General features: G+C 64.9%; 60 protein-coding genes and 1 pseudogene (2 of these 61 only partly in view). 26 read left to right on the forward strand and 35 right to left on the reverse strand.

The window, feature by feature from the left end; genetic code table 11:
• On the reverse strand, window positions 1–470 hold the 5' portion of the coding sequence (locus LK12_RS06120; RefSeq protein ID WP_052223217.1) for an IclR family transcriptional regulator. It extends 253 nt beyond the left edge of the window; only the first 470 of its 723 coding nucleotides appear in the window; its start codon is at window positions 468–470; the stop codon falls past the left edge of the window.
• 88 nt (window positions 471–558) lie between these two features.
• Here LK12_RS06120 and LK12_RS06125 point away from each other — a divergent pair, with 88 nt between their 5' ends.
• The 5 genes from LK12_RS06125 to LK12_RS06145 all read left to right on the forward strand — a co-directional run bounded on the left by LK12_RS06125 (window position 559) and on the right by LK12_RS06145 (window position 4,166).
• On the forward strand, window positions 559–1,518 hold the full coding sequence (locus LK12_RS06125; protein WP_039280735.1) for a TauD/TfdA dioxygenase family protein: 960 nt from the start codon (window positions 559–561) through the stop codon (window positions 1,516–1,518).
• Window positions 1,519–1,600: 82 nt separating this feature from the next.
• On the forward strand, window positions 1,601–2,467 hold the full coding sequence (locus LK12_RS06130; RefSeq protein WP_039280736.1) for an alpha/beta fold hydrolase: 867 nt from the start codon (window positions 1,601–1,603) through the stop codon (window positions 2,465–2,467).
• A gap of 2 nt (window positions 2,468–2,469) precedes the next feature.
• Window positions 2,470–3,003 (forward strand): nuclear transport factor 2 family protein, encoded by a 534-nt coding sequence (locus LK12_RS06135; protein ID WP_039280737.1) that lies wholly within the window; start codon window positions 2,470–2,472, stop codon window positions 3,001–3,003.
• A 223-nt stretch (window positions 3,004–3,226) separates the two neighbouring features.
• On the forward strand, window positions 3,227–3,532 hold the full coding sequence (locus LK12_RS06140) for an usg protein (protein ID WP_156135416.1): 306 nt from the start codon (window positions 3,227–3,229) through the stop codon (window positions 3,530–3,532).
• 76 nt (window positions 3,533–3,608) lie between these two features.
• Entirely contained in the window at window positions 3,609–4,166 is a 558-nt protein-coding gene (locus tag LK12_RS06145) for an NADPH-dependent FMN reductase (RefSeq protein ID WP_039280738.1), read from the forward strand.
• Here LK12_RS06145 and LK12_RS06150 read toward each other — a convergent pair.
• The 4 genes from LK12_RS06150 to LK12_RS06165 form a co-directional block, all read right to left on the reverse strand.
• On the reverse strand, window positions 4,148–4,951 hold the full coding sequence (locus LK12_RS06150) for a GDSL-type esterase/lipase family protein (protein WP_052223218.1): 804 nt from the start codon (window positions 4,949–4,951) through the stop codon (window positions 4,148–4,150). The two genes, LK12_RS06145 and LK12_RS06150, sit on opposite strands and share 19 nt — an antisense overlap.
• A gap of 6 nt (window positions 4,952–4,957) precedes the next feature.
• Window positions 4,958–6,199, reverse strand: coding sequence for a serine palmitoyltransferase (gene spt, locus LK12_RS06155; RefSeq protein ID WP_039280739.1), 1,242 nt, complete (start codon window positions 6,197–6,199; stop codon window positions 4,958–4,960).
• 11 nt (window positions 6,200–6,210) lie between these two features.
• On the reverse strand, window positions 6,211–6,450 hold the full coding sequence (locus LK12_RS06160; RefSeq protein WP_039280740.1) for an acyl carrier protein: 240 nt from the start codon (window positions 6,448–6,450) through the stop codon (window positions 6,211–6,213).
• Window positions 6,451–6,551: 101 nt separating this feature from the next.
• On the reverse strand, window positions 6,552–6,914 hold the full coding sequence (locus LK12_RS06165; protein ID WP_039281599.1) for a response regulator: 363 nt from the start codon (window positions 6,912–6,914) through the stop codon (window positions 6,552–6,554).
• Here LK12_RS06165 and LK12_RS06170 point away from each other — a divergent pair.
• The 5 genes from LK12_RS06170 to LK12_RS06190 are packed head-to-tail and all read left to right on the forward strand — an operon-like array spanning window position 6,908 to window position 10,273.
• Window positions 6,908–7,264 carry a DUF3572 domain-containing protein gene (locus tag LK12_RS06170; RefSeq protein WP_331454128.1) on the forward strand — a complete coding sequence of 119 codons (357 nt, stop codon included), beginning with the start codon at window positions 6,908–6,910 and terminating at the stop codon, window positions 7,262–7,264. The genes LK12_RS06165 and LK12_RS06170 overlap by 7 nt on opposite strands.
• A complete protein-coding gene (locus LK12_RS06175) occupies window positions 7,261–7,908 on the forward strand; it encodes an HAD family hydrolase (protein ID WP_039280742.1) in 648 nt (215 codons plus the stop codon). The genes LK12_RS06170 and LK12_RS06175 overlap by 4 nt, the downstream gene beginning before the upstream one ends.
• Window positions 7,901–8,365 (forward strand): RidA family protein, encoded by a 465-nt coding sequence (locus LK12_RS06180; protein WP_039280743.1) that lies wholly within the window; start codon window positions 7,901–7,903, stop codon window positions 8,363–8,365. The genes LK12_RS06175 and LK12_RS06180 overlap by 8 nt, the downstream gene beginning before the upstream one ends.
• Window positions 8,337–9,134, forward strand: coding sequence for a glycerophosphodiester phosphodiesterase family protein (locus tag LK12_RS06185; protein WP_039280744.1), 798 nt, complete (start codon window positions 8,337–8,339; stop codon window positions 9,132–9,134). The genes LK12_RS06180 and LK12_RS06185 overlap by 29 nt, the downstream gene beginning before the upstream one ends.
• Entirely contained in the window at window positions 9,131–10,273 is a 1,143-nt protein-coding gene (locus LK12_RS06190; protein WP_039280745.1) for a GNAT family N-acetyltransferase, read from the forward strand. Before LK12_RS06185 ends, LK12_RS06190 begins: the two co-directional genes overlap by 4 nt.
• Before the next feature lie 7 nt (window positions 10,274–10,280).
• Here LK12_RS06190 and LK12_RS06195 read toward each other — a convergent pair whose 3' ends face one another.
• Window positions 10,281–10,616 (reverse strand): hypothetical protein, encoded by a 336-nt coding sequence (locus LK12_RS06195; RefSeq protein WP_039280746.1) that lies wholly within the window; start codon window positions 10,614–10,616, stop codon window positions 10,281–10,283.
• Between the two features lie 294 nt (window positions 10,617–10,910).
• On the opposite strand from LK12_RS06195, the pseudogene dksA reads away from it, so the two are divergent.
• The 5 genes and pseudogenes from dksA (at window position 10,911) to LK12_RS06220 (ending at window position 14,231) form a co-directional block, all read left to right on the forward strand.
• Window positions 10,911–11,370 (forward strand): annotated as a pseudogene (gene dksA, locus LK12_RS06200) (RNA polymerase-binding protein DksA).
• Window positions 11,371–11,556: 186 nt separating this feature from the next.
• Window positions 11,557–11,925, forward strand: a complete 369-nt coding sequence (locus LK12_RS06205) for a PilZ domain-containing protein (RefSeq protein ID WP_039280748.1) — start codon at window positions 11,557–11,559, stop codon at window positions 11,923–11,925.
• Between the two features lie 63 nt (window positions 11,926–11,988).
• A complete protein-coding gene (locus LK12_RS06210; protein ID WP_039280750.1) occupies window positions 11,989–13,521 on the forward strand; it encodes an ABC transporter substrate-binding protein in 1,533 nt (510 codons plus the stop codon).
• A 76-nt stretch (window positions 13,522–13,597) separates the two neighbouring features.
• The gene (locus LK12_RS06215) at window positions 13,598–13,987 is read left to right on the forward strand and encodes a DUF4112 domain-containing protein (RefSeq protein ID WP_039280752.1); all 390 of its coding nucleotides are present in this window, start codon (window positions 13,598–13,600) and stop codon (window positions 13,985–13,987) included.
• 25 nt (window positions 13,988–14,012) lie between these two features.
• Window positions 14,013–14,231, forward strand: a complete 219-nt coding sequence (locus LK12_RS06220) for a hypothetical protein (RefSeq protein WP_039280754.1) — start codon at window positions 14,013–14,015, stop codon at window positions 14,229–14,231.
• Between the two features lie 9 nt (window positions 14,232–14,240).
• On the opposite strand, the gene arfB is transcribed toward LK12_RS06220, so the two are convergent.
• From arfB to pabB, 4 genes are read right to left on the reverse strand one after another with little or no spacing between them, the layout of a single operon-like run.
• Window positions 14,241–14,657 carry an alternative ribosome rescue aminoacyl-tRNA hydrolase ArfB gene (gene arfB, locus LK12_RS06225; RefSeq protein WP_039280757.1) on the reverse strand — a complete coding sequence of 139 codons (417 nt, stop codon included), beginning with the start codon at window positions 14,655–14,657 and terminating at the stop codon, window positions 14,241–14,243.
• Window positions 14,654–15,307 carry an RluA family pseudouridine synthase gene (locus LK12_RS06230; protein ID WP_039280759.1) on the reverse strand — a complete coding sequence of 218 codons (654 nt, stop codon included), beginning with the start codon at window positions 15,305–15,307 and terminating at the stop codon, window positions 14,654–14,656. The genes arfB and LK12_RS06230 overlap by 4 nt, the downstream gene beginning before the upstream one ends.
• The gene (locus LK12_RS06235) at window positions 15,307–16,473 is read right to left on the reverse strand and encodes a pyridoxal phosphate-dependent aminotransferase (RefSeq protein ID WP_039280761.1); all 1,167 of its coding nucleotides are present in this window, start codon (window positions 16,471–16,473) and stop codon (window positions 15,307–15,309) included. The genes LK12_RS06230 and LK12_RS06235 overlap by 1 nt, the downstream gene beginning before the upstream one ends.
• Complete coding sequence (gene pabB, locus LK12_RS06240; protein ID WP_039280763.1) at window positions 16,473–18,305, reverse strand: aminodeoxychorismate synthase component I; 1,833 nt, start codon at window positions 18,303–18,305, stop codon at window positions 16,473–16,475. Before pabB ends, LK12_RS06235 begins: the two co-directional genes overlap by 1 nt.
• A gap of 129 nt (window positions 18,306–18,434) precedes the next feature.
• On the opposite strand from pabB, the gene LK12_RS06245 reads away from it, so the two are divergent.
• Together LK12_RS06245 and LK12_RS06250 are read left to right on the forward strand one after the other, a co-directional pair.
• The gene (locus tag LK12_RS06245) at window positions 18,435–20,033 is read left to right on the forward strand and encodes a helicase HerA-like domain-containing protein (RefSeq protein ID WP_039280765.1); all 1,599 of its coding nucleotides are present in this window, start codon (window positions 18,435–18,437) and stop codon (window positions 20,031–20,033) included.
• A gap of 136 nt (window positions 20,034–20,169) precedes the next feature.
• Window positions 20,170–22,722 (forward strand): M1 family metallopeptidase, encoded by a 2,553-nt coding sequence (locus LK12_RS06250; RefSeq protein WP_052223263.1) that lies wholly within the window; start codon window positions 20,170–20,172, stop codon window positions 22,720–22,722.
• Window positions 22,723–22,732: 10 nt separating this feature from the next.
• Here LK12_RS06250 and LK12_RS06255 read toward each other — a convergent pair whose 3' ends face one another.
• The 7 genes from LK12_RS06255 to LK12_RS06285 all read right to left on the reverse strand — a co-directional run bounded on the left by LK12_RS06255 (window position 22,733) and on the right by LK12_RS06285 (window position 28,844).
• Window positions 22,733–24,118 carry an ATP-binding protein gene (locus LK12_RS06255; protein WP_231568282.1) on the reverse strand — a complete coding sequence of 462 codons (1,386 nt, stop codon included), beginning with the start codon at window positions 24,116–24,118 and terminating at the stop codon, window positions 22,733–22,735.
• 32 nt (window positions 24,119–24,150) lie between these two features.
• A complete protein-coding gene (locus tag LK12_RS06260) occupies window positions 24,151–24,885 on the reverse strand; it encodes a response regulator (RefSeq protein ID WP_039280769.1) in 735 nt (244 codons plus the stop codon).
• Window positions 24,886–24,910: 25 nt separating this feature from the next.
• Complete coding sequence (locus LK12_RS06265) at window positions 24,911–25,549, reverse strand: EF-hand domain-containing protein (RefSeq protein WP_082010418.1); 639 nt, start codon at window positions 25,547–25,549, stop codon at window positions 24,911–24,913.
• A gap of 198 nt (window positions 25,550–25,747) precedes the next feature.
• Complete coding sequence (locus LK12_RS06270) at window positions 25,748–26,149, reverse strand: cupin domain-containing protein (protein WP_039280774.1); 402 nt, start codon at window positions 26,147–26,149, stop codon at window positions 25,748–25,750.
• The gene (locus LK12_RS06275; protein ID WP_039280776.1) at window positions 26,146–26,526 is read right to left on the reverse strand and encodes a VOC family protein; all 381 of its coding nucleotides are present in this window, start codon (window positions 26,524–26,526) and stop codon (window positions 26,146–26,148) included. The genes LK12_RS06270 and LK12_RS06275 overlap by 4 nt, the downstream gene beginning before the upstream one ends.
• A gap of 69 nt (window positions 26,527–26,595) precedes the next feature.
• Window positions 26,596–26,964, reverse strand: coding sequence for a VOC family protein (locus tag LK12_RS06280; protein WP_039280778.1), 369 nt, complete (start codon window positions 26,962–26,964; stop codon window positions 26,596–26,598).
• A 59-nt stretch (window positions 26,965–27,023) separates the two neighbouring features.
• Window positions 27,024–28,844 (reverse strand): aminopeptidase P family protein, encoded by a 1,821-nt coding sequence (locus LK12_RS06285; protein WP_039280780.1) that lies wholly within the window; start codon window positions 28,842–28,844, stop codon window positions 27,024–27,026.
• A gap of 51 nt (window positions 28,845–28,895) precedes the next feature.
• Between LK12_RS06285 and LK12_RS06290 the strand changes: the two genes are divergently transcribed.
• Window positions 28,896–30,989, forward strand: a complete 2,094-nt coding sequence (locus LK12_RS06290) for a S9 family peptidase (protein ID WP_407938131.1) — start codon at window positions 28,896–28,898, stop codon at window positions 30,987–30,989.
• Window positions 30,990–31,084: 95 nt separating this feature from the next.
• The gene (locus LK12_RS06295; RefSeq protein ID WP_039280784.1) at window positions 31,085–31,504 is read left to right on the forward strand and encodes an acyl-CoA thioesterase; all 420 of its coding nucleotides are present in this window, start codon (window positions 31,085–31,087) and stop codon (window positions 31,502–31,504) included.
• On the opposite strand, the gene ald is transcribed toward LK12_RS06295, so the two are convergent.
• Window positions 31,474–32,589 (reverse strand): alanine dehydrogenase, encoded by a 1,116-nt coding sequence (gene ald / locus LK12_RS06300; protein WP_039280786.1) that lies wholly within the window; start codon window positions 32,587–32,589, stop codon window positions 31,474–31,476. The two genes, LK12_RS06295 and ald, sit on opposite strands and share 31 nt — an antisense overlap.
• Window positions 32,590–32,726: 137 nt before the next feature.
• Between ald and LK12_RS06305 the strand changes: the two genes are divergently transcribed.
• A complete protein-coding gene (locus LK12_RS06305) occupies window positions 32,727–33,185 on the forward strand; it encodes an Lrp/AsnC family transcriptional regulator (protein ID WP_039280788.1) in 459 nt (152 codons plus the stop codon).
• Here the strand turns inward: LK12_RS06305 and LK12_RS06310 are convergent.
• From LK12_RS06310 to LK12_RS06325, 4 genes are all read right to left on the reverse strand, one after another.
• Complete coding sequence (locus tag LK12_RS06310) at window positions 33,167–34,936, reverse strand: cation:proton antiporter domain-containing protein (protein ID WP_039280790.1); 1,770 nt, start codon at window positions 34,934–34,936, stop codon at window positions 33,167–33,169. The genes LK12_RS06305 and LK12_RS06310 overlap by 19 nt on opposite strands.
• A gap of 110 nt (window positions 34,937–35,046) precedes the next feature.
• A complete protein-coding gene (locus LK12_RS06315; RefSeq protein ID WP_039280792.1) occupies window positions 35,047–35,472 on the reverse strand; it encodes a hypothetical protein in 426 nt (141 codons plus the stop codon).
• A complete protein-coding gene (locus tag LK12_RS06320) occupies window positions 35,469–37,835 on the reverse strand; it encodes a DNA translocase FtsK (protein ID WP_039280795.1) in 2,367 nt (788 codons plus the stop codon). Before LK12_RS06320 ends, LK12_RS06315 begins: the two co-directional genes overlap by 4 nt.
• A gap of 52 nt (window positions 37,836–37,887) precedes the next feature.
• Window positions 37,888–38,481: a thiamine phosphate synthase gene (locus LK12_RS06325; RefSeq protein ID WP_052223219.1), complete on the reverse strand. Its 594-nt coding sequence runs from the start codon at window positions 38,479–38,481 to the stop codon at window positions 37,888–37,890.
• On the opposite strand from LK12_RS06325, the gene LK12_RS06330 reads away from it, so the two are divergent.
• Window positions 38,480–39,145 carry a YggS family pyridoxal phosphate-dependent enzyme gene (locus LK12_RS06330; RefSeq protein WP_039280796.1) on the forward strand — a complete coding sequence of 222 codons (666 nt, stop codon included), beginning with the start codon at window positions 38,480–38,482 and terminating at the stop codon, window positions 39,143–39,145. The genes LK12_RS06325 and LK12_RS06330 overlap by 2 nt on opposite strands.
• 3 nt (window positions 39,146–39,148) lie before the next feature.
• Here the strand turns inward: LK12_RS06330 and pyk are convergent, their stop codons facing one another.
• A complete protein-coding gene (pyk, locus tag LK12_RS06335) occupies window positions 39,149–40,630 on the reverse strand; it encodes a pyruvate kinase (RefSeq protein WP_039280798.1) in 1,482 nt (493 codons plus the stop codon).
• A 77-nt stretch (window positions 40,631–40,707) separates the two neighbouring features.
• On the opposite strand from pyk, the gene LK12_RS06340 reads away from it, so the two are divergent.
• Window positions 40,708–41,019 carry a DUF1244 domain-containing protein gene (locus LK12_RS06340; protein ID WP_039280800.1) on the forward strand — a complete coding sequence of 104 codons (312 nt, stop codon included), beginning with the start codon at window positions 40,708–40,710 and terminating at the stop codon, window positions 41,017–41,019.
• A 34-nt stretch (window positions 41,020–41,053) separates the two neighbouring features.
• On the forward strand, window positions 41,054–41,821 hold the full coding sequence (locus LK12_RS06345; protein ID WP_052223220.1) for a hypothetical protein: 768 nt from the start codon (window positions 41,054–41,056) through the stop codon (window positions 41,819–41,821).
• 526 nt (window positions 41,822–42,347) lie between these two features.
• On the opposite strand, the gene ruvB is transcribed toward LK12_RS06345, so the two are convergent.
• Genes ruvB through ruvA form a run of 3 tightly spaced genes read right to left on the reverse strand, consistent with a single transcriptional unit; the run spans window position 42,348 to window position 44,555 of the window.
• On the reverse strand, window positions 42,348–43,391 hold the full coding sequence (ruvB, locus tag LK12_RS06355; protein WP_039280805.1) for a Holliday junction branch migration DNA helicase RuvB: 1,044 nt from the start codon (window positions 43,389–43,391) through the stop codon (window positions 42,348–42,350).
• Entirely contained in the window at window positions 43,388–43,936 is a 549-nt protein-coding gene (locus LK12_RS06360) for a DsrE family protein (RefSeq protein ID WP_156135417.1), read from the reverse strand. Before LK12_RS06360 ends, ruvB begins: the two co-directional genes overlap by 4 nt.
• Before the next feature lie 13 nt (window positions 43,937–43,949).
• Window positions 43,950–44,555, reverse strand: a complete 606-nt coding sequence (gene ruvA, locus LK12_RS06365; RefSeq protein WP_039280809.1) for a Holliday junction branch migration protein RuvA — start codon at window positions 44,553–44,555, stop codon at window positions 43,950–43,952.
• A gap of 23 nt (window positions 44,556–44,578) precedes the next feature.
• On the opposite strand from ruvA, the gene LK12_RS25290 reads away from it, so the two are divergent.
• Both LK12_RS25290 and LK12_RS06370 read left to right on the forward strand, forming a co-directional pair.
• A complete protein-coding gene (locus LK12_RS25290; RefSeq protein WP_269430650.1) occupies window positions 44,579–44,710 on the forward strand; it encodes a hypothetical protein in 132 nt (43 codons plus the stop codon).
• A 4-nt stretch (window positions 44,711–44,714) separates the two neighbouring features.
• Window positions 44,715–46,202 (forward strand): glycosyltransferase family protein, encoded by a 1,488-nt coding sequence (locus LK12_RS06370; RefSeq protein ID WP_052223221.1) that lies wholly within the window; start codon window positions 44,715–44,717, stop codon window positions 46,200–46,202.
• Window positions 46,203–46,204: 2 nt separating this feature from the next.
• On the opposite strand, the gene LK12_RS06375 is transcribed toward LK12_RS06370, so the two are convergent.
• The 7 genes from LK12_RS06375 to LK12_RS06405 form a co-directional block, all read right to left on the reverse strand.
• Complete coding sequence (locus tag LK12_RS06375; RefSeq protein WP_039280811.1) at window positions 46,205–46,699, reverse strand: nucleoside deaminase; 495 nt, start codon at window positions 46,697–46,699, stop codon at window positions 46,205–46,207.
• 34 nt (window positions 46,700–46,733) lie between these two features.
• Window positions 46,734–47,210, reverse strand: coding sequence for a crossover junction endodeoxyribonuclease RuvC (gene ruvC / locus LK12_RS06380; RefSeq protein WP_039280813.1), 477 nt, complete (start codon window positions 47,208–47,210; stop codon window positions 46,734–46,736).
• A gap of 9 nt (window positions 47,211–47,219) precedes the next feature.
• The gene (locus LK12_RS06385; RefSeq protein ID WP_039280815.1) at window positions 47,220–47,963 is read right to left on the reverse strand and encodes a YebC/PmpR family DNA-binding transcriptional regulator; all 744 of its coding nucleotides are present in this window, start codon (window positions 47,961–47,963) and stop codon (window positions 47,220–47,222) included.
• Window positions 47,964–48,107: 144 nt separating this feature from the next.
• Window positions 48,108–48,659, reverse strand: coding sequence for a VOC family protein (locus LK12_RS06390; RefSeq protein ID WP_331454129.1), 552 nt, complete (start codon window positions 48,657–48,659; stop codon window positions 48,108–48,110).
• Complete coding sequence (locus LK12_RS06395; protein WP_039280820.1) at window positions 48,656–48,973, reverse strand: heavy metal-binding domain-containing protein; 318 nt, start codon at window positions 48,971–48,973, stop codon at window positions 48,656–48,658. Before LK12_RS06395 ends, LK12_RS06390 begins: the two co-directional genes overlap by 4 nt.
• A 66-nt stretch (window positions 48,974–49,039) precedes the next feature.
• Entirely contained in the window at window positions 49,040–49,276 is a 237-nt protein-coding gene (locus LK12_RS06400; RefSeq protein WP_007012906.1) for a DUF2312 domain-containing protein, read from the reverse strand.
• Window positions 49,277–49,614: 338 nt separating this feature from the next.
• The gene (locus LK12_RS06405) at window positions 49,615–50,454 is read right to left on the reverse strand and encodes a sterol desaturase family protein (RefSeq protein ID WP_039280826.1); all 840 of its coding nucleotides are present in this window, start codon (window positions 50,452–50,454) and stop codon (window positions 49,615–49,617) included.
• 89 nt (window positions 50,455–50,543) lie between these two features.
• Here LK12_RS06405 and LK12_RS06410 point away from each other — a divergent pair, with 89 nt between their 5' ends.
• Entirely contained in the window at window positions 50,544–51,425 is an 882-nt protein-coding gene (locus tag LK12_RS06410) for a LysR family transcriptional regulator (RefSeq protein WP_197063481.1), read from the forward strand.
• A gap of 80 nt (window positions 51,426–51,505) precedes the next feature.
• On the opposite strand, the gene acnA is transcribed toward LK12_RS06410, so the two are convergent.
• Entirely contained in the window at window positions 51,506–54,178 is a 2,673-nt protein-coding gene (acnA, locus tag LK12_RS06415; RefSeq protein WP_039280829.1) for an aconitate hydratase AcnA, read from the reverse strand.
• A 117-nt stretch (window positions 54,179–54,295) separates the two neighbouring features.
• Window positions 54,296–54,363 carry the 3' portion of a DMT family transporter gene (locus tag LK12_RS06420; RefSeq protein WP_039281613.1) on the reverse strand. It continues 850 nt past the right edge of the window, so 68 of the gene's 918 nt are visible here — the last part of the coding sequence; the start codon falls outside the window, past its right edge — the gene reads right to left on this strand; it ends in the stop codon at window positions 54,296–54,298.

Genomic DNA, 54,363 nt, shown 5'->3' on the forward strand with positions numbered 1-54,363 from the left:
ATCTGCGCCTGCTGATCCTTTGGCAGATAGGGCAGCACCGCGCGGGCGGTGGCGCTGCCCTGCATCGGAATGACAATGCCGATGGCCGGGACCATGCGTAGCAGATGGTGGCTCTCGGCGGCGGCCATGACCACGAAGTGATCGCCGTCGGGCACGGCCAGATAGGCCGTCTCCCCGGTCTCGGTGCGCAGCCGTTCGAGGATGGGCCCGGCGCGCAGGCGCAGGCTCTCGTTGCTGTGCGGCGGCCGGGCGAGGGTGAGCACGTGCGGCGAGAGTTCCCACTGGCCCGCAAGCCCCGGTGCCGGGCGTATCCAGCCGGCATCGGCCAGCGTCATCAGGTCGCGCTGCACCGCGCTCTTGTCCGCCTCCAGCAGCCGGGCAAGCGCGCTGACCCCGATCGGTTGGGCATGGGCGATACTCTCGAAGACCGAGAGCATGCGGGTAGCACTGCGGCTGCGCTTGACGGCCACGCGATCTCCAAAGTATCATGTTACTATTCAACAAGACGTATTACATAGTAATACTATTGGCAATCCAGTTTGTGTCGGGAGATCACACATGCCCCTCGAAGACGTCCGCCCGCTGCAGGAAGGGCTTCCTTTCGGTGTCCGCATCGGCGGCCTCACGCGTGAGAAGCTTGAGGACAAGGCGCTGCGCGACGAGATCGACGCGTTGTTCGTGAAGCACGGCATGATCGTGTTCGAGGATGTCGAGCAGTCCGATGAAATGCAGCTGGCTCTCTCGAGCTGTTTCGGCCCGCTCAAGGAACATCCGGTGAAGGCCGTTGGCCGCGTCGATTCGGACCGCATGCCCGGCGTGATCGAAATCCGCAGCAAGCGCGGGCGCGGAATCGTCGAAGTGGATGGCAAGCAGGTCTCGCACTGGCTGCCCTGGCACTTCGACCACTGCTACAACGACGAACTCAACCGTGCCGGCGTGCTGCGCTCGGTGGAGCGGGTGGAAGAAGGCGGGATTACGGGCTTTCTCGACGGTATCGCGCTGTACGAAGCCTTCCCGAAAGACCTTCGCGAGCGGATCGAGGGCAAGGAGATCGTCTACACTCTCAGCACCCAGTACGACGAACTCAAGTTCGGCCGCCCGGCGCAGTACCGCATGATCGAGCCCAAGCCGTCGAGCCCGGAATTCAAGGCCCAGGCCGCCTCGATGCCGCGCGCGATCCATCCCGCGGTCTGGACCCGGCCGACCGGCGAGAAGTGCCTGCACGTCTCGTCCTACATGGCGCAGGGCATCCTCGGAGACGAAACGCCAGAGGGCGATGCGCTACTCGAGGAGGTCTGCCAGGAGATCAACCGGCTCGCCGAGACCTGCAGCTACCACCACACGTGGCGTCCCACCGACATGGCGATCTGGGACAACCTGCGCATGCTTCACTGCGTCTCGGGCAACAACCCGGACGAAGAGCGCCTGATGTACCGCACCACGATTGCGGGCGACTATGGCCACGGCCGCTGGGAAGAAGCCCCGCGCGAAGCGGTCACCGCCGACGCGATGGCGTGATATTCGAGGTTGCTGCCTGACGGGAATGCTCGCAGGCTGCCCTCAACGACGCCCGAGACGAGGGACAGGCCGGGGAGAGGCTATGGCAAAGATCGATGTGAACGGGCTCACGCTCGACTACGAATTTCTGGGCGATGAAAACGCACCGCCTTTGGTGCTGACGCCGGGCGGGCGCTACCCGCGCAACACGGCCGGTCTGCCCGAACTCGGCGAGAAGCTGGTCGAGGGCGGGTTTCGGGTCCTGCTCTGGGATCGCCCGGGCTGCGGCGCCTCCGACATCGCGTTCACCGCGCCCAGCGAATCGGTGATGAACTGCGAGGCGCTGGTCGGTCTGATTCAGGCGCTGGAGTTGAAAAACGTGACGCTGGCCGGCGGTTCGGCCGGCTCGCGCATCAGCCTGATGGCCGCGGCGCGCATGCCCGACAACGTGCGCAAGATGGCGATCTGGTGGATCAGCGGCGGACCCGTCTCCCTCGCCGGTCTCGCGTGGTTCTACTGCGGCGATCAGATCTCGGCGGCATCGAAAGGCGGAATGGAAGCGGTCGTCCAGCTGCCGAGTTGGGCGGACCAGATTTCGCGCAACCCGAAGATTCGCGATATCCTGCTGGCGCAAGACGCCGACGAGTACATCGCCACCATGCAGAAGTGGGGCAAGGCCTTCGCCTATTCCGACGATTCGCCGGTGCCGGGCATGACCGAGGCGGACTTCGCCAAACTGACGATGCCGATCATGACCTTCCGCTCGGGCAAGAGCGACATGGCGCACACCCGCGAGACATCCGAATGGGTCCACCGCCTGCTGCCCAACTCGACCATGGTCGAACCACCGTGGGGCGATCAGGAGTGGAACTACGTCTCGACCTTCCCGGTCGATACCGAGAAACGCCGCGGCCGCTTCGAACGCTGGCCGCTGCTGGCCCCCATGCTGCTCGATTTCCTGAAGGACTGATCATGACACTTGATGCCAAGCTCGCCGAAATGGTGGACCGCCACGAGATCCATCAGGTTATGCTGCGCTATGCCCGCGGGCTCGACCGGCTGGACAATGCCCTTGCCCGGTCCTGCTACTGGGACGATGCGATCGAAGACCATGGCCACTTCGTCGGCACGCCGGACGCATTCATTTCCTGGGCGGACGGGACAACCCTGGCGTTCGAATCCACCCAACACGCGGTGATGAACCATTTCTGCGACCTGCAGGGGGACGATGCCTATTGCGAGACCTACTACCACTTCTCGGGCGTGACGGCGGAGGGGCCGAACTTCATGTCGACCGGTCGCTACATCGATCACTTCCAGAAGCGCAACGGCGAATGGCGCATCGCCAACCGGGTGACGATCGTCGAGGGAACCTACGACGTACCCAAGCCGGCGCAGGCCCCGTCACCGATGACGGCCTACACGGCCGAGGAGCCGTGCCAGGCGACGCGCGACCGCAACGACGTGAGCTACCACCGCCCGCTCAGACCGCGCCAGCCGAAGTAGGGCATGGCGTTGTGAACCCCGTTCGTGTCGAGCGAAGTCGAGACACGTCAAACCTGCGCTATGGTGTCTCGACTTCGCTCGACACGAACGGAACGCCTGGGGCGGATTATCTAAAGCCCAACCCCGCATTTTCCCTGTGTCGTCGCACACTTGACTGCAGGCAAAGCTGTGCCATTCTTCTCATGCTGCACCGCAATATGCGTGCGGTGCCGGAAGGAGGTCTATGGCTGGTCTACTGGATGGAGCATCACACGGATTTCGCGCATCGCCTGATTTCATCAGGCAGATGGAAGGCTACGGCCTTACGACCGTAGAAGTCCACTACTTCCTCCCGGACCACCCCAGGCTCCTGCAGCTTTTCGCTTTCCAGCAATACGACGAAGCCCCGACGTTTCCCGTCCTCAAGAAATTCCTCGACTACTGGACCCGCGAGATCGAAGGCCCGCTCCACTCGGTGCGGGTCGCGCACAAGCGGCTGATTGGTCCGCAGGAATGGCAGGCGGTGGACGGGGTGATCTCGATCCACTGAAGGAAAGCCGGAGGAGGCGGTTGGAACGCGATGGTGGGCGGCGGGTTGCACTCCTGTATTGCAACGGGAGCTCACCATGCCGCTCAAGATCGCCGTCGTCGTCGGCAGCCTTCGCGCCGAATCCTTCAACCGCAAGCTGGCCGGAGCCCTGACCCGGCTCCCGGCGGCATCGGGGCATCGGTTCAGCTTTGCCGATATCGGGGCGCTGCCGCTCTACAATCAGGACGACGACAGCGACCAGCCTGCCGCCGCCAAGGCGCTGAAGGCGCTGGTTTCGAGTTCGGACGGGGTTCTGTTCGTCACGCCGGAATACAACCGGTCGATGCCCGGCGTGCTGAAGAACGCCATTGATCACGGCTCGCGCCCCTATGGTGAAAGCTGCTGGGCGGGAAAGCCGGCTGGCGTTATCGGCACTTCGCCGGGCAAGCCCGCCACGTCGATGGCGCAGCAGCACTTGCGCAACGTGCTGGCCTACCTAGACATGCCCACGCTCGGCCAGCCGGAAGCCTTTGTCCAGTGGAGCGACGACCTTCTGGCCGAAGACGGTTCCGCATCACAGGCTTCCGCCGAGTTCCTGAACGGCTGGATGGAAGCGTTTGTCGATCTCGTCGAGGTTCATGTACCCGGTGACTGATCGGGAGCCGCCGAGAGAGGTTCGTCAGTAGTCTTCCGGGCCCGGCGCAGGGCGTCGTCGAACACGGGCTGGAGCGCACGATAGCCCTCCGCCGTCAGGTGCAAACCGTCCTCGCCGAACAGTTCCTCGCGCCTCGTCCCGTCGGGGCGCACGAGGACCGAGTGGTAATCGGCCAGGCCAAAGCCGTGCGTCTGGGCCAGCTTGCGCAGCACGGTGTTCAGGCTCGCCACGTCCGGGGCGGGATCGCCCGGCTTGTATCCGGCAAAGTCGCGCATCGGCGGGACAGTGCCCAGTACCACCACGGCTCCATGCAATCTCGCCAGTTCGGTCATGTTAAGCACATTGCCTTCGAACTGCTCGATGGTGAAAGGGCCGTTGAGGCCCAGCAGGTCGTTGGTGCCAAGGAGGATGTGAACGATTCGCGGTTTCAGGGACAGGGCGTCCTGGCGAAAGCGCAACAGGACTTGCGCGCTCGACTGCCCGCCGACGCCGCGCTTGACGATGCCGGTGGTTTGCCCAGGCCACCGTTCCGTCAGCGAATCGCCGATCATGACCACTTCGGGCGATGGGGCGTTTGCCAGCGCCAGATTGTCCTCGCGATAGGCGCACAGGGCGGCCCAGTCGTCGAAGTCGCTGCCGGTGACCGAACGACCCTCCGCGGTGCAGGCCCGATCGGTGAGACCGATCAGCGCGGCGCGCTGGCTCTGGTGCCAGAATGTGAGGCCCAGGAAGACCGCAACGGCCAGCGCAATCCCTGTCAGGACGATGCGGGGCCGCAGAACCATTGGGATTTAAGCGCCGAGAATGCCTGTTGCCTTGCCGGCCCGGGTGAACATGCCGATGATCTGCTGGACCTGCTCGGCCGAATGTTCGGCGCACAGCGAGCAGCGCAGCAGGGTCATGTTCGCGGGCGTTGCCGGCGGCCTTGCAAGGTTCACGTAGAGCCCCTCGTGCAGCAGCGCTTCCCACATCGCCGCGCCCTTTTCGAGGTCGGGCATGATCACGGCAATGATCGCGCTCTGCGGTTCGTCGGTGCCGATCTGGAAGCCTGCGTCCTTGAGGCCCTTGTGCAGCGTCTTGGAGTTTTCCCAGAGGTGGGCGCGCTTGTCGCCGGCGTGCATCAGCTTGCGGATCGAGGTTGTCGCGGTGGCAACAACGCTCGGCGGCAGGCTGGCGGTGAAGACATAGGGGCGGCAGACGAGGCGCATGATCTCGAACTTGGGATGGTTCGAGACGCAGAAGCCGCCGACCGTGCCGACCGATTTCGAGAACGTGCCGATCACGAAGTCGACTTCGTCGAGGCAGTCCTGGTCCTCGGCCACGCCGCGGCCCTTGGGGCCGATGAAGCCCATCGAGTGCGCTTCGTCGACGAGCACCATGGCGCCGTATTTCTTGGCAACGGCGATCATCTCCTTGAGCGGCGCGATATCGCCCAGCATCGAGTAGACGCCTTCGAGGATCACCAGCTTGCCCGCTTCGGCGGGAATGCGGCGCAGGCGCTTTTCCATCGCCTCGATGTCGTTGTGCTTGAACGGCACCACTTCGGCATCGCCCATCTTGCAGCCGTCCCAGATCGAGGCGTGGCTGTCGATGTCGAGGACGATGTAGTCTCCCTTGCCGGCGATGGTGGAGATGATCCCCAGATTGGCCTGATAGCCGGTCGAGAACACCATGGCATGGTCCATGCCGTAGAAGTCGCATAGCGCCTGCTCGACCGCCTTGTGCCCGGCGTAGGTGCCGTTGAGCACGCGGCTGCCGGTCGTGCCCGATCCGAAATCGTCGAGCGCCTGCTTGCCCGCTGCGATCACGTCCGGATCGAAGGTCATGCCCATGTAGTTGTAGGTGCCCAGCAGGATCGTCTCGCGCCCGTTGCACACGGCGACGGTGGGCGAGATGACGCGCTCCATCACCAGGCCGAAGGGATCTTCCTGGCCGGTGGAGAGCAGGTTGCGGCGCATTTCGATCAGCGGATCGAACTTGCTGAACAGGTCCACGTGCGCGGCCGTTTCGTTTTCGCTGAGCATGTCTGTCATGGGCGGGTCCTTCAGCCCTGCAATTTCACCACGGCATCGACGAGCTGGCCGTAGGTCTCGATTTCCGCCTGCTGGTTCATCGAGATGATGATGTCGAACTCGTCCTCGATGGCGGCCACGAAATCCATGACCGTCAGGCTGTCGAATTCCAGATCGTCGGTAAAGCGCGTCTGGTCGGTGATCGCCACGTCCTTCTTGTTGAAGGGTTCGATCAGCGCGGCGATCCGTGCCGAGGTCTCTTCGCGATCCATGGTGTCTTAACTCCGATAGGTCCGGACGGTTCTCTTGCCGGGAAATGCGGCGCAAAAGCGGCGTAAGTGTATCATGTCAAGCGCGATGGGCCGATCGGCCATCAGATCAGCGCCTTCACGGCCTGCATGAACGGGCCGATCGAAACCGGCTTGGCTAGATAGCCTTCAGCGCCTGCGTCGCGGATTCGTTCCTCGTCTCCCTTGCCGGCATAGGCGGTGACGGCTAGCATCGGGATCGTTCGCAGGGCCGGGTCCTTCTTGGCCGTCTCGATGAGATCGAGCCCGGAGACGTTGGGAAGCTGGATATCCATGATGATCAGGTTGGGCACGAATTCCCGCGCCCGGTCCAGCGCATCCAGGCCGTCGGCCACGGGTTCCACCGCGTAGCCCTGGCTCTTGAGCACGTCGCAAAAGAGCTTTCGATTGAGGTCGTTGTCCTCGACAACGAGGATTCGCTTTGCCATTCGACGCCCGAGCACCATGTTATGGGTGTGAACCGCTCTATGCCAGGCAAGCGAGGCTGACAATTCTTAGAGAGCCGCCATCCCCGGACAATGGTCCGGGTCAGGACCCGCAGGCCCTGGCCCTCAATGCGCTCGGCTGGGTGCTGGGCGACAGCGACCGGGCCGCCCGTTTCCTCGCGCTCACGGGGCTGACGCCCGACGATCTGCGCGCATCGCTCGACAGCCCGGCGACGCTGGGTGCAGTGCTCGATTTCCTGCGGGCGCACGAACCCGACCTGCTGGCCGCAGCCGATGCCCTCGGCGTGGAGCCGGCGGTACTGGCGGGAGCGCGCGAAAGGCTGGGCGCATGAACCGGCCGCTACTGATCACCGACTGCGACGAAGTGCTGCTCTACATGATTTCGCACTTTCGCGAATGGCTGGCCGAGGAAGAAGGCGTCACCTTTGATTTCGGCCGGGGGGAGTTCTTCCGCTCGATGCGCCGGGTGGATACCGGGAAGCGGCTCGAACAGGAAGAGATGTGGGCGCTGCTGGGCAAGTTCTTCGATCACCAGATGCACCGCCAGACGCCGGTACATGGTGCCGTGGACGCCATCGCCGCGATTCGCGAGCAGGCTGACGTCGTCGTGCTCACGAACCTGATGGACCACCGGCAGAATGCGCGGACCCGCCAGTTGGCGGACCTTGGCATCGACGTGCGCGTCTTCACCAATCAGGGCCCCAAGGGGCCGGCGCTCAAGGCAATTCTCGACGAGTACGAACCGAGCCGCGCGGTGTTCGTGGACGATCTTTCGCAGCACCACGGATCGGTGTTCGAGGTTGCGCCGCAGGTGCGCCGTCTGCATCTTTGTGCCGAACCGCAGATTGCGCCGCATATCCCCTGTGCGCACGAGGCCGGCCATGCCCATGCACGCATCGACGACTGGGAAAGCGCGCTGCCCTGGCTTCTCGAAAGCCTGACTTGCGATGAAAAGGACCTGCAAGCGAATGAGTGAAATCGAAGACCGTCTTGCCCGGCTCGGCCTGACCCTGCCCGAGCCCGCCGCTCCGGTGGCCGCCTATGTGCCGGTCGTCGTGGCTGGTGGAATGGCGCACGTTTCGGGCCAGCTCCCCTTTGTCGAGGGCAAGCTGGTGACCGGCCGTCTCGGTGAGAACGTGTCGCTGCAGGACGGCGTGGTCGCCGCGCAGGCCTGCGGCGTGATGATCCTGGCCCAGCTCAAGGCGGCCCTCGGGTCGCTGGAGCGGGTCGAGCGCGTGGTCAAGCTGGGCGCCTTCGTCAATTCCACCGGTGACTTCACTGACCAACCCAAAATCGCCAACGGCGCTTCGGAACTGATGGTCGCCGTCTTCGGAGAGATCGGAAAGCATGCCCGCAGCGCCGTGGGCGTGCCGGTACTCCCCTTGGGCGCCGCCGTCGAAGTGGATGCCATCGTTGCTGTTCGCCCTGCTTGATCGCTGGCTTTCGCCGCCCCCCGTTCCGCGCAGGATCGGGTGGATCAGCGAATACCACTATGCCCATCGCGGGCTGCACGACGCGGGCGTGCCGGAAAACTCCCTCTCGGCCTTCGCCCGCGCGGCGATCGCCGGCTACGGCATCGAGCTCGACGTCCAGCGCGCGAACGACGGGACACCGGTGGTTTTCCACGACGACACGCTGGACCGGATGACGGCCGAGACAGGGGCCCTATCCCGGCGCAGCGCGGTGCAGCTCGGGACGATGGCGTTGGCGGGAACGGCGCAGACCATTCCCACGCTGCGCGACGTGTTGAAGGAAGTGGGCGGCCGTGTGCCTGTCCTGATCGAGATAAAGTCCGATCGTGCGGCGCGCATTTCCGCCCTATGCCTTGCCGTGCGCCGGGTTCTCGAAGGTTATGCCGGGCCGCATGCAGTGATGAGTTTCGATCCGCGGGTCGCCCATTGGTACGCGAAGCATTCCCCCCATACGGTGCGCGGCCTTTCCATAACCGAAGGCGATGACCGCGCGCTTCCCGGCAAGCTGCGCCGTCGCCTCGCCCTGTGGCATGCACGGCCCGATTTTCTCGCCTACGACGTGCGCGACCTTCCCAGCCGTTTCGCGGCAAGTCAGCGCCAGCGCGGTCTGCCGGTCGTGGCGTGGACGATCTGTTCCGCCGAGCATCGCCAGCGTGCCGAAGATCTTGCCGATGCCGATATCTTCGAGAGCGGCGCGGCGCCAGAAAGAGGGGCAGTCCGGCCAGCGTGAGTGAAGGCGCATTCACAGCGAAAGTGCATGGTTCGGTCGGGGAACTTCCGGCCGGCGAATGGGACGCGCTGACGACGGGCGACAATCCTTTCGTCAGCCATGCCTTTCTTGCCGCGATGGAGGACTCCGGCAGTGTCGGTGGACGCAGTGGCTGGACACCGGCGCCGATCGTGATCGAGGGGGCTGACGGACGGTTGGCGGGGGCACTGCCGGCCTATCTCAAGGATCATTCCCAGGGCGAATACGTGTTCGATCACGCCTGGGCGGACGCCTGGCACCGGGCTGGCGGATCCTATTATCCGAAACTGCAGATATCGGTGCCCTTTACGCCCGCGACCGGGCCCCGGGTGCTGACGCGTCACCCCGAGCTGGGCCTGCCCCTGCTGCGGGCTGCGGAAACGCTCTGCCGGGAACATGGTCTGTCGTCCGCGCATGCGACCTTCATCGAGCCGGACCAGGTCGAAACGTTCGAGCAGGCGGGCTGGCTGCTGCGCGAAGACATCCAGTTCCACTGGGAAAACCGCGGCTATGCCAGTTTCGAGGATTTTCTGGCGGTGCTGTCATCGCGTAAGCGCAAGGACTTGCGCAAGGAGCGCGCGAAAGCGCAGGATGGCGTGGAAATCCGGGCTCTGCGCGGAGAGGAGATCAAGGAGCAGCACTGGGAGGCGTTCTGGTGGTTCTACCAGGACACCGGGGCGCGGAAGTGGGGGCGGCCCTATCTGACTCGCGAAGCCTTTTCGCAGCTGGGCAGGACGATGGGCGACCGGATCCTGCTGGTCATGGCCTTCATCGATGGCGAGCCGGTTGCCGGCGCGCTCAATTTCATCGGTGGCGAGGCGCTATACGGCCGCTACTGGGGGGCCAGCATCGAGAAGCCGTTCCTGCACTTCGAACTGTGTTATTACCAGGCAATCGATGCCGCCATAGCCCTTGGCCTGTCCCGCGTGGAAGCGGGTGCCCAGGGCGGCCACAAGCTGGCTCGCGGCTACGAGCCGGTGCGCACGGTTTCGGCGCACTACATCGTTCATGAAGGGCTGAGGGCGGCCGTCGCCGATTATCTCGAGCAGGAAAGGGCCGGCATTGCGCGCGACCAGATCTGGCTCGGTGAACGTTCGCCGTTTCGCAAGGCGGAGCGCTGAAGCGGGTTCAGGCGGCCTTGCGGGTGGAAGCGGCGAGCCATTCGCGCGCGCGGCGCTGGGCTTCGGCGATCTCGCGCGCAGTCATTTCCTCGGCCACTTCGGAGCGGCATGCGCCGGCTTCCTCATGGCCGCTGACGGCGGCGAGATTGAACCACTTGTGTGCTTCGATCAGGTCGCAACTTGCCCCGTGGCTGCCGGTCGAGAACGCGACGCCGAGGTCGAAGTATGCGGTGTAGTCGCCTTGCGCCGCGGCAGCGAGACTTTCGGCCACAAGCAGGTCTTCGGTAAGGTCGGCGGCAGTGGCCGGTGAGACGCAAAATTCCTTGTTCCAGGCAGAATCCATTTTCTTTACCCCCTGTAATCGTTCCCCGTATTCGAACTTCGATGCGGGCACGCTGGAGCAGGTCTGGTCAAGAAATGGTTAACGCTGTGTGGGAACATTTGCGCAACCATGCGCGAGTGTGCCGGATTGAAACCGTCTTCAGGTTTTTTGTGGACGGCGGACCATATGTGCTTGTGCGTGGAAATCTGCGGACTTATAGGGCCCGCGAACCACGGATCGTTTTACGGTTGTCGGAAAAAATCCGGAGCTGCAGGGCGTTGGCGGTCCGAGGAGTAACGTGCGGAGTTTCTCTGGATGGCAACGGCCCTTTCTGACGATATCGATGTACTCGCCAAGGCGAAGCGGGCGATTGGTGGCGCGTATATCGCCACCGAAGACGAACCCTATATGAGCGAGGCTCAGCAGGACTACTTTCGTAGACTGCTGCAGGCCTGGAAGCGTTCGATCCTCGACGCGGCTGCCGGAACGCTGCAGCAACTGCAGGACGGACCTATCCGCGAACCCGACCTCAACGACCGCGCTTCGAGCGAGACCGATTGGGGGATCGAGTTGCGCACGCGCGATCGCCAGCGCAAGCTCATCGCCAAGATCGACGCGGCGCTGCGCCGAATCGAGGAAGGTGAATACGGCTACTGCGAAGTCACCGGCGAGCCGATCGGCCTCGGCAGGCTGGAGGCGCGTCCCATCGCGACGATGACGGTCGAAGCCCAAGGAAGCGCATGAGCGCCGAGAAAAGGTCTCCCGCGACGATTGAGGAACCGGGCGCCTTTGCCCTGAGCCGGTTTTTCTGTACCGTCTGCGTAAAGCCGCCCGCTCATTCGTTAAGGCTTTGTTTGCCACTTGGGGCTAAGTAATACTTTGCGAATGGGCGTTATGTGCCTAGCCTGCAGAAGCGGGATTAACGCCAGCAAGATGCAGGGTCGAACGCCGGACGGAGCTCATGGACCAAGGTGAAAATCGTCAGGTTGCGCGAGATAGCCTCTTTCTCATGGCAGATCTGCGCGTCGACGGCCTCGACGGCGAATATCGGATCAAGGTGCGCAACCTGTCTGCCGGCGGGATGATGGGCGAAGGGACCGTGCGCGTCGTGCGCGGCGCCGTCGTCGAAGTGAACATCCGCAATGTCGGCTGGGTCGAAGGCTCCGTGGCCTGGGTTCAGGAGAGCCGTTTCGGTGTTGCCTTCCGCGAAGACATCGATCCGAAGCTGGCGCGCGCGCCGGTGGGCTCTGCCGAGGATCCCGCCCCGCGCTTCGTGCGCAATCATTCAGCGCACCTTGCCGCCGAAACGGAAAAACTTCGCAAGATCTGAGAGCGGCGGAATATTTGGCGGCGCGCATTTGCGGTGTCGCAGGAATGGGCTACGCCCTCTGACATGCACGCAAAGCGCAAAGCCCTTCAGGTTCTGGCCTTCGTGGCCGCGCTTCCGCTGGGCGCGTGCGGCTCCGTCGACGATTCAGCGCTTGGCGTTGCCGTTATCGGCTCTGCGGACGATCCCTTCGCGAGTGGCGTCAGGCTGTCCATGGGAGGCCAGCTGGTACGCGCCGCGACGGCTGAGGGGCTGGTCGCTTTCGACGAGCAAGGCCGCGTCATTCCCGCACTGGCAGACCGCTGGATCGTCACCGACGATGGCCAGAGCTACATTTTCCGGCTCCGCGACGGAGACTGGAAGAACGGCGATCCGATCACCGGCGAATCGACCCGCCGGGCCCTCAGGGATTCCCTGTCCGCGCTCAAGGGTACCAGCCTGGGAGCCGACCTTTCCGGGATAGACGAGATCAAGGTCATGGCCGGGCGGGTCGTCGAGCTTCGTCTGAAGCGCCCGATGCCCTACCTGCTGCAATTGCTGGCGCAGCCGGAACTGGGGCTTTTCCATGACAAGCAGGGCGCCGGGCCGATGACCATGGAAAGGACGGAGAACATGGCGACCCTGACGCCAATCGCTCCGTCCAGTCTCGGACTGCCGGCGGTCGAAGGCTGGGAAACGCGCACCCGGCAGATCCAGCTTCACGCGCTCGATGGCCCGGAAGCAGTGGAGAAATTCAACGCTGGCGAGGTCGATCTTGTGCTCGGTGGCCAGGTCGAGGACTTCATGCTCACCCGCTCCGTGGGAATCTTGCGCGGGACCATCCAACTCGATCCGGTAGTCGGCCTGTTCGGGCTCCAGGTCATGAACGACCGCGGTTTTCTGTCCGACCCCGCCAATCGTGAGGCCCTCGCCATGACGATCGACCGCAACGCGTTGATCGCTCCCTTCGGCCTTGGGGGATGGTCGCCGACGACGCGCATCGTGACGCCCAGTCTCGACGGCGATCTCGGGACGATCGGCGAGCGATGGACCGGTCAGTCCGTCGACGAGCGTCGGCAGATTGCAGCGGCGCGGGTGCGCAGCTGGCTTTCGGGCGCCGGGAAGGACGACGGCGAAAAGAACAAGGAGTCCGACGCAGACGGAAACGCGGCCTCCGATGCCACCGTAAAATTGCGAATATGGCTGCCCGAGGGGGAGGGGACCGATGTCCTGCTTGAGAAGCTGACGTCGGATTTCGCCGCCATCGGCGTGTCGCTGGAACTGGCGAAAGATGAAAGGAAGGCCGATCTCGTGCTGGTCGACGATGTCGCCCGCTATCCGCGCGCCGCCTGGTTCCTCAACCGCCTGTCCTGCACGACGCGGCGCGGGCTCTGCTCCAAGGAAGCCGATGCGCGCGTCGCGGAAGCCGGCAACGCGGCCACGCCCATAGACCGCGCCGCTTTGCTGACCGAGGCGGAAGCGGAACTGACTTCCGCCAATGTCTATATTCCGTTCGGTCCGCCGATCCGCTGGTCGCTCGTGCGTGGCAGCGTCAATGGCTTCGCTGCCAACGCCTGGGGTTGGCACCCCTTGATGCCGCTTGCCTGGCTGCCCAAATGATAGGGTGCGGGATGACCCGCGCGGTAGAGATACGAGAGGCAAGGCATTGCAGACAGGACCGAATTCTGCCCGGCGCATGGACTACGAATTGCCCATGGGCACGGACCCGGTCTCGATCCGGCGCCGTGTCGAGGCGATGGAGCGCGTGCTGGAGCGTTCGTTCACGCTGCCCGGCACCAACCAGCAATTCGGCCTCGATGCGCTGGTCGGCCTCGTGCCCGTCGCGGGCGACCTGATCTCGGCGGCCATGGGCCTTTACCTGGTCTGGGAAGCGCGCAATCTCGGCATGCCGAAATGGCAGCTCGCCCGCATGACCGCCAATGTCGGGTTCGATTCGCTGCTCGGCGTGGTTCCGCTGGCTGGCGATGTGCTGGACTTCTTCTACCGCTCCAACACCCGCAACCTGAAGATCATCCGCAAGCATCTCGACAAGCACCATCCCGAAACGCGGGTCATCGACGTCTGAGGTCGATGCGCGTAAGGATGGGCGCATGAAGCGTGCGTGCCTCCTCGTCTGCCTGTTTGCCCTCGCCGCCTGCGGCAAGGCCGACAACGATCCGGGGCCGGGCGGGGTGACGGTCGGTGAGGCCAAGGCACTCGATCAGGCGGCCGCCATGCTCGATGCCCGCCGGCCCCCGGCTGAAGCGCTAGAATCCTCCACGGCGCAATGGCCGCAGAGCGATGCCAGTGAGGCCGCAGAGCAGCCCTGACCCGTTTTCTTAATCCAGCCGAACCTTGCCGCGCCCGGCCTTTACCTGGCCGCGCAGTTTCTTACCTTTCAGGCGCTGGGTCTTGCCGACACGATTGAGGCGGGTCTTGGCGCGCTTCTCGGGGAGTTTGTGGGCTTCTTCCAGCAATTCGGCGAGGCGTTCGCGGGCGTCGGTGCGGTTGGCTTCCTGCGTGCGGAACTTGCGCGCCGTCAGCACCAGTTCGCCGCGCGAGGTCATGCGCGAGCCGGCCAGTTCCTTGAGCCGGGAGAATACAGGCGGGGTAAGCCGCAGCGCATAGACGTTCAGTCGTAGCTGGACGGCTGTCGCCACCTTGTTGACATTCTGCCCGCCGGGCCCGGCCGAGGCGATGAAGCTCTCGGTGGCAAGGGCCTGCGCGCGGCCGATGGTGTCTTCAACCGAGCTCATGCATCCGAAAAGCCGAGCGCCAGAAAGTCCGCGGGCAGCGGACTGGCGGCGACGATCGGCGCCTTTTCGCCGCGCGGTACGGTCAGCCCGGCGGCATGGAGCATGGTGCGCGGCGCACCCTTGCCCGAACCATAGACCGGATCGCCCAGCAGCGGCGCGCCGAGCCCGGAGGCGGCATGTACGCGGATCTGGTGGGTGCGGCCTGTCTCGGGCCGGAATTCCACCAGGGTCAGACCGCCACGCGTCTCGAGCTTGCGCCAGTGGGTGACCGCGGGCTTGCCCTTGCGCGCGGGGATCATCCGCCAGCCATCCTTGGCGGTGCTGACTTTCGAGAGCGAGAGGGCAATCGTGCCTTCCTCTTCCTTGAGTTCCCCTGCGACGACGCCGAGATAGCGCTTTTCGACCTGTCGTTCCTCGAAGGCAGCGGCAAAGCGTTTGAGCGCCTTGGGATTGCGCGCCAGCAGCAGGCAGCCGGAGGTGTCGCGGTCCAGCCGATGGGCGGGCACCGGCGCGCGCTGGAAGCCGAGCTTGAGATCGTCCATGCTATCCTCCAGGCACGGCCCGCCCGCGCGCGGACGGTCGATCGGCAGGCCACCCGGCTTGTCGATGACGAGGGCTTCTGCGTCCTCAAAGAGAATTTCCGGTCCCATCACGCGACTGCCTTTGCAATACGGCTGCAGGCTTCGGCAAGCGTGGCCTCGTCCGCCGCGAAGCTGATACGAAATCCGTCGCGCCCGCCAAAGGCCGAGGCGGGCACAATGGCCACGCCGTGTTCGAGCAGGTGTAGCGCCAGCGCCTTGTCGTCGCCGAAGCGCGCCATCAGCGGCGCGGCATCGACCATGCAGTAGAACGCCCCGTCGGGCGTCGGTGTCGACAGGCCGGGGATGGCATTGATCGCCGACACCACGAGGTCGCGCCGAGCGCGGAAGCGCTCGCACCAGTCGGCAAGGAAGTCCTGCGGTCCCTCGAACGCGGCGACAGCGGCGGCCTGGCTGATCGAGCAGGGATTGCCCGAGGAATGCGACTGCAGCCGCTCCATGGCCTTGATCAGCCATTCGGGTCCTGCGGCAACGCCGATGCGAAAACCGGTCATGGCATGGCTCTTGGAGACGCCCGACACGGTCAGGATGCGCTCGCCAAGGTCGGGGCAGAGGCTCGCCAGCGTGGCGTGCGGCGCGCCGGTGTAGTTGATCGGCGCGTAGATATCGTCGGACAGCACCATCACGCGCGGATGCCGGCGCAGTACTTCTGCCAGACCCTGCAGCATCTCCGCCGGGTAGCAGGCCCCGGTGGGATTGCCCGGGCTGTTGAGCATCAGCCATTGCGTGCGCGGGCCGATCTGCGCTTCGAGATCGGCGGCGGTGAAGCGGAAATTGGCCTTCGCATGGGTGTGCAGCGGGATGACCTTGCCGCCGGCGAAGTGGATGATTTCGGGGTAGCTGACCCACCAGGGTGCCGGGACGATCACTTCGTCGCCCTCGCTCACGGTGGCGAGCATGGCGTGGAAGATCGCCTGCTTGCCCCCGGCGCTCACCGTCACCTGCGAAGCGGGCACCTTGATGCCGAGGTCTCGCTCGAAATGCAGCGCAGCCGCTTGCTTCAGCCGTGAGGTGCCGCCCACCGGCGTGTACTTCGTCTGGCCGGCATCGAGCGCCGCCTTGGCTGCCGCGACGACATGATCCGGCGTGGCGAAGTCGGGCTCTCCCACGGAAAGCGAAATGACGTCGCGCCCCTCTTCGCGAAGCTGGGTGGCGCGGTCGGTCATCGCCGTCGTCTGCGAAGGGGCGATACGGGAAAGGGCAGTGGAAAGGTGCATCAGGTCAGCAATCGGGCAGGCATGAGTCCGCGCAGCGCATTGCCGATCAGGAAGCCGCCGGCAAGGTCTTCGAGTGTCAGCTCCGCTTCGACGGCGCGCCCTTCCTCGATCAGCGAACGGCGCAGCACGCCGGGCAGCAGGCCGAGGTGCACTGGCGGCGTCAGCAGCTTGCCGTCGCGCTCGACGAAGAGGGTGGTGAAGCAGCCCTCGGTAACAAGGTCGTCGTCGCGCAGGAACAGCGCCTCATGCGCCCCGGCGGCTTTCGCGGCGGCAAGGCCAGCATCGTAAAAGCCGCGGTCGCTGGTTTTGTGGGCGAGGCGCCAGTCGCCCGTATCGACCGGCATGCGCAGCACGGCGACTGTCGCGGGATCGGGCAGGGTTGCGGGCAATTCGGACAGTTCGAGTGCATAGGCGCCGCTACGCGAAGCCACGAGGCGCAGCTTCGAGGGGTTCTCGGCATCGAAACACAGCGCCTGGATCGCGTTGCGCACGGCGTGCCGGTCGAATTCGAAGCCGAGCGCGGCGGCGCTGGCCTTGATCCGTTCGAGATGCAGTTCGAGGAGCGCAATCCCCTCGTCGGGTGTGAAAAGCATGGTTTCGATGAGATCGAAACGCGCGGGGGAGGCTGGCTCTCCCGATTGGCGTGCTTCCGACTCTCGCACGAAACCCCCTTTGATCAGACACTCCCGCCATTCGGGAAGCGCTTGCGAATCCGCGACAATGGCCGATCCCACCCCGAGGACCGCCCTGCCGCCACTATTGTCGCCGCCACCGTTCCTGTCGGAGGAGAGGCGAAGGGTGCGGATTGCCACATTAAACGCGGCATCGCCAGAGGGTTCGATATAGCCGATCGACCCACAGTAGCTGCCGCGTGGCGTACCCTCGACCTGGGCAATCAATTCCATCGCGCGGATCTTCGGTGCGCCGGTAATCGAGCCGCAGGGAAAGAGCGCGCGCAGCACATCCACCGCGCCCTTGCCGGGCACCAGCGAGGCATGGACCGAAGAGACCATCTGGTGGATGGTCGGGTAGGTTTCGACGGCGAAGGGATTGTCCACCCGCACCGAGCCCGCCTCGGCCACGCGCGAGAGATCGTTGCGCATGAGATCGAGGATCATCAGGTTTTCGGCGCGGTCCTTTTCGCTCGTGGCGAGGTCTTCGCGGAAGCGCATGTCCTCGGCCTCGTCACGGCCACGCGGACGGGTGCCCTTCATCGGCTTTACCCACACCGAACGGTCGCGCAGCGAGAAGAACAGCTCAGGCGAGAAGCTCAGGTGCCAGTGGGTGCCGTCATGAACCATGCCGCCATAGCCCGCCGCCGCGCTCGGCCGGATCGCGGCGTAGAGCGCGAGCGGGTCTCCGGCCCACGACCCGGCGAGCGGGAAGGTCAGATTGGCCTGATAGATGTCGCCCGCTTCGATAGCGTCGTGGAGCGTGGCGAAGGCGCGCGCGTAGTCGCCGAGGTCGATCCGGGTTTCGAGCGGGCCTATCGACGGCGTTCCTGAGCCGGCGTGAGCGGCAAGCCAGCGGGGCATGTCCACCGCAGGGATGCGCTCGCAATCTTGAAAGGCACCGAACCAGACGAGTGGACCATCAATGGCTTCGGCGTTGAGCAATCCTGCCAATCGCGGTTCGAGGGCCAGTCCGGCCTCGTAGGCCATGTAGCCGGCAAGGTGATAGCCTTCGCGGGTGAGGCTCTCGATCCGTTCGAGCGCGGGCAGCACATCATCCGGCCGCATGGCGACGACGATCTCCGCCAGCTTCCGGTAGAGCCGGGCATCGGCCGCTTTTTGTACGCGGGCGTCATCGAGGAGGACGAATGGCTCTGGCATGTGGATCGGCTCTGGACAGGCCCTTTAGCCGCGCGGGATGCTGCTGGCAAAAACACTCTCGCGCTGGCGCCTTTGCGCCTCTATCAACGTTTGTGATCGGGTTTACGGCAATAAAGCGATGGGTGGGCGATGCGCGAGATTTTCCTGGGGCTGGGCGGCAATGGCGAGAAGCAGACTCTGCTGCTCGAAAGGGCCAACCGGCACGGGTTGATCGCAGGCGCCACGGGCACCGGCAAGACGGTGACGCTCCAGACCATCGCCGAGCAATTCTCCGCCGCGGGTGTCCCCGTTTTCCTCGCCGACGTGAAGGGCGATCTGTCGGGCATCTCGATGGCGGGCAGCCCCACCTTCAAGAACGCCGACAAGCTGGAGGGACGCGCCAAGGAGATCGGCCTCACCGATTACGCCTATTCGGACAACCCGGCGGTGTTCTGGGATATCTACGGCGAGCAGGGCCATCCGGTGCGCACGACCATCTCGGAGATGGGGCCACTGCTGCTCGCGCGGCTGATGGACCTCAACGACACGCAGGAAGGCGTGCTGAATATCGTCTTCCGCTTCGCCGACGAGCAGGGCCTGCTGCTGCTCGATCTCGAGGACCTGCAGTCGATGCTGGCGTACGCGGCCCAGAATGCGTCCGAGCTTTCGGCGAAATACGGCAATATCACCAAGGCCAGCGTCGGAGCTATCCAGCGCCAGTTGCTGTCGCTCGACAGTCAGGGCGCGGCGCAGTTCTTCGGCGAGCCGGCGCTGGAGATCCAGGATTTCATCCAGTGCGATGAGCAGGGGCGCGGCTACATCAACGTGCTCGCCGCCCACAAGCTGATGCGCAGCCCCAAGCTCTATGCGACGTTCCTGCTCTGGCTGCTCTCCGAACTGTTCGAGGCGCTGCCCGAAGTCGGCGATCCGGAAAAGCCCAAGCTGGTGTTCTTCTTCGACGAGGCGCACCTGCTTTTCGACGATGCGCCGAAGGCGCTGCAGGACAAGGTGGAGCAGGTCGTTCGCCTGATCCGGTCCAAGGGCGTGGGCGTCTATTTCTGCTCGCAGAATCCCATCGACATTCCCGAGGACGTCGCCGGGCAGCTCGGCAACCGGGTGCAGCATGCGCTGCGCGCCTTCACGCCGCGCGACAAGAAAGCGATCAAGGCGGCGGCGGATACGTTCCGCATCAATCCGAGCCTCGACGTCGAACAGGCGATCACCGAACTCAAGGTGGGCGAAGCGCTGGTTTCCACGCTCGATGAAGATGGCGCACCCGGTGTGGTCGAACGCACGCTGATCGCACCGCCGCGTTCGCGTCTGGGGCCGGTTACGGCCAAGGAACGCGCGATCATCCAGTCGATCAGCCCTTGCGAGGGCAAGTACGACACCCGCGTCGACCGCGAAAGCGCCGAGGAAGTGCTCGCCGCCAAGGCCGCCGATGCCGCCGCAACGGCGGAGGAAGTCGCCGAGAAAGGCGAGGAGGAAGTTCGCAAGCGGGAACGCAAGCACCCCAGCCTGTGGGACGGGCTCGGCGGCAAAGTCGCCAAGGCTGCAGCAGGCGCGGCAGCGGCCAGTGCCGGGTCGATCCTGGCGCAGACGCTGCAGGGCAAGAAGAGCCGCGCCAATCCAAGCGCGTCCGCGGCCAGCGCCGCTGCCGGCACCATCGGCAACACGATCGGCCGGGCCATTGGCGTGCCCGGTCTCGGCCGCTTCGCCCGCAATCTCATCGGGGGGCTGATGCGCTAGGCGGATGGGCTCACTCGGCCGCTTCATTCTATTCGCTTTGCTGATTGCGACGCTTCCCGGCTCTCTCCGGGCACAGGAGATACCGGAGGCGGAAACTGCGCCCACGGCGGAAATCACGGTTTCTTCCGACAGGCAGATGCCCTTGGGCCAACTCGGTCGCAAGGCTGTGCCCCAGTCCTATCGTCTCGATCTGACGGTTGATCCGGCCGCAGCCCGATTTTCCGGTCATGTCGAAATCGATGTTGTCCTGGCCGAGCCAACGGACGCCATTTACTTGCACGGACGTGGGCTTTCGGTCTCCCGTGCCGTGGCGGTCGCCGCGGGGCGGACGGTACCGGCGCATTGGCTCCAGCGCGATCCCTCCGGTGTGGTTCGGCTTGCTTTCGAAGAGCGCCTGCCTGCGGGCGAGGCGACGCTTGTCTTCGATTACGACGCTGCTTTCGCCGATAGCCCCACCGGCATGTTCCACCTCGAAGTCGACCACGAATGGTACAGCTGGACCCAGTTTCAGTCGATCGACGCCCGTGCTGCATTCCCGAGCTTCGACGATCCCGGCTTCAAGACGCCGTTTTCGATAACCTTGCGGACGCCGCCGGGGCTGACTGCGATCAGCAATGCTGCCGAGCTGGGGACGCCCAGGCGAGAAGGGGGACTTGCCGTACACCGGTTCGCACCCACGCTGCCGCTGCCAACCTATCTCGTCGCGATGATGGTGGGGCCTTTCGCCCGTCTCGAAGGGCAGGTGCCGCCGAACGCGCTGCGCCCTTCCGCCCTGCCGGTGCGCATCGACTCCACGCGGCAGAACGCGGAGCGGCTGGACTTTGCGCTGCAGGGCACGAAGCAGATTGTCGGGCTATTGGAAAACTACTTCGGTGAACCCTTTCCCTTTCCCAAGCTCGACCAGGTGACCACGCCGATCCTGCCGGGCGCGATGGAGAACGCCGGTGCCGATCTCTATCGCGACGATATCCTCGTCCTCGATGAACGCTCTCCGGTGGTGCAGCAGCGCGACTTCGGCATGATCGTGGCCCACGAACTCGGCCACCAGTGGTTCGGCGATCTCGTGACGCCGCAATGGTGGGACGACATCTGGCTCAACGAGGCCTTTGCCAACTGGATCGGCTACCGGATCGGTGACGCCTGGCGGCCCGACCTTGGCATCATGGGCGATGCGCTGAGCGAGGGCTACCAGGCCATGGAGACCGACGCGCTGCTGGCCGGGCGCCCGGTCCGCCAGGAAATAGCTGCGAATTCCCAGATCGATTCGGCCTTCGATTCGATTACTTACGGAAAGGGCGGGCACATCGTCGGCATGATTGCGGCGTGGCTGGGGGACGAGAAATTCCGCGAGGGCGTGCGGCGCTACATTTCCGCCCACCGCTTCGGGTCAGCCACGAGCGACGATTTCTTCGCTGCCCTGGCCGACGTCGCCGGCGATCCCCGGCTAGTGCCGGCCATGCGCAGCTTTGTGGAACAGCAGGGTGTGCCGCTGCTTGCGATGCGGCAGCAAGGCGACAAGGTGACGGTCACCCAGCTGCGATACACCACCGCGGGGGTGGCTCCACCGGATTCGCAGTGGGTGATCCCCCTGTGCTTTCGCCGCGGCGAGACGCGGCGGTGCTTCATGATGGACCAGCGTACGGAAGCCTTCGTCATCGATGGGCACGGGGCCGTTTTTCCGAACGCAGGAGGAACCGGGTACTACCGTTTCGAACTGACGGCGCGGCATTGGGACGAACTGATTGCAAACGCCGATGCCCTGCCCGGCGGCGAGGCGCAGGCCCTGGTCGATTCGCTATGGGCATCGGTCCGCGCGGGCCGCGGCACCATCGGGGAAATGGGTCGGCTTGCGCACAAGCTGATCCGGCACCCTGATCCGCACGCCGCCGATGCCGCCGACGAGGCGCTCAGCCAGATGGTGCGCGAAGGCATTGTCGGGTCGCAGGGACGACGAAGCTTCCGCCTTTTCCGCGAGCATCTCTACATGCGCCTGCTGAAACGGTACGGCTTCGATCCCCGCACCGGGGTCTATGCCCAGGAGAATCCGGCCCGAACGCAGCGACGCGTGCAGATCGTGTCGGCCCTGATCGGCACGGGTCGCGGCCGCAAGCTGCGCAAGCAGATGAGTGATGCCGCTGTCGCTTATCTTGCGGGGGACAAGGCCGCGCTCGATCCCACCTGGTTCGATCATGCACTCGACCTCTATCTGTTCGAAAGAGACGAGGCGGCGGCCCGCGGTCTCGTCGAAAAGGCGCTCGCATCGGAGGATCCCGTCTTTCGTCCGGCCGCGCTTGCTGCTGCCGCGCGGACCGGAGACAAGGCCATGGCGCAATGGCTGCTCGCGCTAGACGATCCGCGCCTGCGCGAGAGTGAAAAGCGGGAATTCCTGGACGGCATCATGGCGCGCAAGGCGACGCGCGAATTCGGCTACGACTGGGCCGTCTCCCATGTCGACGACCTGCTGGCGAGCAGTGATGGCCAATTCTTTGCCGCGCGCTTGCCGCAGGCGCTGGGCCGTTTCTGTTCGGTCGCCTGGGCGAACCGCATCGCGCGGGACTTCACGGACAAACTTGCGGGCACTCCGGGTGCCCTGGAGCTTTATCGCGCGATCGAGAGGGTGCGGAACTGCGGGCTGCTCGACGACATGATGGGCACGCAGATCGATGAGGAGTTCGTGAAGCTGCGCTAGTGGCGGGAAGCTATTGGACAGGGAGTTCGAGGCGCGCGGTCAGCCCCTCGATTTCGCCGCTCGCCGAACGCCTGTTGGTCAATTTCAGCGCGCCGCCGTGCTGGTCGGCGATTGCACGTGCAAGGGCCAGACCCAGTCCGGCGCCGCCCGTTGCCGAGTTTCGCGAGGGATCGCCGCGGGTGAAGGCGTCCATCATGTCGTCGATGGCATCTTCGGGTATGCCGGGTCCATCGTCTTCGATGAGGATCACGGCCCTTTCGCCTTCGCGCAACAGCGAGACACGGGCCTGTTGTCCGTAGCGCAAGGCGTTGCCGATCAGGTTGCGCAGCGCGCGCCGCAGCCAGGTCGGACGGAGTTCGAGAACGATCCGCACGGTTTCGCCCAGTTCCACCGGGTCGCCCATGTCCTCGTATTCCTCGACCACGGAGGCGACGAGCGCGGAAAGTTCTGTTCGTTCACGCGGATCGCTCGGGCGGCCGACCCTGGCAAGCGACAGAATATCGTCGAGCGTACGCACGATGTCCTCGATCGTGCCGGCCATGCGCGCGCGTTCGGTATCGTCCTCGACCGATTCGATGCGGACCCGCAGCGCCGCCAGCGGGGTCTTGAGATCGTGGCCGATGGCGCCGAGCATCACGTCCTTCTCGTCGAGCATGGCTGCAATCCGCGCCTCCATGGCATTGTGCGCGACGACCAGCCTGCGCATGTCCTCGGGGCCGGAGGGTTCGAGTTGCCCGTCGGCGCCGGGTGTGGCCGCGAATCGTTCGACGCGTCGCGTCAGGGCGGCGAGGGGTCGGGTGATCCGGCGCAGGATCAAGGCCACCGCGCCGACCAGGACCGCATAGATCAGCAAGGTCTGCAGGATCAGCGGAACCAGCAGGATATGGGCCGCTCGCGGTGAGCGCACGCGCGCCACGAGCCAGTCCGACCCGCTTTGCGGACGTACGCCGACGACCAGCAAGTGGCCGTCCATCATGTCCCTGACCTCGTGTTCGTCCATCCGCCGCGCCGCCGCCACGCGCAGCGCGCCGTTGCGGGCAATCGGATCGCCTCCGATCGAGCGGTGGACGACGACGATTTCCGAATTGGGGAAATTCTGGTCTTGAAGGATGTCTTGCAGCCGCGCCTCTGCACGAACGTCCCGCCGTTCGTCGTCGTCCACCGGCGAGCGGGTGCTGAATTCCAGCGGGAACGCGCGCGGTGGCGGATTGCCGATGGGGCCGCGGGGATGCCGGTCACGGCGGGCGAAGGAGCGCGGGCCGCGCGTGTCGGCGATCAGCCGGAAGGCGGCCACGTTGAGCATGCCGGTCTCGTAGGCTTCGCGCTGCGCCCGGTAGACGAGAAACGAGCCCAAGCCCTGCACCAGCAGTAGCGCTACCGCCATCGCCAGAAGCATCTGGCCCATCAGACTACGAGGCTGCGGTATTCTCATTCCGCGGCAATCGGGATCCGCCTGACTTCGGTGGCGAGCATATAGCCACCGCCCCAGACCGTCTGGATCAGTTGCGGGTTGCGGCTGTCCGCCTCGATCTTGCGACGCAGACGGCTGACCTGGTTGTCTACCGCGCGGTCGAACAGATGGGCTTCGCGGCCCTGCACCATGTCGAGCAGGCGATCGCGGTTCAGCACCTGCCGCGGGTGCTCGAGAAACGCCATGAGCAACCTGAACTCGACCGAGGAAATGGCGACGACGGCGCCTTCCGGATCGGTCAACCGGCGCTTGAGCGGATCGAGTTGCCAGCCTTCGAACTCGAAGGCCTCGTTCTCGACCGCAGGCACCGAATTTCGAGAGGCGCGCCGCAACACGCTGCGGATACGCGCGACCAGTTCGCGTGGTTCGAAAGGTTTGACGACATAGTCGTCGGCGCCGATCTCGAGGCCGACGATGCGGTCGGTCGCTTCGCCGCGGGCGGTAAGGAAGATCACCGGGAGATCCTGCGCTTCCACCAGATGGCGGCATAGCGAAAGTCCGTCCTCGCCGGGCATCATGATGTCGAGAAGCACGAGGTCGGGCGTGGCCTCTCGCAGGCGGCTGCGTGCTTCTGCAGCGCTGGCTGCCTGGGTCACGGTAAACCCCTGGCGCGAGAGGTACTCGGCCAGGGGCTCACGCAGGGCTGCTTCGTCGTCGACGAGAAGCACCTTCGGGGGCGCGGTATCATTCATTCAGCGTAGTCTCCGCGCCAGCCGATCACTTGTTGCTGTCGGCCTTCCTGGCCTGCCACTGAGCCTTCATCTTCGCGTGAGCAGCCTGGCGTTCGGCCTGGGTGATCGTGCCGTCGTTGTCGGTATCGACCATCGCGAAGTGCTTTTCGGCAGCGGCATCGAACTCGGCCTTGCTCACGGCACCGTCGTTGTTGGTATCCGCCATCTTGGCCATCCGCATCATGCCGCCGTGGCGGCCGTGATGACCATGGTGACGCTTGCCGTGCCAGCCTTTCCCATCACCGTCGGCGCCGCGCATGCCCGGTCCTTGCGGACCGTCCATTCCGGGGCCGCCCATGCCGCGACCATGAGGCGACATGGCCATGAACTCGTCGCGAGAAATCGAACCGTCATTGTCGGTATCGAGCATGGCGAACATTTCGGCGCGGCGTGCCTCGTGACGTGCCTGCCGGTCGGCCTGGTCCAGCTTGCCGTCATTGTTGACGTCCATGCGGGTGAACATGGCATCGCTGGCCTGCTTGGCCTCGGCGCGAGTGACCGTGCCGTTGCCGTCCATGTCCATCATGGGGCCGCCGCCGCGACCGGGCTGGGCGTAGGCGATGCCGCCTATCGACAGCGCAGCGACCGAGAGGCCGAGCGTCAGTTTTGTCATTGCAGTCTTCATTTTCATCTCTGCTCCCAAGGGAAAAGGATGAGAACCGCCGGGCTGGGGAAGGGAGGGGGAAGAAATGCCCCGCGGCTCTCTGTCTCCTCTTCTATTTAGGTGTTGTCGCGCAGATATGCCGTGTGTCGGCATTATTGTCGCCAATTGTCACAATTCGGCGTGTCCATTCATCGGCGTGCAACAAGCATTAACCGTCGTTCAGCGTGATCGGCCCTGGGTGCCGGCACCGGCGGTTATGAAGATCGCGGAGGCCGCTTGCGCGATGTTGGCCGTGTGCCAGACGCCCGCCGGGTTGATCAGGTATTGTCCCGCACCGATGCTTTCAGAATGCATTGCACCATCGGGCAATTCCTGGATCAGCGTCATTTCTCCCGAAAGACACAGGACGACCTCGTCGCCGGCGGGATGCATTTCCCAGCTGTCCCAGTCGCAAGTGAAGTCGTGCAGCGAAACCAGCCTGCCCTCTGCACCGTCTGCCGCCACGCGCCGGGCATAATCCTCGTACCAGTCCATGCCGTTAAAGGGCGGCTGCACCCCCGCCCTCGCGCCGAGCCCAAGATGGACGGGATGCGTCCTGAGATCGTGGACGATGCTGGTCATGCTTCGGTCGGGACGCAAAAGGCATTCATCTTGTTGCCGTCGGGATCGCGGAAATAGGCTGCGTAAAAGCCGTTGGCGCGCGGTCCCGGCGGGCCTTCGCAACTGCCGCCGTTGGCAAGAGCCGCGGCATGGACGCGGCGCACCATGTCTTCGTTGGCGGCCATGAGCGCGAACATGGTGCCGTTGCCGCGATTCGCCGGTTCGCCGTCGAAAGGATAGGTAATGCCGATGCTCGGTCCGCCGTCGGGGAAGCTCCAGCCGATCGCCTTGTCATGGGCGAAAGTCCGATCGCCGCCGAATTCGGCCATGATCGCATCGTAGAAGCGTGCGCCGCGCTCAAGGTCTTTGGTTCCGAAGGTCACATGTGCAACCGGCATTTGTCCTCTCCCTTTGCCGTCCTGCGCGGCATAGAAGCAGGACGGCAGGCCGCAGACAAGGCCGGGGGTTCAACCCATCACGAAGGCATTGAGCTTGTTGCCGTCGGGATCGCGGAAATAGGCCGCATAGAACCCATCGCCGCGCGGTCCGGGAGGGCCTTCGCAGGTGCCGCCATTGGCCAGCGCGATCTCGTAGATGTGCCGGACCTGCGCCTCGTCCTTTGCGGCGAGCGCCACCATCACGCCGTTGCCGACGGTCGCCGGATTGCCGTCGAACGGCTTGGTGAGGCCGATGCCCGCACCGCCCTCCGGCTCGCCCCAGGCGGTGAACTGGTCGTTGTCCATCATTCGCCCGACGCCGAGTTCGGCGCAGACGGCGTCGTAGAATTTCCCGCCGCGCTCGCGGTCGTTGGTACCCAGCGTTACGTAACCGATCATCGTTCCATCCTCCTGCGACTCGCATCAGAGAATGGAACATTACGGGAACAAATATGCCCTTACAAGGGCGCGCACTGCGCTTCGAGCCAGGCTTTCGCGTCGCCCTCGAGCTGGGGTCCGATGATCTCCAGGACACGGGCATGGTAGGCATTCCACCAGGCCACTTCGGCATCGGACAGCATGGTGCGATCAACCAATCGCCTTTCGATCGGCACGTGGGTCAGCGTTTCGAAGCCGAAGAACTCGCCTTCCGCGCCTTCGATCTTGCGCGGCTCGACAAGGACGAGGTTCTCGATGCGGATGCCGTAAGCGCCGATCTTGTAGTAGCCGGGCTCGTTCGAGAGGAACATGCCGGGCAGCAGCTCCTGATCGGTCCCGCCCTGACCGCCCGCCGACTTGGCAATGCGTTGCGGGCCCTCGTGGACGGAGAGGAAACTGCCGACGCCGTGGCCGGTGCCGTGCGCATAGTCGAGCCCGGCCTGCCACAGCGCATGGCGGGCCAGCACGTCGAGCTGGCTGCCCGCCGTGCCCTTGGGAAAGGTGACCGTGGCAAGCGCGATATGGCCCTTGAGCACGCGGGTGAAGCGATCCTTCACTTCCGCGCCCGGTTCGCCCGGTCCGACCCATACGGTGCGGGTGATGTCGGTCGTGCCGTCGGGATATTGCCCGCCGGAGTCGACGAGGTAGACCGAATTGGGCTCCAGCGTGCGGTTGGTTTCTTCCGAGACGCGGTAGTGGACGATGGCGCCGTTCGGGCCGGAACCGGAAATCGTGTCGAATGACAGGTCACGCAGGTCGCCGGCTTCCTGACGGCAGGCCTGCAGCTTGTCGGCAGCGGCCATTTCGGTCACTTCGCCCTTGGGCGCTTCGACCGAAAGCCACTGGAGGAAACGCGAGACAGCCGCGCCGTCGCGGGCCTGCGCCTTGCGGTGGCCTTCCTGCTCGACCGGGTTCTTCACCGCCTTGGGCAGAACCGTCGGGTCGCGTTCCTCGACCACGGTCGCGCCGCCATGACGCAGCACTTCGAAAATGGCGCTGACGGCGCGTTCGGGATCGACGGCGACGCGCTTGCCGGCAAGCCCTTCCAGACCCGGCACGAAGGCATCGCGCGGCTGGATGTTGACCGAGTTGCCGAGATGCTGGCGCAGTTCGGGCGTCACTTTTTCCTCGGCGATGAAGAGGTCGGCGGTGCCGTCCGCCTTGGCGATCACATAGGAGAGCGCAACGGGCGTACGCTCGACGTCGGTGCCGCGAATGTTGAGCAGCCAGGCAATCGAATCGAGCGCGGTGATCACGGTGGCGTCGAGGTTCTTGCCTGTCAGCCATTCGGAGACGGCGGCGCGCTTCGCCTCGCTGGTCTCGCCGGCCAGGTCGCTGGGATGGATCTGTGCCAGGGCTGTCGAGGGGGCCGGGCGGTCCTCCCATACGGCATCGACGGGATTGGTATCGACGGGGACGAGCTTGCCGCCCTTGGCCGCGAGCGCCTTGTCGGCGGCTTCGGCCCACTTGGTGCTGTGCAGCCAGGCGTCGTAGCCGATGGCCGCGCCTTGCGGTGCATGTTCCTCGAGCCACTTGGCGACGCTGGTCTGCGGGGTGCTTTCGTATGCGTAGAGGCGGCCGTCGACCTGGTCGCGGACCTGCAGCGTGTAGCGGCCGTCGACGAACATCGCTGCGGCCGGCTCCAGCGAGGCATCGGTCAGGACCACGGCTGTGCCCGCCGAACCGCCGAAACCGGTGAGCCAGGCGAGGCGCTGGGCGTAACCGCCGACGTATTCGCTCATGTGCTCGTCGGAAATCGGGATCACGAAGCCATCGAGGCTGCGCGCCTTCAATTCCTTGCGCAGGGCATCGAGGCGCGCTTCATGGGTATTCATCAGCATGTCTGGGGTATCCGGCTTGCGGGGGTCATCTTGGGAACATAGATGCGGGGCATGGCAGATTCCACCCAGACGCTCACCGAATCCGGCAAAGGCCCGGTTTCCGCTCCCCCGCAGGCCGTTAAGAAGCCGCATTCCTTCACGCATCACGGCATTACCGTCGCCGACGACTACGCCTGGCTGCGCGATCCCGGCTATCCGGAGGTGACCGACAAGGAAGTGCTGGCCCATCTCGAAGCGGAAAACCGCTGGTTCGAGGCACGGATGGCGCCGCATCAGGATCGGATCGATGCCCTGTTCAAGGAAATGCGCGCGCGCATCAAGGAAGCCGACAAGTCGGTGCCCCAGAAGGACGGCGACTGGCTCTACTGGATCGAGTTCGAGGAAGGCGCCGAATACAAGAAGTGGTGGCGCAAGCCGGTTGCCGGCGGCCCCGACGAGCTGATCCTCGACGAAGTGGCGCTGGCCGAAGGCAAGGACTACTTCCGCCTCGGCGCGATTTCGGTCAGCCAGAATGGCAAGCTGCTCGCCTATGCCGCAGACGACAACGGATCGGAGCGCTTCACCGCGCGGTTCAAGAACCTTGAAACCGGCGAGATGCTGCCCGACGAGATCCCCGGCACGCTCTCCAGCCTCGTCTGGGTCGCGGGCGACAAGGGCGTGGTCTATTCGCTCGCCAACGAACAGTGGCGCACCGACAATGCCCGCCTGCACTGGCTGGGTGAGCCGGTGGAGAAGGACGTCGAACTCTATCACGAGGATGACGACGGCTTCCGCGTGGGCTCCTCGCTCTCCTCGAACGAGAAGTGGCTGGTCATCGGCGCCAGCGACCACGAGACCAGCGAGGCCCGGCTGATTCGCGCCGACGATCCGATGGGCGACCAGATCCTCGTCAAGAAGCGCCAGAAGGGCATCGAGTACGACGTCGATGAGCGCGACGGCGTGCTCTACATCCACGCCAACGACACGCACGAGAACTTCCGGCTCGCCACCGCACCGCTGAGCAATCCCGGCGAGTGGACGACGCTGATCGAGGGATCGGACGATTTCTATCTTACCGGCTTCGACCTGTTCCGCGACTTCTACGTGATCGAGGGCCGCCGCGCCGGGCTCGACCAGATCGAGGTCCGTTACTACGACGATCCTGCCCGCGTGGAGCCGATCGAATTTCCCGAAGCGAGCTATTCGGCGGGGCTCGCCAACAATCCCGAATGGCATATGGACAAGCTGCGGCTGTCTTACGAATCGATGGTCATGCCCGCATCGGTGCTGGACTACGACGTGGCCGCGCGCACGCTCGAAACGCTCAAGGTGCAGGAGATCCCTTCGGGCTACGACGCCTCGCTCTATGCGACCGAGCGGCTGGAGATCACTGCACGGGACGGTACGGCGATCCCGGTTTCCATCGTCTACCGCAAGGATCGTGAAGGGGCGGGGCCGCTCTACCTCTATGGCTACGGTGCTTACGGCATATCCATCGATCCCGGCTTCTCGACCGCGCGCCTCAGCCTGGTCGACCGCGGCTTTGCCTATGCCATCGCCCATATCCGCGGCGGCGACGATATGGGCCGCGCCTGGTACAAGGCCGGCAAGCTGGAGAAGCGCACCAATACCTTCAACGACTTCGTCGATTGCGCTAGGGGCCTGATCGAGCGCGGTTTCACCAGCGAAGGGCAGATCGCGATTGCGGGCGGGTCTGCGGGCGGCGAACTGATGGGCGCGGTGATCAACTCGGACCCGCACTTGTGGGGTGCGGTCGTGGCGCACGTGCCTTTCGTGGACGTGCTCAGCACCATGCTCGACGAAACGCTGCCGCTCACGCCGGGCGAATGGCCCGAATGGGGCAACCCCATCGAGGACCAGGCCGCCTTCGAGCACATTCTGAGCTACAGCCCCTACGACCAGATCAAGGCGCAGGCCTATCCGCCGCTGATGGTCACAGCCGGCCTCAATGATCCGCGGGTGACCTACTGGGAACCGGCGAAGTGGGTCGCGAAGCTGCGCGAGCTGAAGACCGATTCCAACGAGCTGATCTTCAAGACCAACATGGGCGCAGGCCACGGCGGCAAGTCCGGCCGGTTCGAGAGCCTGAAGGAAACGGCGGAGGAATTCGCCTTCATCCTGTGGCAGCTTGGCGTGGAGGGATAGGCTCCTCCTTCCTTCCCGTTCGTGTCGAGCGAAGTCGAGACACATCAGGGTAGGGCAAATGTGTCTCGACTTCGCTCGACACAAACGGACGTAGTATGAACCGCTTCACCCTGACGTTTACCGCGTTGCCCGAACACATCGACGTGATGGGCCACGTCAACAACGCGGTCTGGGTGCAGTGGATGGAAGCGCTGGCGACGGCGCACTGGGAAGCCGTCGCGCCGCCGGAACATCAGGCGAAATATGCCTGGGTCGTGGCCCGGCACGAGATCGACTATCGCGGCAACATCCGCGAGGGCGAGAGCGTGACGGGCGAGACCTTCATTCCCGACGAGCCCCATGGCGCCACGTTCGACCGCCGCGTCGATTTCCGCAACGCCGCCGGGAAAGTCATTGTCTCTGCCAGAACGAGGTGGGCGATGATCGATATCGCCTCGGGCCGGCTGATGCGGGTGCCGCCGGACGTGGCGGCACCGTTCATGGATCAGTCGAGCACGGCGTCGACCGGGACGTAGCTATAGCCCAGTTCGCGCGCCACGGCCTCGTAGGTCACTTGCCCGGCGTGCACGTTCAGCCCCGCGGCAAGGTGTGGATTGCGCAACAGCGCTTCCTTCCAGCCGAGGTCGGCAATGGACAGAGCATGGGGCAGCGTCACGTTGTTGAGCGCATAAGTGCTGGTGCGGGAAACCGCGCCGGGCATGTTGGCCACGCAGTAATGGACGATGCCGTCGACCACGAACGTCGGATCGTCGTGCGTCGTCGGGTGGCTGGTTTCGAAGCAGCCGCCCTGGTCGATGGCGACGTCGACCAAGACGGCGCCGGTCTTCATCGTGCCGAGCATTTCGCGGGTGACGAGCTTGGGCGCGGCGGCGCCGGGGATCAGCACCGCGCCGATGACGAGGTCGGCCTCGGCGACGCTTTCGGCCAGGTTGGCGGTGCTGGAAAAGCGGGTCTTGGCGCGGGCCTCGAAGTGGTTGCCGAGGCGTTCGAGAACGTCGGGATTGCGGTCGAGGATGGTCACGTCGGCACCCAGGCCGGCGGCCATCTGCGCGGCATTGAAGCCGACGACGCCGCCACCGATCACGGCGACCTTGCCCGGCATCACGCCCGGCACGCCGCCGAGCAGTACGCCGCGCCCGCCGTGGGCCTTTTCGAGCGCCGTGGCGCCGGCCTGGATCGACATGCGCCCGGCGACCTGGCTCATCGGCTTGAGCAGGGGCAGCGAGCCGGCCGGGCCGGTCACCGTCTCGTAGGCGATGGCGGTGACGCCGGACTTCACCAGATCGGCGGTCTGCTCGGGATCGGGCGCGAGGTGAAGGTAGGTGTAGAGGATCTGGCCCTCGCGCAGCATGGCCCGCTCGTCGGCCTGCGGCTCCTTGACCTTGACGATCATCTCGCAGCCTTCGAAGACTTCGGCAGCCGTGGCGATGAGCTTTGCGCCCGAGTGCTCGTATTCCGCATCGTGCGCGCCGATGCCGAGGCCGGCGCCTTGTTCGACCCACACCTCGTGGCCGTGCCGGACCAGTTCCTCGACGCTTTCGGGCGTAAGGCCGACCCGATATTCGTGGTTCTTGATTTCCCTGACGGTGCCTACGCGCATGTTGTCTCTCCGGTGTCGAGAATCTCCTTTCGGGAAAATACACCCGAAACTCCGCAATGTTTCACCGAAATGGCTCTTGATCGCGGCATGAAATGGAATATTTCCCGTTTACAGGTTATATGGCAGGAGAAAATCCCATGGATCGAGCGGATCGCGCCCTGCTGGAGGCGTTGCAGGCGGATTCGTCGCGTTCGATTGCCGAACTGGCATCGCTGGTGAACCTGTCGCCTTCCGCCTGCCACCGCCGGATCAAGGCGCTGGAGGAACAGGGGCTGATCCTCGGGTATGCCGCGCGTGTCGACGCCCGCCGGCTGGGCCTGTCTGTCGAGGTCTTCGTCGAAATAACGCTGACCAGCCAGAGCCGAGAGGCCATGGATCGGTTCGAGCGCGCCGTAGGCGATTTCGACGACATTCTCGAATGCCACCTGATGAGCGGCGGGGCGGACTACCTGTTGCGCGTCGCCGCCAAGGATCTCGACCACTTCGATAGCGTCCACCGCGATTGCCTGGCCCGGCTGCCCGGCGTTTCGTCGATGAAGACTAGTTTCTCGCTACGCAGGATAAAGCGCTTCGAGGGTTACTCGGTCCCCATCTGACGCGCCGTGCGCACGGGCTGCGTGAGGATGCGGTCGCGCGCGGTGCGCAAGTCCCCCGACTCGTACTGGAGCGAGAGACGTTCCTTGTCGTTCGAGCGGTAGGTGGTTTCCGCCTTGTCGATGTCTTCCAGCGAAAGGCCGAGACCCTCGAGGGCATTGCGGGCCAGCACCACCGCCGATTCCAGCACGTCGCGCGCCATCGATTTGACCGGGGCGTCCTTGAGCCGCAACAGCCCGCGCCGGTCGAACACGCGCGCGTGGATTTCGGCATTGGGGAACGCCTGGTGGACGGCATGCAGGAAGTTGTCCGTCAACTGGTCCCCGTCGATGCAGAACACGATCAGCTCGGCTTCGCCGGCGCCGGCCTGCCGCAGGAGATCGATGCGGGTGCCGTCTCCGAAATAGACCTTTGCCCCGAAGCCGCTGGCCACATCGATCATCTCGATGTCCGTGTCGATCAACGTCACCTTGATGCCGGCGGCATTCATGATCTGTGCAACGGTCTGCCCGAAGCGGCCATACCCGACGATCAGCGCGCTGGCGCCGTCTTCCTGTGGGCCCTCGCGGATTTCCGTGGTCACCGGCATTTCGCGAATCCGCCGCGTGGCCATCATCAGGAACGGCGTGGATATCATCGACAGGGTGACGATGGCACCGAACAGGCTGGCGGCTTCGGGCTCGATCAGCCAGGCGTTGGAGGCCTGGGCGAACAGGACGAAGCCGAATTCGCCCCCTTGGCTCAGCAGCAGGCCAAGCGCGAGAGCACTGCGCCAGTGCATGCGGAACGCCAGGCCGAGCGCAAAGATCACGGTCGACTTCACCGCAATCAGGGCGAGCGCCATGGCAGCGACGAAAAGCGGCCGCTCGGCAATGGCCGACAGGTCCAGCATCATGCCGACCGACATGAAGAACAGGCCCAGCAGGATCGAACGGAAGGGCTCGACGTCGGCTTCCAGCTCGTGGCGATACGGACTGTCCGCCAGCATGACGCCGGCGACGAAGGCGCCCAGCGCCGTCGACAGCCCGAGCGCCTGCATCAACGCCGCAGCCGCGATCACCGTGAACAGCGCTGCGAAGATGAACATTTCGCGTTCGCCCAGATTGCCGATGAGGCGGAACAGCGGCCGGATGACGAACCGGCCGGCAGCGATAAGTCCCGCGACCGCCAGCACCGTGACCAGGGCAAGCTGCCAGCCCGGAGGGCCCTCGGGCAGGTTGGGATTGCGGTTCATTGCCGCGATGATGGTGATCAGCGGAATGATCGAGAGGTCCTGGAACAGCAGGATTGCGAAGGAGCGTTCACCAAACGGCGTGTGAAGGCGCCCGGCGCTCTGCAGCATCGGCAGGACCTGGGCCGTGGAGGACAGCCCGAGCGGGAGGCCCAGCGCAAGAGCCGCTTCGATGGTGAAGGGCGTGAAGGCGTAGATGACGGCGGACACGGCCAGGCCGCACAAGGCGACCTGCAGCAGGCCCAGCCCGAATATCTCGTGCCGCATGCGCCAGAGCCGTTTCGGCGCCAGCTCGAGGCCGACAATGAACAGCAGCAGGGTGATGCCGAGTTCGGCAAAGCCGATCTTGCCTTCCGGATCGCCGACCAGATCGAGCGCGAAGGGCCCCAGGATCGCGCCGGCAAGCAGATAGCCCAGGGTCGCGCCCAGCCCCAGGCGCCGGAACAGCAGCACGAAGGCGAGCGCCGTTCCCAGCAGCAGGAATCCGTCCTGGAGCAGGAAGGCTTGGGAATGTTGTTCCATGGGACCGGTTTCCGGGGGTTGGGAAGTAGCCCGGCAAGGTAGGCTCACATGAACAGCTTACCAAGTCCGGCGATGCGATTTTCCGTGCGGGATGCCGCCGGTGCACCGCGTCAGCGGGGCAGGATGCCCTGGCAGACGAACTTGAGCACCTTGCCGTCCCGCGAATCCCAATGGACTTTCCTGGGCGGCGACGTCCCGAGAGCACCGCTGGCGACGGCCTTGCCAGCCGGACCGACAGCGGACCATTGCTGGACCTGGGTGACGCCGGACTGGCAGTTTACGCTGCGTTGCGCGTAGAATGTCGTCCCGCGCGCATAGGCGCCTTCGTCGCGCAGCAGCACTTCGGCCTGGCGAAATTGCCGGCCGGCCCCAACGACGGCGACGCTTGCCGAATCGACGCGCACGCTCCGCCCGATCGCGCTTTCCACGTCGTTGGCGAAGACCTGGTACCATTGCCCGGTCTGCGAAGTGAGCGTCGCCGTTTCGGCTGCGGCGGGCGCTGCCACGAGCGCGGCGATCAGAAGAGCGATCCTCACAGCGGGTTTCCGTTCTCGTCGCGGTAGATGTCGCGCCGGCCGACATGGTTGGCGGGGCCGACGTAGCCGTCGTTCTCCATGCGCTCGACCCACTTGGCGGCGGTGTTGTAACCCACGCCCATCTGGCGTTGCAGCCAGGAGACAGAGACCTTCTGGTTCTCGAACACCAGCTGGCAGACCTGCAGGTACTTGCGCTCTTCGGGGCTGTCGGAGGCGGTGACGTTCAGGTCGTCGAAGCCGAAGCTGCCTTCCTCCGGTTCCTCGGTGACGGCGTCGATGTATTCGGGCTTGCCCTGCGTACGCCAGTAATCGGCGACCTGTTCGACTTCCTCGTCGGAAACGAAGGGGCCATGGACGCGCCGGATCGGGTCGGTGTTGGGCTTGTAGAGCATGTCGCCCTTGCCGAGGAGCTGTTCGGCTCCCTGCTCGCCCAGAATCGTGCGGCTGTCGATGCGGCTCGTGACCGCAAAGGAGATACGCGTCGGCAGGTTGGCCTTGATGACGCCGGTGATGACGTCGACCGAGGGGCGCTGCGTCGCCATGATCAGGTGGATGCCGGCGGCACGGCTCTTCTGGGAGAGGCGTTGGATCAGCACTTCGATTTCCTTGCCGACAGTGACCATGAGGTCGGCCAGTTCGTCGACGATCAGTACGATCTGCGGCAGCACTTCGTAATCGAGCTGGTTTTCCTCGTAGAGTTCCTCGCCGGTCTCGGGATCGAAGCCGATCTGAACGCGGCGGCCCAGCGGCTTGCCCTTGGCGGCGGCGGTGCGGACCTTGTCGTTGAAGCTGGCGAGGTTGCGCACGCTGATCTCGCTCATCATGCGATAGCGGCGTTCCATTTCTTCGACCGCCCACTTGAGCGCACGCACGGCCTTGGGCGGTTCGGTCACCACCGGCGAGAGCAGGTGGGGGATGTCGTCGTAGCTCTTGAGCTCGAGCACCTTGGGGTCGACGAGGATCAGGCGGCACTGCGCCGGCGTGAAGCGGTAGAGCAATGAAAGCAGGATGCAGTTGAGACCGACCGACTTGCCCGAGCCGGTGGTACCGGCGACCAGCAGGTGAGGCATCGCCGCAAGGTCGGCGACCACCGGTTCGCCGGCGATGTCCTTGCCCAGGATGATCGGCAGCATGCCCTTGTTGTGGGCGAAGGCCTCCGATGCGACCATTTCCTTGAACGAGACCATCTGCCGGTCCGCATTGGGCAGTTCGATGCCCATGACGGTGCGGCCGGGGATCGATGACACGCGGGCCGAAATCGCGCTCATGTTGCGGGCGACGTCGTCGGCCAGGCCGATCACGCGGCTTGCCTTGATGCCGGGCGCCGGTTCCAACTCGTACATCGTGACCACCGGGCCAGTGCGCACCGCGGTGATCTCTCCCTTGACGTTGAAATCGTCGAGCACGGTTTCGAGCAGGCGGGCGTTGCGCTCGAGGCTCAGCTTGTCGATCTTCTTGCCGGAATCTGCCGGAGGATCGGCCAGCAGGTCCAGGCTGGGCAATTCGTACTCGTCGAACAGGTCCTTCTGGCGGCTGCCGGTGCCGAGGCTCGCCGGTGTCGCGGACGACTTGGGGTCGACGATCTCGGGTGCACGGCGGGGCTTGTCCGGGGTTGCGGCAGGCGTTTCGGGCCGCGGGGCGGGTTCGGGGCGGGGCTTCTCCCTGGTCGCGTTGAAGGGAAGTTCGCCGGGGGTGGGAAGGGCGCGCGGCAACCGGCCGATGCGGCCCGGCAGTGTCAGTAGCCGTCCCCAGTCGAACGCGAAAACCTTGCCTGCCATGGCCACCCCGACCACCAGGCAGATAAGGGCGAGGGCAAGTTTGGCCCAGCCTTGCGCGGACGGCGGCGTGAGCCCCGCCAGGGCATTGATGCCCTTTGCGCCCAGCAGTCCGGTAATTCCGCCCATCGAGGCGGGCAGCGTTCCGCCCGGTGCGGTGAACCACAAGGAGAGAACCGAAGCGATCAGGATCATCGCCAAGATCAGCAGCCCGGTCGGGCGCCACCAGCGCTGGTTGGAATGCTCGATCTCGCTGTCGTCTTCCTCGACCAGCAGCCACAGCTTGCGGGCGAAAACGTAAAGCAGGGGTAGGAACAGGGCCGAAACCGGTCCGAAAAGGAACAGCAGGCGTTCGGCAGCCCATGCCCCGGTCAGGCCCATCCAGTTTTGCACCTCGCCACCGGCTGCCGTGGAGGCGGAAGGATCCGTCTGGTGATAGGTCAGCAGGGCGAGTGTCAGGAAACCCATCACCGCGAACAGCAGCACGGCGCCTGACAGCTCCGTCGCACGGCGCAGGGAGCGCTTCAGTACTGCGCGCCAGTCCGGCTTGGCTACGCGCCTTCCGGGCGCCATGGGCCGTGTGGCCATAAGTATTCCCCTGTCTACGGGCGCGGATAATGCGCCGGGCCGGGACTCCGCGTCAAGAATGAAGCGAGAACACGCCTGTGGGCCTTTCGCCAAGGCCCTGTATTGCCGCCCATTTCGACACTCCCATGGCGTGAGCGCGGTGCGCTGTCATGCCGCCCAACGCGATGACCGGGACCCGCGAACGGCCCGCCAGCAGCCGAAACCGCACCGGGCCCAGCGCCGGTGCGCCTGGATGCGACCGCGTGGGAAAGACCGGAGAGATCAGCACGGCATCGGCCCTCGCCCGGTCGGCCTGTGCCAGTTCGCCCAGCGAATGGACGGTGGCGAGCCTCAGCGTCTGTGGACCGCGCGCCAGCCTGCCAGGCGATCCGTAAGCGCCATCCGCTCGCCAGCGCCGTGCCTGTCGGGGCGGACCGGAAAGTACCAGCCTGTGGCCATGCCGCCGCGCTACACGGGCAAGGCGTCCGAAACGGGTGCGGCGAACTTCGGGGGACAGATGGTAGTGCCGAAAAATCAGGCCGGAACCGCGCGGAAGTCGGGCGAGAATGCGTTCCAGCGCCGCGTCGTTGCGCGCATCGCTGATGAGCCAGACATCGGGAAGAGGCGGGTGGCGGATCGGCACAAGGTCGCTATAGCAGCGCGTCATGGATCAACCAGACCTTACACCGCTTGAAGACGTCCGTGCCCGGATCGCCCGCGCTGCCAAAATCGCCGGCCGCGAGCCCGGGGACGTGGAACTGATTGCCATTTCCAAGACCCATCCGGCCGAGGCGATCGTACCGCTGATCGAGCAGGGGCAGCGCGTTTTCGGGGAGAATCGCGTGCAGGAGGCGCAGGGAAAATGGCCCGCCCTGATCGAGGCCCATGCCGATCTGAAGCTGCACCTGGTCGGCCAGCTTCAGTCGAACAAGGCCGACGATGCCGTGCGCCTGTTCGACTGCATCCACTCGCTCGACAGGCCGTCGCTCGTTTCGGCGCTCGGCAAGGCGATGGACAAGCTGGGCAAGCAGGTTCCGTGCTTCGTGCAGGTCAATATCGGGGAGGAGGCGCAGAAGGGCGGCTGCGCCATAGCCGACGTGCCTGCCCTGCTGGCTTCGGCGCGCGAGGCGCAGATCCCGGTGGTCGGGCTCATGTGCGTTCCGCCTTTCGGCATCGAACCTGCGCCGTTCTTCGCGCTGCTGGCCAAGATGGCCGCGGAAAACGGGCTCGACCACCTCAGCATGGGCATGAGCGACGATTTCGAGACGGCCGTCAAACTCGGCGCCACGCATGTTCGTGTCGGTTCGGCGCTGTTCGGCGCGCGCAGCTGAGCGCTATTTCGGCGTGGCCAGTTCGTTGCCCGAGAGGGTGACGACATGGAGCAGGTTGGTCGAGCCGGGCACGCCGAACGGCACGCCGGCCAGAGCCACGAGGCGAGAACCGGCAGCGCCGAAGCCGTGGCGCAGGGCCATGCGTTTGCCCTTGGCGATCATTTCCTCGAAGCTGCCTATATCCTTCGTCGAGACGTTGTGTGCCCCCCATAGCAGCGCCATGCGGCGGGCGGTCTTCTGCGAAGGCGTAAGCACCAGCATCGGCGCCGACGGACGCTCGCGGGCGACACGGCGCGCGGAAATCCCCGAGCCGGTGAAGATGATGATGCCTTCGATCGGCAGGGTGTCGGCGATCGTCGCGCAGGACGCGGACAGCGCATCGGCAGTGGTGGCGTCGGGCGGCGTCGCGGCGATGTGGATGCGTTCGCGGTAGGTCTTGTCGCCTTCGACCTGGGTGGCGATCCGGTCCATGATGGTCACCGCCTCGACCGGCCACTGGCCGGCCGCGGTCTCGGCCGAAAGCATCACCGCGTCGGCGCCGTCGTACACCGCGTTTGCCACGTCGGAGACTTCGGCGCGGGTCGGGGTCGGGCTCGTGATCATCGATTCGAGCATCTGCGTCGCGACCACTACCGGCTTTCCGTAGGCGCGGGTCTTCTCGATGATGTGCTTCTGGATCGGCGGCACTTCCTCGGGCAGCAGCTCCACGCCGAGGTCACCGCGGGCAACCATGATGCCATCGGAAAGCTCGATGATCTCATCGAGGCTTTGCACCGCGGCCGGTTTCTCGATCTTGGCCATCAGCGCGCCATATCCGCCCATCAGGCGCCGCGCCTCGGCCACGTCCTCGGGCCGCTGGACGAAGGACAGGCCGATCCAGTCGGCGCCTTCCTTGACCGCGAAAGCGAGGTCGCGACGGTCTTTTTCGGTGAGCGCCGGGACCGGGACGATGGCATCGGGAATGTTCACGCCCTTGCGGTCCGAGATCTGGCCGCCAACCTCGGCCGAGCACAGGATCCGGTCCTTTTCCGGCTTGATCACGACGAAGCGCAGTTTGCCGTCGTCGATCAGCAGGCGCTGTCCCTTCTCGAGCAGCCCGAACAGTTCGGGATGCGGCAGCTGGACGCGGGTATCGTCGCCGGGGGTGGGATCGCTGTCGAGCGTGAAGTGCGCGCCGTGACGGATGAAGGCCTTGCCGTCCCTGAACGTGCCCACGCGCAGTTTCGGCCCCTGCAGGTCGCACAGCACGGCCACCGGACGCATCAGGTCCTTTTCCACCGCGCGGATATTGGCGATGGTTTCGCGATGGGTATCGTGGTCGCCATGGCTCATGTTGACGCGGAAGGCATCGGCCCCGGCTTTCAGCAGCCTGGTGATGGTCTCCCTGTCCCGGCTCGCGGGGCCGAGCGTTGCCAGGATCTTGACCTTGCGCGTACGCTTGATGCCGCGGTGATGAGGGGAACGGCGATGGGGGGTGGTGACCACGTCTAGACTGCCTCTTTCGGGAACGGGGCGTCATATGGCAAAGCAATGCTTACAAACCAAGGACGATTGGCAAGTATATGAACGATAGTGACCGGATAGACACGCTTGACGATGCCGTGGCCGCCGCGGCCTTCCGCAGATTGGTGCATCATCTGCAGAAACGGCACGATGCCCAGAACATCGACCTCATGGGCCTCGCCGGCTTCTGCCGCAACTGCCTGGCCGATTGGATCAGGGATGCAGGTTTCGAGGGAGACAAGATGGAGGCGCGCGCCGTGATCCATGGAATGCCCTTCGATGAATGGAAGGCCAAGTACCAGACCGAAGCGACACCAGAGCAGATGGCCCGCATGGAAGAGAGCCTCAAGAAGAACGGCGGAACGCACTGATCCCGCTTGGGGTGGCGCAAAAGCAAAGGGCGACGTGCCGAACGTCGCCCTCGCCTCGGACACCGTCCCCCGGCACCCGCCCCATGTGGTGCTTTCTGGCGTAGCCGGCAAAGCCGGCGGCAATCAGCCCGTCGTCTTGCGGCCGATGCGGCGGCGGCCGACCACGGTCGCTGCGGCAGCGCCGAAGAGAATCAGCATCGGCGGTGCGGGAACGTCGTGGCCGCCGGTGCTGGTCGTGGTCGACCCGCCCGAGGAGGATGACGTCGACGACGAAGTGGACGATGACGTCGAACTGGAGGTGGACGAACTCGTCGAGGAACTGGTGGAGCTCGATGAAGACGTCGAACTCGAAGAGGACGTCGACGACGATGACGAACTGGTGCTCGTGACATTACCCGAACTCGTCGACGTCGTGGACGTGACGCCGCCGGTGGTGGTGGTCGAGGTGATGCCGCCCGTCGACGAGGAACTCGTCGAAGTCACGCCGCCCGTGGTGGACGTGACGCCGCCTGTCGAGGAAGAGCTCGTCGAGGTAATGCCGCCGGTTGTCGAAGTCACGCCGCCAGTTGTCGAGGTCACGCCGCCGGTGGACGTCGAGGTCGAGCCGCCCGTGGTGGTCGAGGTGAGGCCGCCCGACGAGGACGAGGTGGACGTCGAGCCGCCGCTGGTGGTCGAGCTGATGACGATATTGCCGCCGCTCGAGCTGCCACCCCCAAAGAATCCGCCGAAGAAGCCGCCGCCGAAACCGCCGATGGGGCCACCGCCGATCACGACCGGCGGGCTGCCGCCCCCGCCCTGGTAGGAGGGCGGCGGAGCCGGCGGAATGTACGGCGGCGGAACCGGGACCATCGCCATCTGCGGCTGCTCGCAACAGGTGCGCTTTACGATCTTGCGTACCCGCTTGGTCGTGCGCGGCTTTTCCTTGCGGACGATGCGCTTGGCCTTTTTGACGGGCTGTGCCGTCTTGGCCATCTTGACCTTGCGGTACTCGGTGCTTGCTGACTGCGTTTCCGCCACGTGGACGGCTCCGCCTCCAATGACGGCGCAGCCTGCCGCGCAGGCAGACAATTTCGCAAGGGCCATCCGAACCGACATAAGCGATGCTCTCTCTGTTTCCCTCTGGATCTCGTGCCCCCGGAAAGGAGGCGCGACATCCGATCTGACAGAAACAACGCAGAGTCCGGTTAACGGAACAACGGCGTTAACCCAGAATCGAGCGTCCCAATGTGAGAATTTTGGTTAATTCCCGGTGCCTGTCGGGAGAACGTACCGAAATGGGACTGCGCATCAGGGCGTTGTAAACAGGCTCGACACATTTTCCTGGTGCTTCAGGCGGTGCCGTCCTGCTCGTCCGAATCGAAAAATCCGCCTTGCGAGCCCTGTGGCGGAGCCACGCCCAGATGCTTCCAGCCGGGGTCGTTTAGGCAGCGGCCTCGCGCTGTGCGGGCCACCAGACCGAGCTGGATCAGGTAAGGCTCGATGACTTCCTCGATCGTGTCGCGCGGTTCGGAAAGACCTGCGGCCAAGGTTTCCACGCCCACCGGGCCGCCCTTGTAGATATCCGCGATCATGCGCAGGTAACGGCGGTCCTGGGCGTCGAGGCCCAGTGAATCCACTTCGAGCCGCGTGAGAGAATCGTCGGCAATGGCCTGCGTGATAACCTCGCTGCCCGCGACATGCGCGAAATCGCGAACCCGTCGCATCAGGCGTCCGGCGACGCGCGGCGTGCCGCGAGAGCGTCGGGCAATCTCGGTCGCGCCCCCCTTGTCTATGCCGATGCCCAACAGACCAGCTCCGCGCGCCACGACGCTTTCCAGTTCGGGCACGGAGTAGAACTGCAGCCTCACCGGAATGCCGAAGCGGTCGCGCAGCGGCGTCTGCAGCAGGCCCTGCCGCGTGGTTGCGCCGATCAGCGTGAAGGGGGGCAGGTCGATCCGCACAGACCGGGCCGACGGGCCTTCACCGATGATAAGGTCGAGCGCGCGGTCTTCCATCGCCGGGTAGAGGACTTCCTCGACCACCGGATTGAGGCGGTGGATCTCGTCGATGAACAGCACGTCGCCGTGTTCGAGATTGGTGAGCAGCGCGGCCAGATCACCGGCCTTGGCGATGACCGGCCCCGACGTGGCGCGAAAACCCACGCCCAGTTCGCGTGCGACGATCTGCGCCAGCGTTGTCTTGCCGAGCCCCGGAGGTCCGAAGAACAGCACGTGATCCATCGCCTCGCGCCGTGACTTGGCCGATTCGATGAAGACGCGCAGGTTATCCTTGGCACCGGCCTGTCCGACGAACTCGCTCAGCGTCTTGGGGCGCAGCGCGGCGTCGGCATCCTCGGGCTGGCGGTCGGGGGTGAGGATGGGGTTATCGGTCACGGGATCAGCACGTAGCCTTGCTGCTGGAGCTGGGCAAAGGCGTTCATCGCGGAGAGCGACAGTTTTACACCCGGCAGCAGATCGCTTTTCGCGATGCCGTTGGCGACAGCGCTCTGGCCGCAGAGATAGATCGTCACCCCGTGCGCCACGAGTTGCTTCACCAGCGGGGCGCTGTCGTTGATGCGCTCGGGATCGTGCCGCGCGAAGGCGTCGGCATTGGTCAGGAACCAGGACGCAGGCCCGTGAACAACGAGGGCAACCTCGATATTCTTCTCCGGCACGCCGGCGGCCACGTTCATGTTGACGAAGCGGGCCACCGAATCGAACGTACGCACGACGTCGCCGGGCTTGGCGCCTTCTTTCGCGTCGAAGATCACTTTAAAATGGGTCTCCGGCGAAACGGGCAGGTCGGATTCGACGCTTGCGATCTTGCCGTACTCCGAAAAGACCGGGCCGGCGGTGAAGGACGACATATCTGCAGCTCGGGCCGAGACGCCGGGAAGCGCGATCGCTGCAGCGAGAGCCATGAAGACGGTGCGGATCATCGAAATCTCCTTGCTATCCAGCGGCTTTTTTCAGCGCGACGCGGACAAGGTCGTTGAGGTCGGCGTCTTCGCCGAGTTCGCCCATGGCATGTGCCACGGCGGCACTCGCGACGGCGGGTTTGAAGCCGAGGTTCTGCAAGGCGGAGACGGCATCGGCGCTGGAGGATCCGGCAGGCGCAGAGGGCGCCATTCCCGGACCGCCAGGTACGGTCGCCATGCCGCCGGCCTTTTCCTTGAGTTCGTTGACGATACGGCTGGCAAGCTTGGGGCCGACGCCGTTGGCGCGGGCCACCATCGCGGAATCGCCGCCCGCGCAGGCCCGCTGCAGCTCCTCGGTCGTCAGCGCGGAAAGGATAGCCAGCGCCACTTTCGAACCCACGCCCTGCACGGCAGTGAGCAGCCGGAACCAGTCGCGCTCGGCACCGCTGGTGAAACCGATCAGCCGCTGGTCGGTCTCTGAAACCTGCATTTCCGTATAGACGACGACCTTGTCGCCCCTGATGCCCAACTGGTCCAGCGTGCGCGCCGAGCAATGCACGAGATAACCGACGCCGTTTACATCGACGACCGCCCAGTCGGGGCCGGTCTCGTCCAGCATGCCGGTCAGTTTGGCGATCATGGTTTGTTCTCCATCGGCTTCCTATGCACGGCACCATGGTTTGCGGCAAGGGGCAAGTCCTCAGCTTTGCCCGGATCGGTGATCGCAACCTGCGCGGTGACATTCTCCTGATGGCGCACTATGCCAGCGGTGCTTATGGGGAATTCCAGCGGTAGCAGCGTGGGCGATCATTGGATCAAGACGGAAGCAGCCACTCGGGATGGGCGGTGGCTGGTTCTTGGCGTTCTGGCTCTTGCGATCCTGCTGCGCATTCAGGCTTGGGCGCCTTTCGATATCAGTCATGCCGATGAGCTGATGCAATATCTTGAGCAGGCCAATCGTCTGGCTACGGGACACGGTCTCCTGCCTTGGGAGTCACGCGCAGGCGTGCGCAACAGTCTCATTCCCCAGATTCTGAGCATGCCGCTTTGGCTCGGGCACAGGCTTGCGCCGGGTACGCTTGCGGGCATGTACTTGGCCCGTGCGACTTTTCTGACGCTGACACTTGTCGCCCTGCCGGCAGCCTGGCGGTTGGGGACCTTCGTTTCACGCCGCCATGCGATCGTCGCCCTGTTCGTCGTGGCGGCGTGGTGGGAAAGTGTGTTCTTTTCCGAGCTGCTGCTGTCCGAGAGCCTGGCGAGCGCCGTACTGCTACTGGCGGCATCGCTTCTGCTGGACAGCTCCGCGTCCCGCAGAATGTTGCTGGCCGGCGGGTTTCTGGCCGGCTTCGGCGTTCTGGTCCGGCTGCAATATGCGCCCTTTGCGGCGGTGCTCGTCCTGAATGCCCTGTGGCGCTCGCCCGAGCGTTGGCGGCCGGTCGTGGCCGGAGGGCTGGGCGCTGCAATCCTGGGAGCGGCAAGCGATATGGTTGCCGGCAAGGTGCCCTACGCCTGGATATTCATCAATTTCAGCAAGAACATCGTCGAGGGCAAAGCAGCGGGTTTCGGCACCAGTCCGGCCTGGCAGTACTTCGTGGAGTACTATCTGCATTTCGGTGCGGCGGCGCTGCTGTTCGTGTTGATTTGCGCGGCCGCTGCGGGACGCCGCTATTGGCCGCTGCTGCTTGCTGCGGCCGTGAACGTCGCGGTTCACAGCCTTATTGCTCACAAAGAGTATCGGTTCGTCTGGGTCTCGACCCTGGTGATTCTGGTGGTGGCAGCGGTCGGCTCCCAAAATCTGGCCGATGGTATCCTGACTCGGCGCTATCCTCGTCTCAGGGAAAGCATGGCTGCTGTCCTGCTGGTAACGGCGGTCTGGGGCTTGCTCTCTATTTCTTCGTTTCGCGTGACCGGCGGCTATCAAGCATTTCGCGGGGGTGGCGCCATTCCGAAGCTGGCCGTCAAGGCTGCGCAAGATCCGCATGTGTGCCGTCTGGCGGTGGTGGATGAGTTCTATGCACACGTCGTTCCCGCACAGCTTCCACGGCCGGTGCCTTTGTCCGTCACTCCCAAGGGTGTTTACGATCGGACTGCCCCCCTGCCACCGGATCTGGCCCGGGCCGCCAACGCCCTGATCGCTTCCGAACGCCCTCTCGGCACCGAAGCCTATCGGCGGGTGGCCTGCCTCGCCATGCCGCAGGAACGCGCCTGCCTGTATGTGCGACACGGGCCGTGCAGTTCCGCACCGTATTATGACTTCCAGACTGCACTCGAACGCAGCGGCATGTAAGCTTAGTCGTTGGCCTGCTCTTCTTCCGGCACGTCGTCCCACGGGCGGAAGTAGAGTTTCGCGCAGTCCTCCGATAGAACGCCGCCCTCCAGCGCAAGATCGTCCCTGTAGGCGTCGGCCACGAAGTCGAGCGTCGAAAGGTGCCGGTCCTCGAAATACATCTCGTGCACATCCTCGCGGCCCGCGCCGAAGACGATGCGGCTCACGCCCGCCCAGATGGCGGCCATGGTGCACATGCCGCAGGGCTGGAGGGTCGAGTAGAGTGTCGCGCCTTCTATGCGCATCTCTCCGGTAGCCTTGCCCCCGGCCCGCAGCGCGTCGATCTCTGCATGGGCGGTGGCGTCGCAGCATTCCGCGGTGCGGTTGATGCCCCAGGAAACCAGTTCGCCGCCGCGCACCAGAAGGGCGGCAATGGGCGTGTTCGCCGGATCGCTGCCCTTCTTGTCGATCGCGATGCGGACAGCCTCGCGCATCCAGGTTTCGTCTTGCTCTTTCATCGCGGTGGAGAAAGCGCGAGGCGGCACGGGGTTCCTAGCGGTGGCTGCCGAGCATGTTGGCGTGAGTGATCGCGACGGCCAGGGCGTCGGAGGCGTCTTCGCCGGCCAGCTTCACGCCGGGCAGCAGGACCTTGAGCATCGCCTGGATCTGCTTCTTGTCGGCGCCGCCGGTGCCGACGAGCGCCTTCTTGACAACCTTGGTCGGATACTCGGCTACCGGCATGCCGGCGCGGGCGAGCGTGAGCATGGCAACGCCGCGCGCCTGCCCGAGCTTGAGCGTCGACTGCGGGTTCACGTTGACGAAGACTTCCTCCACCGCACCCGCATCGGGGCGGTGGTGGAGGATCACGTCGGTCAGCGCTGCATCCAGCTCGACCAGCCGCTCGGCCATGCCCGCCTTGGCATCGGTGCGGATCTGCCCGTTGGCGACATGGCTTATGCGGCTGCCGCTCTTGGCGACCACGCCCCAGCCGGTGCAGGTGAGGCCGGGGTCGAGGCCGATGATGATCATGGGTTCGGCTTAACCCAGCTTCTCCATGACTTCATCGCTGATTTCATAATTGCCCCAGACGGTCTGCACATCGTCGTCGTCGTCGAGCGTATCGACCAGCTTGAGCAGCGTGCTCGCGGTGCCCTCGTCGACATCGACCTTGAGGTTGGGGCGCCAGGCCAGCTTCACGCCCTCAGCTTCGCCCAGACCCTTTTCGAGTTCCGCGGCGACTTCGTGGAGGCTTTCCACCGAAGTCCAGATCGCGTGGCTGTCGGCATCGCTCTCGACGTCGTCGGCACCGGCTTCGATCGCGGCTTCGAGGACCTTTTCCTCGTCACCGACGCTGGCTGGGTACTCGATCAGGCCGAGGCGATCGAAGCCGTGGCTCACCGCGCCGCTGGTGCCAAGGTTGCCGCCGTTCTTGGAAAAGGCCGTGCGCACGTTGGTGGCGGTGCGATTGCGGTTGTCGGTCAACGCCTCGACGATCAGCGCGACGCCGCCGGGGCCGTAGCCCTCGTAGCGCACTTCCTCGTAGTTCTCGGAGTCGCCCTTGCTCGCCTTGTCGATGGCGCGCTGGATGTTGTCCTTGGGCATCGACTGCGCCTTGGCGGCGTTGACCGCGGCGCGCAGGCGCGGGTTCATGTCCGGATCGGGCATGCCCATCTTGGCGGCGACGGTGATTTCGCGCGAAAGCTTGCTGAACTGCGCCGAGCGCTTTTTGTCCTGCGCGCCCTTGCGGTGCATGATGTTCTTGAATTTGGAATGGCCTGCCATGGGCTCCGCTCGTTGTCTGCCCGCCGCCTGTGCCATGCCGGTGAGCAGCAATGTCGGGGCGGGTCCGTTGGAATAAGGTCGCGCGCCCTTACAACACCGACCGGGCCAAGGGCAACCGCCGCGCGCCTCGCGGCTTTCCAGGGCCTAGTGCTTGCGCGGCGGCAGCTTGCGCAAGGCGAGCTTCTCGGGGCTGTCGGCCCACTCCGGATGGTCGGCCTGCGCGGCCTTGATCGCCTTGCGGAAGCGCAGGAATTGTCCGGGCGTGGGCACGCGCGGGGTATAGGCCAATTCCCAGTGAATGCCGTTGACCGGATCGTCGAAGAACACTGCGTAGTAGCCCGGCGCATAGATGTCGTAGGCGGCGGGCGGATCGGTCACCGCAAGGCCTTCGGGCAGAAGGAACTCGCGGTGGAAGGCATCCACCTCGCGGCGGTTCTTCGCCCAGAGTGCGATGTGGTGGATGCCCACCGAACGCGCCTCGTGATCGAGCCTGCCGCCGGTCTTCGCCGGCTGGATGCCGATATAACTGTGCGGCGAGGGGAAGCGCGCCATGTAGTAGGTGGAGCGGTACCCGATATCGAGCGTCCAGAAGCTCATGTAGCCGAGCCAGCCGAACATGCGGTCGTAGAACGCGATCGAGCGGTCGTAGTCGAGCACCGAGAACTCGACGTGATGAACGCCGCGCCAGCGCATCACACCACCACGGCGGTGCCCGAGCAGCTCACCATGAGCATCGACCCGCTCTGGCCGAGCACTTCGTAGTCGAGGTCGACACCGACCACGGCCGTGGCGCCGAGCTTGGCTGCTTCGTCTTCCATCTCGGCGATGGCTTCCTTGCGGGCACGCTGGAGCACCTGCTCGTACTTGCCCGAGCGGCCGCCGACGATGTCGGTGATCGAGGCGAAGAGGTCGCGGAAGAGGTTGGCGCCGACGATCACTTCACCCGTGACGATGCCGAGGTATTCGCGGACCGGGCGGCCTTCGACGGCAGGGGTGGTGGTGACGATCATGGCAGGCTCTCCTCGTTTCCGGCCCGGTTTCTAGCGCAAGCCGGAAGCGAGGTCACCTGGGAGCGATCAGTCGATGCCGAGCGCGGCCTTGTAGGTATCGAGGATCATGTCCATTTCGCGGCGGTCGTCGGGCTTCATCTTCCGCAGGCGCACGATCTGGCGCATGATCTTGACGTCGTAGCCGACGGCCTTGGCTTCGTTGTAGACGTCGCGGATATCGTCCGAGATGCCTTTCTTTTCTTCCTCGAGACGTTCCACGCGCTCGATGAGTAGGCGCAGGCGGTCGTCGGTGGTTTCGGCCATGGGGTCAGTGCTCCGGTAGAATTCATGGTGAATCGGTTGCCGGCGCTGATAGCCGGGGCGCGGGATTCGGGCAAAGCCGGAACTGTGGAAAGTGTCGCGGGCCGCGAAAGGAGCGGTTGTGGAGGGCGGAATGGCAAGCGGTAACTTCGCTAAGTTTGTCCACATCGGCCAAGGCAAACTCTTGGATCATGCAATGTTTCCAATGCCTTGTACGCACGCATAACTTCACGCCGCGTGCAGGGCGGATTGCCAGTGGATCAACGGTTCAAGGAGCGTGGGCAAATTGATGCCGCGCGGAGTGTGGCAGGTGCGGCGGGGGTAGGAAACCTCCCGACCGATCAGTTCGGCGGTTGTCCCGCCTCCGCCTCGTTCTTCTGCGGCCCCATCCGGATCAGCGGATAGGCCAGTTCTTCCAGCCAGTGGGCGTTGTGGCCGGGCAGGCCGTAGCGGTAGGGGCGGCCGTCGGGGATATGCAGTGTGCCGAAGGCCCAGTCCCACACCGACAGCATGACGCCGTAGTTGCGATAGGACGCGCCGTCCTTGCCGAAGCCGTGGTGGGTGTGGTGGATGCCGGGCGAGACGATGACGTGCTCGAGCGCGCGGAAGAGGGGGCCGAAGGTCTTGTGGCGGCGGACCGCGTCGTCCCACCGGAAATCGCTGTGGGTCACGACGTTCCATGCCGCGATGAGCGCGATGGTGATGCCCGCGGCCTTGCCCAGCCCCAGATAGATGGCAAGGCTCATCGTCCAGGCATTGGGGATCATCACGTACCAGAACACGTTGAGCCGCATCCACACGCTGACGTTCATGTAGGTGGCCGAGTGGTGCGTGCGGTGGATCATCCACAGCAGCGAACGCCTCTTCGCGCCCTGATGCGCCCAGCGATGCACCCAGTAGAAGCAGAACTCTGCGAATAGCATCACCAGCGGCAGGGCAAGCCACAGGGGCATGTCGGCCAGAGCGCCGCGATAGCGGGGGAGCAGCGTGCTCCAGATCATCGCGATGCCCACGGCGACCGCCGGTCCGATGAGGAAGCGGCCCAGCGCCATGTTCAGCGCCAGCAGGCGGAACTCGCCCTTGCGCTTGTACACGCCCTTGTGCCGCCCCGAGAGGATTTCGGCGAGGAGGACGATGACCGCCCCGAGGGTGACGAAACCTATGTAGGCGCGCATTTCCATGACTGTCTCCCGATCTTCGAAAGGCAGCTACCGGCAAGCGGGAGTTGATGTCCAATGCATTTCAAATTCAGATCGCATACCTTGAATGCATGATCAGCCTGATTCGCCTCAAGCACATCCTCGCCGTCGCGCGCAGCGGCAGCTTTTCCATCGCCGCCGAGGACGTCTGCATTTCCCAGCCTGCGCTCAGCCGCAGCATCCAGGCTTTCGAAGAGGAATACGGGCTGCGGCTGTTCGATCGCGGCAAGGGCGGGGTGACGCTCACGCCCGCGGGCAAGCTGGCGGTCGAGCATGCGCGCGGCTTGCTGGCCTCGGCCGGCGATCTCGATCGCGACATGCGCCGGTTCGGGCATGGCGGGGCCGGGCGGACGGGCATCGGCATGGGCCCGCTGATGGCCAGCCTGCTGTTGCCCCGCCTCGGCGTCGCGACATTGCAGCGCAGCCCGGATGTGACCTTCGTCACGCGGATCGGATCCCCCGACCAGATGCTGGAAGCGCTCCTCGAAGGCACCATCGAACTCATCGTCGGCAATTCGTGGCAGTTGAGCCTCGTACCGGGCGTCACCGAGGAAAGCCTGGGCGTGCTGCCACTTGCGATCGTCGTGCGCCGCGAGCATCCGCTGGCCGGCAGGGGCAAGCTGGCGATGCAGGATCTCGACGGCTTTCCGGCGGCGCAGGCATTCGACCATGCCACGTCCAGCCAGCCGGGCGCCTCGGGCGCCTTCGTCTGCGAGAACTTCGCCATCCTGCGCGATGTGGTTCTGGAGACCGGCTGCACCTGGCTGGTCTCCCCGGCGCTGGTCGGGCGCGAGCTTGAAGAGGGCCGTCTGGTGCGGCTGGACGTTACCGATCTACCCACCGCCGAGACGCAGACGAACCTGATCTACCTGCGCGGCAGGACGCGCTCGCCGGCATCGCAATGGCTGGCCGAAACCCTGCGGACGATGGTCGGGGAGATGGCTTCGGTCTGATTCCGGAGCCGAACTCCCAAAGGAAAACCCCGCCCCGCGTACGGCGGGACGGGGCTTTCCAACCGTCAGGCTGGAGCGGTTTACGCGGCCAGCTTGCGCAGCACGTACTGCAGGATGCCGCCGTTCATGAAGTATTCGACTTCGTTGGCGGTATCGATGCGGCACAGCGCGGTGAAGGTGAAGGTCGAGCCATCCGGGCGGGTCACTTCGACTTCCACGTCCTGGCGCGGCTTGAGATTGGCGACGCCCTTGATGGTGAAGCTGCAGTCGCCGTTGAGCTCGAGCGAGGTGCGCGTGTCGCCTTCCTTGAACTGCAGCGGCAGCACGCCCATGCCGACGAGGTTCGAGCGGTGGATGCGCTCGAAGCTTTCGACGATCACGGCGCGCACGCCCAGCAGGTTGGTGCCCTTGGCCGCCCAGTCGCGGCTGGAGCCGGTGCCGTATTCCTTGCCGGCGATGACCACCAGCGGGGTGCCCTGCTCCTTGTACTTCATCGCCACGTCGTAGACCGGCATGACTTCGTCGCCGAAGCGCGAGATGCCGCCTTCGGTGCCGGGGACCATCTCGTTGCGGATGCGGATGTTGGCGAAGGTGCCGCGCATCATCACTTCGTGGTGGCCGCGGCGCGAGCCGTAGGAGTTGAAGTCCGCCTTGGCGACCTGGTGCTCCTTGAGCCACTGGCCGGCGGGGCTGTCTTCCTTGATCGAGCCGGCGGGGCTGATGTGGTCGGTGGTGACCGAGTCGCCCAGGACCAGCAGCGGCTTGGCCTCGACGATGTCCGACACCGGCGCCGGGGTCATCTCCATGCCCTCGAAGTACGGCGGGTTGGCGACATAGGTCGAGCCAGCGCGCCAGGGATAGGTTTCCGAACCGACGACGTCGATCGCCTGCCAGTGCTCGTCGCCCTTGTAGACGTCGGCATAGCGGGCCTGGAACATCGACCGGTCGACGCAGGCGTTCATCGTCGCGGTGACTTCGGCGTTGGTCGGCCAGATGTCCTTGAGGTACACGTCCTGCCCATCCTTGCCCTTGCCGATCGGCGTTGTGGTGAAATCTTCCACCACGGTGCCCTTGAGCGCATAGGCGACGACCAGCGGCGGCGAAGCCAGGAAGTTGGCGCGCACGTCGGGCGAGACGCGGCCCTCGAAGTTGCGGTTGCCCGAGATTACCGCGCTGGCAACGAGGTTGTTCTCGTTGATCGCCTTGCTGATCGGCTCGGCGAGCGGGCCGGAGTTGCCGATGCAGGTGGTGCAGCCGTAGCCGACGAGGTTGAAGCCGATGTTGTCGAGGTGGTCCTGCAGACCGGCCTTTTCGAGGTAATCGGTGACGACCTGCGAGCCCGGTGCCAGCGAGGTCTTGACCCAGGGCTTGGGCTTGAGGCCGAACTCGTCCGCCTTCTTGGCGACGAGACCGGCGGCAACCAGCACGGAGGGGTTCGAGGTGTTGGTGCAGCTGGTGATCGCGGCGATCATCACGTCGCCGTCGGTGATCGAGAAGTCCTTGCCTTCGACCGGAACGGTCTTGGGCGCCTGCTTGTAGATCTCGGCCATGTCCTTGTTGAACACGTCGTCGACCTCGGTGAGGATGACCTTGTCCTGCGGGCGCTTGGGGCCGGCGAGCGAGGGAACGACGGTCGAGAGGTCGAGTTCGAGGGTCGAGGAGAAGATCGGCTCCGGGTTCGACGGGTCCATCCAGAAGCCCTGCTCCTTGGCATAGGCTTCGACCAGCGCGATCTGGTCTTCCTCGCGGCCGGTGAGGCGCAGGTAGTCGAGCGTCTTGTCGTCGATGCCGAAGAAGCCGCAGGTGGCGCCGTATTCGGGAGCCATGTTGGCGAGCGTCGCGCGGTCCGCAAGGCTCAGCGTGGAAAGGCCGTCGCCGTAGTATTCGACGAACTTGCCGACCACGCCGTGCTGGCGCAGCAGGTTGGTACAGGTCAGCACCAGGTCGGTGGCGGTGACGCCTTCCATGAGCTTGCCGGTGAACTTGAAGCCGACCACTTCTGGGATCAGCATCGAGACCGGCTGGCCCAGCATCGCGGCTTCCGCCTCGATGCCGCCCACGCCCCAGCCCAGCACGCCCAGGCCATTGACCATGGTGGTGTGGCTGTCGGTGCCGACACAGGTGTCGGGATAGGCGACCAGCTCACCGTTCTGGTCCTTGTCGGTCCACACGGTCTGGGCGATGTTTTCCAGGTTCACCTGGTGGCAGATGCCGGTGCCCGGGGGGACGGCGTAGAAGTTGGCAAGCGACTTGGAGCCCCACTTGAGGAAGTCATAGCGCTCCATGTTGCGCTGGTACTCGATCTCCATGTTCTCTTCGAAGGCCTTGGGATGGCCGAACTCGTCGACCATGACCGAGTGGTCGATGACGAGGTTCACGGGGACCTGCGGGTTGATCTTGCTGGTGTCGCCGCCCAGCGCCTTGATGCCGTCGCGCATGGCGGCAAGGTCGACGACGCAGGGAACGCCGGTGAAGTCCTGCAGCAGCACGCGCGCGGGGCGGTACTGGATCTCGTCACCGGTGACCGGGTTCTTCTGCCAGTCGGCAACGGCCTGCACGTGGTCGGTGGAGACGGTGAAGCCGCCGTCCTCGAAACGCAGCATGTTCTCGAGCAGGACCTTCATCGAGAAGGGCAGGCGCGAAACGTCGCCGATCTTTTCGGCGGCTTTCTTGAACGAATAGTAGGCGACGGTCTTGCCGCCGACGGTCATGGTGCTGCGGGTGCCGAGCGTATCCTGTCCGACCTGGGTCATGGTGGGCAATTTCCCCTTCTATATGGAGCTTGCCTAGCTGGCCCGGCGGTGCCCGGCCGTGCTGCAGCGCGACAAGCGGAATCGTCGGCCCGCCGATGCGCGTTACCGGCCCGGAGGTCAAGGGGGAGCGGCCTTAACCAAAGTCGCAGGTCGGGCCTTCCGGGTGGCAATCCAGCACCCGATCA

Origin of the sequence: Novosphingobium malaysiense (assembly GCF_000802225.1) — a bacterium.
In the GTDB taxonomy this organism is placed as follows: domain Bacteria; phylum Pseudomonadota; class Alphaproteobacteria; order Sphingomonadales; family Sphingomonadaceae; genus Novosphingobium; species Novosphingobium malaysiense.

Coding starts and splice junctions, on each gene's coding strand:
- ald (WP_039280786.1), bottom strand. CDS start 32,589: ATGCGCGTAGGCACCGTCAGGGAAATCAAGAACCACGAATATCGGGTC.
- LK12_RS06410 (WP_197063481.1), top strand. CDS start 50,544: ATGATCAGCCTGATTCGCCTCAAGCACATCCTCGCCGTCGCGCGCAGC.
- LK12_RS06360 (WP_156135417.1), bottom strand. CDS start 43,936: ATGATCCGCACCGTCTTCATGGCTCTCGCTGCAGCGATCGCGCTTCCC.
- LK12_RS06220 (WP_039280754.1), top strand. CDS start 14,013: ATGAAGCGTGCGTGCCTCCTCGTCTGCCTGTTTGCCCTCGCCGCCTGC.
- LK12_RS06340 (WP_039280800.1), top strand. CDS start 40,708: ATGAACGATAGTGACCGGATAGACACGCTTGACGATGCCGTGGCCGCC.
- LK12_RS06255 (WP_231568282.1), bottom strand. CDS start 24,118: ATGCTTCTGGCGATGGCGGTAGCGCTACTGCTGGTGCAGGGCTTGGGC.
- LK12_RS06310 (WP_039280790.1), bottom strand. CDS start 34,936: ATGGAACAACATTCCCAAGCCTTCCTGCTCCAGGACGGATTCCTGCTG.
- LK12_RS06395 (WP_039280820.1), bottom strand. CDS start 48,973: ATGATCGTCACCACCACCCCTGCCGTCGAAGGCCGCCCGGTCCGCGAA.
- LK12_RS06205 (WP_039280748.1), top strand. CDS start 11,557: ATGGACCAAGGTGAAAATCGTCAGGTTGCGCGAGATAGCCTCTTTCTC.
- LK12_RS06285 (WP_039280780.1), bottom strand. CDS start 28,844: ATGCTGATGAATACCCATGAAGCGCGCCTCGATGCCCTGCGCAAGGAA.
- LK12_RS06150 (WP_052223218.1), bottom strand. CDS start 4,951: ATGGTTCTGCGGCCCCGCATCGTCCTGACAGGGATTGCGCTGGCCGTT.
- LK12_RS06135 (WP_039280737.1), top strand. CDS start 2,470: ATGACACTTGATGCCAAGCTCGCCGAAATGGTGGACCGCCACGAGATC.
- LK12_RS06405 (WP_039280826.1), bottom strand. CDS start 50,454: ATGGAAATGCGCGCCTACATAGGTTTCGTCACCCTCGGGGCGGTCATC.
- LK12_RS06305 (WP_039280788.1), top strand. CDS start 32,727: ATGGATCGAGCGGATCGCGCCCTGCTGGAGGCGTTGCAGGCGGATTCG.
- LK12_RS06160 (WP_039280740.1), bottom strand. CDS start 6,450: ATGGATCGCGAAGAGACCTCGGCACGGATCGCCGCGCTGATCGAACCC.
- ruvA (WP_039280809.1), bottom strand. CDS start 44,555: ATGATCGCCAAACTGACCGGCATGCTGGACGAGACCGGCCCCGACTGG.
- acnA (WP_039280829.1), bottom strand. CDS start 54,178: ATGACCCAGGTCGGACAGGATACGCTCGGCACCCGCAGCACCATGACC.
- LK12_RS06210 (WP_039280750.1), top strand. CDS start 11,989: ATGCACGCAAAGCGCAAAGCCCTTCAGGTTCTGGCCTTCGTGGCCGCG.
- LK12_RS06260 (WP_039280769.1), bottom strand. CDS start 24,885: ATGAATGATACCGCGCCCCCGAAGGTGCTTCTCGTCGACGACGAAGCA.
- LK12_RS06295 (WP_039280784.1), top strand. CDS start 31,085: ATGAACCGCTTCACCCTGACGTTTACCGCGTTGCCCGAACACATCGAC.
- LK12_RS06235 (WP_039280761.1), bottom strand. CDS start 16,473: ATGCACCTTTCCACTGCCCTTTCCCGTATCGCCCCTTCGCAGACGACG.
- LK12_RS06145 (WP_039280738.1), top strand. CDS start 3,609: ATGCCGCTCAAGATCGCCGTCGTCGTCGGCAGCCTTCGCGCCGAATCC.
- LK12_RS06125 (WP_039280735.1), top strand. CDS start 559: ATGCCCCTCGAAGACGTCCGCCCGCTGCAGGAAGGGCTTCCTTTCGGT.
- LK12_RS06385 (WP_039280815.1), bottom strand. CDS start 47,963: ATGGCAGGCCATTCCAAATTCAAGAACATCATGCACCGCAAGGGCGCG.
- LK12_RS06195 (WP_039280746.1), bottom strand. CDS start 10,616: ATGGATTCTGCCTGGAACAAGGAATTTTGCGTCTCACCGGCCACTGCC.
- LK12_RS06400 (WP_007012906.1), bottom strand. CDS start 49,276: ATGGCCGAAACCACCGACGACCGCCTGCGCCTACTCATCGAGCGCGTG.
- ruvC (WP_039280813.1), bottom strand. CDS start 47,210: ATGATCATCATCGGCCTCGACCCCGGCCTCACCTGCACCGGCTGGGGC.
- LK12_RS06245 (WP_039280765.1), top strand. CDS start 18,435: ATGCGCGAGATTTTCCTGGGGCTGGGCGGCAATGGCGAGAAGCAGACT.
- LK12_RS06280 (WP_039280778.1), bottom strand. CDS start 26,964: ATGATCGGTTACGTAACGCTGGGTACCAACGACCGCGAGCGCGGCGGG.
- LK12_RS25290 (WP_269430650.1), top strand. CDS start 44,579: ATGCACGGCACCATGGTTTGCGGCAAGGGGCAAGTCCTCAGCTTTGCC.
- LK12_RS06250 (WP_052223263.1), top strand. CDS start 20,170: ATGCCCTTGGGCCAACTCGGTCGCAAGGCTGTGCCCCAGTCCTATCGT.
- LK12_RS06325 (WP_052223219.1), bottom strand. CDS start 38,481: ATGACGCGCTGCTATAGCGACCTTGTGCCGATCCGCCACCCGCCTCTT.
- LK12_RS06140 (WP_156135416.1), top strand. CDS start 3,227: ATGGCTGGTCTACTGGATGGAGCATCACACGGATTTCGCGCATCGCCT.
- LK12_RS06320 (WP_039280795.1), bottom strand. CDS start 37,835: ATGGCCACACGGCCCATGGCGCCCGGAAGGCGCGTAGCCAAGCCGGAC.
- LK12_RS06270 (WP_039280774.1), bottom strand. CDS start 26,149: ATGACCAGCATCGTCCACGATCTCAGGACGCATCCCGTCCATCTTGGG.
- LK12_RS06275 (WP_039280776.1), bottom strand. CDS start 26,526: ATGCCGGTTGCACATGTGACCTTCGGAACCAAAGACCTTGAGCGCGGC.
- LK12_RS06230 (WP_039280759.1), bottom strand. CDS start 15,307: ATGGGACCGGAAATTCTCTTTGAGGACGCAGAAGCCCTCGTCATCGAC.
- LK12_RS06130 (WP_039280736.1), top strand. CDS start 1,601: ATGGCAAAGATCGATGTGAACGGGCTCACGCTCGACTACGAATTTCTG.
- LK12_RS06175 (WP_039280742.1), top strand. CDS start 7,261: ATGAACCGGCCGCTACTGATCACCGACTGCGACGAAGTGCTGCTCTAC.
- LK12_RS06185 (WP_039280744.1), top strand. CDS start 8,337: ATGCCATCGTTGCTGTTCGCCCTGCTTGATCGCTGGCTTTCGCCGCCC.
- LK12_RS06330 (WP_039280796.1), top strand. CDS start 38,480: ATGGATCAACCAGACCTTACACCGCTTGAAGACGTCCGTGCCCGGATC.
- arfB (WP_039280757.1), bottom strand. CDS start 14,657: ATGAGCTCGGTTGAAGACACCATCGGCCGCGCGCAGGCCCTTGCCACC.
- LK12_RS06265 (WP_082010418.1), bottom strand. CDS start 25,549: ATGAAGACTGCAATGACAAAACTGACGCTCGGCCTCTCGGTCGCTGCG.
- LK12_RS06375 (WP_039280811.1), bottom strand. CDS start 46,699: ATGAAAGAGCAAGACGAAACCTGGATGCGCGAGGCTGTCCGCATCGCG.
- LK12_RS06290 (WP_407938131.1), top strand. CDS start 28,896: ATGGCAGATTCCACCCAGACGCTCACCGAATCCGGCAAAGGCCCGGTT.
- pabB (WP_039280763.1), bottom strand. CDS start 18,305: ATGCCAGAGCCATTCGTCCTCCTCGATGACGCCCGCGTACAAAAAGCG.
- spt (WP_039280739.1), bottom strand. CDS start 6,199: ATGACAGACATGCTCAGCGAAAACGAAACGGCCGCGCACGTGGACCTG.
- LK12_RS06165 (WP_039281599.1), bottom strand. CDS start 6,914: ATGGCAAAGCGAATCCTCGTTGTCGAGGACAACGACCTCAATCGAAAG.
- LK12_RS06215 (WP_039280752.1), top strand. CDS start 13,598: ATGGACTACGAATTGCCCATGGGCACGGACCCGGTCTCGATCCGGCGC.
- LK12_RS06180 (WP_039280743.1), top strand. CDS start 7,901: ATGAGTGAAATCGAAGACCGTCTTGCCCGGCTCGGCCTGACCCTGCCC.